At 55.9% G+C, this 57,671-nt stretch carries 44 protein-coding genes and 2 tRNA genes; 31 read left to right on the top strand and 15 right to left on the bottom strand.

Annotated features, from left to right (window positions below; genetic code table 11):
* The first annotated feature begins 234 nt into the window (after window positions 1-234).
* Window positions 235-2,703: a beta-glucosidase gene (locus Q371_RS02285; RefSeq protein ID WP_034335517.1), complete on the top strand. Its 2,469-nt coding sequence runs from the start codon at window positions 235-237 to the stop codon at window positions 2,701-2,703.
* A gap of 92 nt (window positions 2,704-2,795) precedes the next feature.
* Here the strand turns inward: Q371_RS02285 and Q371_RS02280 are convergent, their stop codons facing one another.
* Entirely contained in the window at window positions 2,796-3,260 is a 465-nt protein-coding gene (locus Q371_RS02280) for a hypothetical protein (RefSeq protein WP_034335515.1), read from the bottom strand.
* A gap of 321 nt (window positions 3,261-3,581) precedes the next feature.
* Here Q371_RS02280 and Q371_RS02275 point away from each other — a divergent pair, with 321 nt between their 5' ends.
* Window positions 3,582-3,842 carry a cold-shock protein gene (locus Q371_RS02275; RefSeq protein ID WP_034335902.1) on the top strand — a complete coding sequence of 87 codons (261 nt, stop codon included), beginning with the start codon at window positions 3,582-3,584 and terminating at the stop codon, window positions 3,840-3,842.
* A 64-nt stretch (window positions 3,843-3,906) separates the two neighbouring features.
* Here Q371_RS02275 and Q371_RS02270 read toward each other — a convergent pair whose 3' ends face one another.
* Both Q371_RS02270 and Q371_RS02265 read right to left on the bottom strand, forming a co-directional pair.
* Window positions 3,907-5,193 (bottom strand): hypothetical protein, encoded by a 1,287-nt coding sequence (locus Q371_RS02270; protein ID WP_034335514.1) that lies wholly within the window; start codon window positions 5,191-5,193, stop codon window positions 3,907-3,909.
* 165 nt (window positions 5,194-5,358) lie between these two features.
* Window positions 5,359-5,967: an ArsR/SmtB family transcription factor gene (locus Q371_RS02265; RefSeq protein WP_169743774.1), complete on the bottom strand. Its 609-nt coding sequence runs from the start codon at window positions 5,965-5,967 to the stop codon at window positions 5,359-5,361.
* A gap of 34 nt (window positions 5,968-6,001) precedes the next feature.
* On the opposite strand from Q371_RS02265, the gene Q371_RS02260 reads away from it, so the two are divergent.
* The gene (locus Q371_RS02260) at window positions 6,002-7,198 is read left to right on the top strand and encodes an MFS transporter (protein WP_051963091.1); all 1,197 of its coding nucleotides are present in this window, start codon (window positions 6,002-6,004) and stop codon (window positions 7,196-7,198) included.
* A gap of 287 nt (window positions 7,199-7,485) precedes the next feature.
* On the opposite strand, the gene Q371_RS02255 is transcribed toward Q371_RS02260, so the two are convergent.
* The gene (locus tag Q371_RS02255) at window positions 7,486-7,929 is read right to left on the bottom strand and encodes a DUF1775 domain-containing protein (RefSeq protein ID WP_034335510.1); all 444 of its coding nucleotides are present in this window, start codon (window positions 7,927-7,929) and stop codon (window positions 7,486-7,488) included.
* 268 nt (window positions 7,930-8,197) lie between these two features.
* Between Q371_RS02255 and Q371_RS25105 the strand changes: the two genes are divergently transcribed.
* Both Q371_RS25105 and Q371_RS25100 read left to right on the top strand, forming a co-directional pair.
* Window positions 8,198-10,741 carry a bifunctional diguanylate cyclase/phosphodiesterase gene (locus Q371_RS25105; RefSeq protein WP_169743773.1) on the top strand — a complete coding sequence of 848 codons (2,544 nt, stop codon included), beginning with the start codon at window positions 8,198-8,200 and terminating at the stop codon, window positions 10,739-10,741.
* 67 nt (window positions 10,742-10,808) lie between these two features.
* Window positions 10,809-12,467, top strand: coding sequence for a GGDEF domain-containing protein (locus Q371_RS25100; RefSeq protein ID WP_051963089.1), 1,659 nt, complete (start codon window positions 10,809-10,811; stop codon window positions 12,465-12,467).
* Window positions 12,468-12,581: 114 nt separating this feature from the next.
* Here Q371_RS25100 and Q371_RS25095 read toward each other — a convergent pair whose 3' ends face one another.
* The 3 genes from Q371_RS25095 to Q371_RS02230 all read right to left on the bottom strand — a co-directional run bounded on the left by Q371_RS25095 (window position 12,582) and on the right by Q371_RS02230 (window position 19,008).
* On the bottom strand, window positions 12,582-14,654 hold the full coding sequence (locus tag Q371_RS25095) for a cellulase family glycosylhydrolase (protein ID WP_051963088.1): 2,073 nt from the start codon (window positions 14,652-14,654) through the stop codon (window positions 12,582-12,584).
* 88 nt (window positions 14,655-14,742) lie between these two features.
* On the bottom strand, window positions 14,743-17,451 hold the full coding sequence (locus Q371_RS02235) for a glycoside hydrolase family 48 protein (RefSeq protein ID WP_084571174.1): 2,709 nt from the start codon (window positions 17,449-17,451) through the stop codon (window positions 14,743-14,745).
* Between the two features lie 534 nt (window positions 17,452-17,985).
* Entirely contained in the window at window positions 17,986-19,008 is a 1,023-nt protein-coding gene (locus tag Q371_RS02230) for a hypothetical protein (RefSeq protein ID WP_157442466.1), read from the bottom strand.
* A gap of 86 nt (window positions 19,009-19,094) precedes the next feature.
* Here Q371_RS02230 and Q371_RS02225 point away from each other — a divergent pair.
* From Q371_RS02225 to Q371_RS02210, 4 genes are all read left to right on the top strand, one after another.
* A tRNA-Met gene (locus tag Q371_RS02225) sits at window positions 19,095-19,167 on the top strand.
* Between the two features lie 74 nt (window positions 19,168-19,241).
* A tRNA-Gly gene (locus Q371_RS02220) sits at window positions 19,242-19,312 on the top strand.
* A 162-nt stretch (window positions 19,313-19,474) separates the two neighbouring features.
* Window positions 19,475-20,308 carry a MerR family transcriptional regulator gene (locus Q371_RS02215; RefSeq protein ID WP_157442465.1) on the top strand — a complete coding sequence of 278 codons (834 nt, stop codon included), beginning with the start codon at window positions 19,475-19,477 and terminating at the stop codon, window positions 20,306-20,308.
* A gap of 138 nt (window positions 20,309-20,446) precedes the next feature.
* Window positions 20,447-21,865, top strand: a complete 1,419-nt coding sequence (locus tag Q371_RS02210) for an SDR family oxidoreductase (protein WP_051963087.1) — start codon at window positions 20,447-20,449, stop codon at window positions 21,863-21,865.
* 5 nt (window positions 21,866-21,870) lie between these two features.
* Here the strand turns inward: Q371_RS02210 and Q371_RS02205 are convergent, their stop codons facing one another.
* Entirely contained in the window at window positions 21,871-24,072 is a 2,202-nt protein-coding gene (locus Q371_RS02205; RefSeq protein WP_034335506.1) for an ATP-binding protein, read from the bottom strand.
* Entirely contained in the window at window positions 24,069-24,893 is an 825-nt protein-coding gene (locus Q371_RS02200) for a hypothetical protein (RefSeq protein WP_034335505.1), read from the bottom strand. Before Q371_RS02200 ends, Q371_RS02205 begins: the two co-directional genes overlap by 4 nt.
* Before the next feature lie 290 nt (window positions 24,894-25,183).
* Between Q371_RS02200 and Q371_RS02195 the strand changes: the two genes are divergently transcribed.
* The 4 genes from Q371_RS02195 (at window position 25,184) to Q371_RS02175 (ending at window position 33,263) form a co-directional block, all read left to right on the top strand.
* Window positions 25,184-28,144, top strand: a complete 2,961-nt coding sequence (locus tag Q371_RS02195) for an Ig-like domain-containing protein (RefSeq protein ID WP_051963086.1) — start codon at window positions 25,184-25,186, stop codon at window positions 28,142-28,144.
* Window positions 28,145-28,645: 501 nt separating this feature from the next.
* Window positions 28,646-31,270, top strand: a complete 2,625-nt coding sequence (locus Q371_RS02185; protein ID WP_034335501.1) for a winged helix-turn-helix domain-containing protein — start codon at window positions 28,646-28,648, stop codon at window positions 31,268-31,270.
* Window positions 31,271-31,674: 404 nt separating this feature from the next.
* The gene (gene msrP, locus Q371_RS02180) at window positions 31,675-32,610 is read left to right on the top strand and encodes a protein-methionine-sulfoxide reductase catalytic subunit MsrP (protein WP_051963085.1); all 936 of its coding nucleotides are present in this window, start codon (window positions 31,675-31,677) and stop codon (window positions 32,608-32,610) included.
* Complete coding sequence (locus Q371_RS02175; protein ID WP_342668491.1) at window positions 32,607-33,263, top strand: protein-methionine-sulfoxide reductase heme-binding subunit MsrQ; 657 nt, start codon at window positions 32,607-32,609, stop codon at window positions 33,261-33,263. The genes msrP and Q371_RS02175 overlap by 4 nt, the downstream gene beginning before the upstream one ends.
* 19 nt (window positions 33,264-33,282) lie before the next feature.
* Here the strand turns inward: Q371_RS02175 and Q371_RS02170 are convergent, their stop codons facing one another.
* A complete protein-coding gene (locus Q371_RS02170; protein ID WP_157442464.1) occupies window positions 33,283-33,699 on the bottom strand; it encodes a hypothetical protein in 417 nt (138 codons plus the stop codon).
* 320 nt (window positions 33,700-34,019) lie between these two features.
* On the opposite strand from Q371_RS02170, the gene Q371_RS02165 reads away from it, so the two are divergent.
* The 5 genes from Q371_RS02165 to Q371_RS27845 all read left to right on the top strand — a co-directional run bounded on the left by Q371_RS02165 (window position 34,020) and on the right by Q371_RS27845 (window position 38,361).
* Window positions 34,020-34,256 carry a hypothetical protein gene (locus tag Q371_RS02165; protein WP_034335497.1) on the top strand — a complete coding sequence of 79 codons (237 nt, stop codon included), beginning with the start codon at window positions 34,020-34,022 and terminating at the stop codon, window positions 34,254-34,256.
* A complete protein-coding gene (locus tag Q371_RS02160) occupies window positions 34,253-34,969 on the top strand; it encodes a DUF4386 domain-containing protein (protein WP_034335496.1) in 717 nt (238 codons plus the stop codon). Before Q371_RS02165 ends, Q371_RS02160 begins: the two co-directional genes overlap by 4 nt.
* A 12-nt stretch (window positions 34,970-34,981) precedes the next feature.
* Complete coding sequence (locus tag Q371_RS02155) at window positions 34,982-35,959, top strand: NAD(P)-dependent alcohol dehydrogenase (RefSeq protein WP_034335495.1); 978 nt, start codon at window positions 34,982-34,984, stop codon at window positions 35,957-35,959.
* A gap of 30 nt (window positions 35,960-35,989) precedes the next feature.
* Complete coding sequence (locus Q371_RS02150) at window positions 35,990-36,985, top strand: acetamidase/formamidase family protein (protein ID WP_034335493.1); 996 nt, start codon at window positions 35,990-35,992, stop codon at window positions 36,983-36,985.
* 548 nt (window positions 36,986-37,533) lie between these two features.
* On the top strand, window positions 37,534-38,361 hold the full coding sequence (locus Q371_RS27845; protein WP_245618194.1) for a roadblock/LC7 domain-containing protein: 828 nt from the start codon (window positions 37,534-37,536) through the stop codon (window positions 38,359-38,361).
* Between the two features lie 149 nt (window positions 38,362-38,510).
* Here Q371_RS27845 and Q371_RS02135 read toward each other — a convergent pair whose 3' ends face one another.
* Window positions 38,511-39,512 (bottom strand): NADP-dependent oxidoreductase, encoded by a 1,002-nt coding sequence (locus Q371_RS02135; RefSeq protein ID WP_034335490.1) that lies wholly within the window; start codon window positions 39,510-39,512, stop codon window positions 38,511-38,513.
* 24 nt (window positions 39,513-39,536) lie between these two features.
* Between Q371_RS02135 and Q371_RS26775 the strand changes: the two genes are divergently transcribed.
* Window positions 39,537-39,782: a hypothetical protein gene (locus tag Q371_RS26775; protein ID WP_157442463.1), complete on the top strand. Its 246-nt coding sequence runs from the start codon at window positions 39,537-39,539 to the stop codon at window positions 39,780-39,782.
* Window positions 39,783-39,943: 161 nt separating this feature from the next.
* On the opposite strand, the gene Q371_RS27665 is transcribed toward Q371_RS26775, so the two are convergent.
* On the bottom strand, window positions 39,944-40,237 hold the full coding sequence (locus Q371_RS27665) for a TolB-like translocation protein (protein WP_034335489.1): 294 nt from the start codon (window positions 40,235-40,237) through the stop codon (window positions 39,944-39,946).
* Window positions 40,238-40,669: 432 nt separating this feature from the next.
* On the opposite strand from Q371_RS27665, the gene Q371_RS02125 reads away from it, so the two are divergent.
* The 12 genes from Q371_RS02125 (at window position 40,670) to wbaP (ending at window position 54,847) form a co-directional block, all read left to right on the top strand.
* On the top strand, window positions 40,670-42,067 hold the full coding sequence (locus Q371_RS02125) for a phosphoglucomutase/phosphomannomutase family protein (RefSeq protein ID WP_051963084.1): 1,398 nt from the start codon (window positions 40,670-40,672) through the stop codon (window positions 42,065-42,067).
* A 25-nt stretch (window positions 42,068-42,092) separates the two neighbouring features.
* Window positions 42,093-43,172 carry a mannose-1-phosphate guanylyltransferase gene (locus Q371_RS02120; protein WP_034335487.1) on the top strand — a complete coding sequence of 360 codons (1,080 nt, stop codon included), beginning with the start codon at window positions 42,093-42,095 and terminating at the stop codon, window positions 43,170-43,172.
* A gap of 127 nt (window positions 43,173-43,299) precedes the next feature.
* Complete coding sequence (locus Q371_RS02115) at window positions 43,300-44,367, top strand: glucose-1-phosphate thymidylyltransferase (protein ID WP_034335485.1); 1,068 nt, start codon at window positions 43,300-43,302, stop codon at window positions 44,365-44,367.
* A gap of 46 nt (window positions 44,368-44,413) precedes the next feature.
* A complete protein-coding gene (locus Q371_RS02110; RefSeq protein ID WP_157442462.1) occupies window positions 44,414-45,685 on the top strand; it encodes a polysaccharide biosynthesis protein in 1,272 nt (423 codons plus the stop codon).
* A complete protein-coding gene (locus tag Q371_RS02105; RefSeq protein ID WP_034335482.1) occupies window positions 45,686-46,894 on the top strand; it encodes a glycosyltransferase family 4 protein in 1,209 nt (402 codons plus the stop codon).
* On the top strand, window positions 46,891-48,255 hold the full coding sequence (locus Q371_RS02100; protein WP_034335480.1) for a hypothetical protein: 1,365 nt from the start codon (window positions 46,891-46,893) through the stop codon (window positions 48,253-48,255). The genes Q371_RS02105 and Q371_RS02100 overlap by 4 nt, the downstream gene beginning before the upstream one ends.
* The gene (locus tag Q371_RS02095; protein WP_084571172.1) at window positions 48,252-49,385 is read left to right on the top strand and encodes a glycosyltransferase family 4 protein; all 1,134 of its coding nucleotides are present in this window, start codon (window positions 48,252-48,254) and stop codon (window positions 49,383-49,385) included. Before Q371_RS02100 ends, Q371_RS02095 begins: the two co-directional genes overlap by 4 nt.
* Entirely contained in the window at window positions 49,378-49,971 is a 594-nt protein-coding gene (locus tag Q371_RS02090; protein ID WP_051963083.1) for a WcaF family extracellular polysaccharide biosynthesis acetyltransferase, read from the top strand. Before Q371_RS02095 ends, Q371_RS02090 begins: the two co-directional genes overlap by 8 nt.
* Window positions 49,940-51,226 (top strand): WcaI family glycosyltransferase, encoded by a 1,287-nt coding sequence (locus tag Q371_RS02085; RefSeq protein WP_051963082.1) that lies wholly within the window; start codon window positions 49,940-49,942, stop codon window positions 51,224-51,226. The genes Q371_RS02090 and Q371_RS02085 overlap by 32 nt, the downstream gene beginning before the upstream one ends.
* Window positions 51,223-52,272 carry a GDP-mannose 4,6-dehydratase gene (gene gmd / locus Q371_RS02080; protein ID WP_034335476.1) on the top strand — a complete coding sequence of 350 codons (1,050 nt, stop codon included), beginning with the start codon at window positions 51,223-51,225 and terminating at the stop codon, window positions 52,270-52,272. The genes Q371_RS02085 and gmd overlap by 4 nt, the downstream gene beginning before the upstream one ends.
* Window positions 52,269-53,216, top strand: coding sequence for a GDP-L-fucose synthase family protein (locus Q371_RS02075; protein ID WP_034335473.1), 948 nt, complete (start codon window positions 52,269-52,271; stop codon window positions 53,214-53,216). Before gmd ends, Q371_RS02075 begins: the two co-directional genes overlap by 4 nt.
* A gap of 194 nt (window positions 53,217-53,410) precedes the next feature.
* Window positions 53,411-54,847, top strand: coding sequence for an undecaprenyl-phosphate galactose phosphotransferase WbaP (wbaP, locus tag Q371_RS02070; RefSeq protein WP_169743772.1), 1,437 nt, complete (start codon window positions 53,411-53,413; stop codon window positions 54,845-54,847).
* A gap of 344 nt (window positions 54,848-55,191) precedes the next feature.
* On the opposite strand, the gene Q371_RS02060 is transcribed toward wbaP, so the two are convergent.
* The 3 genes from Q371_RS02060 to Q371_RS27490 all read right to left on the bottom strand — a co-directional run bounded on the left by Q371_RS02060 (window position 55,192) and on the right by Q371_RS27490 (window position 57,655).
* Complete coding sequence (locus Q371_RS02060; protein ID WP_051963080.1) at window positions 55,192-56,475, bottom strand: O-antigen ligase family protein; 1,284 nt, start codon at window positions 56,473-56,475, stop codon at window positions 55,192-55,194.
* Complete coding sequence (locus tag Q371_RS27495) at window positions 56,472-57,029, bottom strand: tetratricopeptide repeat protein (RefSeq protein WP_034335470.1); 558 nt, start codon at window positions 57,027-57,029, stop codon at window positions 56,472-56,474. Before Q371_RS27495 ends, Q371_RS02060 begins: the two co-directional genes overlap by 4 nt.
* 146 nt (window positions 57,030-57,175) lie before the next feature.
* Window positions 57,176-57,655, bottom strand: a complete 480-nt coding sequence (locus Q371_RS27490) for a hypothetical protein (protein ID WP_034335468.1) — start codon at window positions 57,653-57,655, stop codon at window positions 57,176-57,178.
* Between the last annotated feature and the right edge of the window lie 16 nt (window positions 57,656-57,671).

Genomic DNA, 57,671 nt, shown 5'->3' with positions numbered 1-57,671 from the left:
TGCAAAACCTGATCAGGGTATGCGTTTCTGCCTTTCTGCTTTCCAATTCAAAAGCCTCTGGGTGGTCTTTTCGCTGAAAGCTGATGGCTGACCGCTTTTTCAGGTGACCTGCCAAAATTCAGGCTGTGTGCCTGCCTTGCGGATGTGCTTGACAATCCTTCCTGATTTTACTAGCATTGATTTAATAAATCCAGCTTTAATAAATCCCTTCTCCCCACTCCCCGAGAGGATCCCATGACCCAGACCCAACCCCGCACAGCCCAAGAACTGCTGGACCTCCTCACCCTTGAAGAACAGGTGTCTTTGCTTGCCGGAGCAGACTTCTGGCGCACAGTCCCCATTCCTCGCCTGAACATCCCCCAACTGAAGGTCAGCGACGGACCTGCCGGAGTGCGGGGCGGAGGGGCTCTGGTGGGAGGCAAACACACGGCAGCTTTTCCTGTGGGGATTGCGCTCGGGTCCACCTGGAATGTGGATTTGCTGCACGAAGTTGGTGAGCATCTTGCCAGAGAAGCCAGAGAGAAAGGGGCTGCAGTGCTCCTCGCGCCCACCGTCAACCTGTTCAGAAGCACCCTGAACGGACGCAATTTTGAAAGTTACAGCGAAGATCCTTTCCTGACCGGGAAACTTGGAAGCGCATACATTCTGGGTTTGCAAAAAAACGGGGTGGCTGCCACCGTCAAACACTTCGTCGGCAACGAATCCGAATACCAGAGAAACACCATCTCCAGCGACATCCCTGAGCGTGCCCTGCGCGAACTGTACCTCGTGCCCTTCGAGATGGCGGTCAAAGAAGGCAAGACCCTTGCCATCATGAGTGCCTACAACAAACTGAACGGCACCTTCTCCAGCGAAAACAAACGCCTGCTGACCGACATCCTGCGCACCGAATGGGGTTTTGACGGACTGGTGATGTCAGACTGGTTTGGTGCCCACACCGCAGGAAAAAGCGTGCTTGCTGGCCTCGATCTGGAAATGCCCGGTCCGGCCCGTGCCCGTGCAAATCTGCTGGAAGAGGCCCAGAACGACCCAGAGATCCGTCAAGCGGTGCGCGAAGCAGCCCTGAACGTCCTGAAACTGCTGGAACGCACCGGAGTGCTGGAGAACCCTCTGGATGTGCTTGACGCAAACGAACAGGAAAACGAATACCCGGACACCCGGGCATTGATCCGCCGTGCAGGTGCAGAAAGCATCGTGCTCCTGAAAAACGAGCAAAGCATCTTGCCCCTCGCCAGAGCTGCAAAAGTTGCTGTGATCGGTCCCAACGGAGCCACCGCACAGGTGATGGGGGGTGGCAGTGCCCAGATGAGCGCCCACCGCAAAGTGTCCCCCCTGCAAGGTTTGCAGGAAGCCCTCGGGGAAAGTCAGGTGCTGTATCACATCGGCTGCGACAACGACCGTTTCCTGCCGGTGTACACCGGAGACCTGCACATCCAGTACCGGGCTCTGGACACCCAAGAAACCCTCGCCACCGAGGTTCGCTCTGGCGGAGAAATCATGTGGTTCGGGCTGCCAGAGGGGGTTCCTTGGGGCTTTGAGGCCACCGTTTCCACCACCTTGAAGGTTGCAGAAGACGGCGTGTACGACCTGAGCCTGACCAGTGCTGGCCTCACCAAACTGCTTTTGAACGGTGAACAGCGCATCGACAACTGGGACAGCTTCAAAATCGGAGATTCCTACTTCGGCTCGGGCAGCAACGAAGTGCGCACACAGGTGCACCTGACCGCCGGAGCGCACCCCATCCAGATCGAATACCGTCCCCTTTTCTCTGAATCGGGCATCCAGATGTGCGCCATGCGTTTCGGGTTCCGCAAACCCCTTCCAGAGAGCAGCATTCAGGAAGCTGCAAACGTGGCTGCGCAAGCAGACTTTGCTGTGGTGTGCGTGGGCAGCAACGGCGAATGGGAAACCGAAGGGGTGGACCGCTGGGGCCTTGTTTTGCCGGGCCGTCAGGACGAACTGGTTCAGGCGGTGGCAAAAGCCAATCCCAACACCATCGTGCTGCTGCAAACGGGAGGTCCCATCCTGATGCCCTGGCTTTCAGAAGTCAAAGCGGTGCTGCAAGCGTGGTTCCCTGGTCAAGAAGCCGGACATGCCATTGCAGACGTGCTGCTCGGTGATGCAGACCCCTCGGGCCGACTGCCCCAGACTTTCCCCCAGAGCCTTTCGGATGACCCCACCCACCCGGAGACACCGGACCTTCAGTACCCTGGCGAGAACGGACACGTGGAATATCAGGAAGGTCTGTACATCGGATACCGCCATGTGGACCAGCACCAATTGACCCCACTGTTCCCCTTCGGGTACGGACTGAGCTACACCCAATTTGAAATCACCTCTGCACAGGCGGCAGACACCCTGAACCCCGATGAAGAATTGCAAGTGCAGGTCACCGTGCAAAACACCGGAGACCGACCCGGACAGACGGTGGTGCAACTGTACGTGCAGGACCTGCAAAGCACCCTTGAACGCCCCCTCAAAGAACTCAAAGCCTTCCAGAAAGTCGCTCTGGAACCCGGACAATCCAGCACCCTCACCCTGATCCTCAACATGCGTTCCTTTGCGTACTACTCCGACACCCAGAGCGCATGGGTCGCCGAAAGGGGAGACTTCCTGTTGCACCTCGGGCAAAGCAGCCAGGACCTGCCTGTTTCCCTGAAGGTGAACCTCACGGCAGACTGGACCCTCAGCACCCAACCCTAGTTTTCCTCTCCTTCCATTCCTCGAAGTGCCTGAAAAGGCCAAAAACCTCCGGGTGAGCTCCGGAGGTCTTTGCTTTTTGGGATCAGGCCGAATCAGCCCTGAGCAACGTCAGATTGAAAAGTGACTTGACTGCGTCTGGAAGAATACACGCACATGCTGCCAATGAAATGCCCGAACAGCAAACCCTGTTTGCGCATCTCCTCAAGGGTGGCTCGGACCTCTGGGAGGGGCAGGACCAACTGCTGGGCGGTGCTGAACACCGTTTCCTGCTTGCCATGCTGGAACAACTGCAACACCGGATGGAACCACTCTGCATGGACCAGTTCGGATGGGTGCTCAAAATGCCGTCTCAAATAACGGGTGATGCCTCTGGCTGCCGGTTGGGCCTGAATCAAGCCCACACCCATCAGGTCTTCCAGCACCAGATGGGCCGCAGCAGAACTGCACTCCAGAGCGTCCCGCACGTCTTGCCCGGAAATGCTCTGGCTTCTTTCAAAAAGTTGAAGAATGGTGTTGCGGTGTTCGGGGGTGGTGCTCCACGGAACCATCAATGTCATGAAACCTCCTGCTCAAAGGGTGTTGCATGGACCTGCACACAGGTGCTGCGGAATGCAGTCACGGAGGGTCAGAGGTGCTCTCTTCCAGCGTAGCACGCTCTCATGAGGGGCACACCCAGACTCTGGCTTCACAGGTCTGTGAGACTTGCCACATGTGATTTTTCGCTCTGGAAGGGCAAATTTACAAGCATAAAGTAATGCAGATCACGTTTCAGATCTCTGGATGTGGGATACTTAGGGCCTTCCAAGGACGCAAGTGATGAAATGGCGCACATGGTTTTGCAGTGCGCGTTTTTTGTTTTTGGAGGGAAGGAAAAGAACATGGCTTCAGGCAAAGTAAAGTGGTTCAACGCAGAAAAAGGATTCGGATTTATTTCTCACGAAGGTCACCCCGACGTGTTTGCCCATTACAGTGCGATTAAAAGCAACGGCTTCAAAAAACTGAACGAAGGCGATGAAGTCGAATTCGAAGTTGAAGAAGGCCAACGCGGCAAAGGTCCCCAGGCCAAAAACATTGTGGTCACCAAAGCAGCACCCGAAGGCTCATACGACAGCCGTCCCCAGCGTCAATCCCGCTGGTAAGGCTCCACTTGACTGAAAAGCAGTCCGCTCTGGCGGGCTGCTTTTTTTGTGGGTTGCTTTTTGTTCAGGGTGTTTGTTGTGAGGCCCACTCACGCGTTTCCTCATAAAGGTCCTGTGCAGCTTCTGCCAGCAAAGCAGAGGGCAAAACATCGTGTTGGTGCAGGACTTTCAGCAGGGTTAGTCTGCAATGGGAACAGGGTTGATGGGGAAAAGCCAGAGTCAGCATTTCCAGCATCTCTGTTGTAGGGTGCTTTTGGGTGATGTCGGTCAGGTCATGAATGACATTCCACAGGTCGTCGGGATCACCTGTAACGATGGTGGCGTCAAGGGCATGTTGAAGCACCTGCTCATCGCCAGTTTGAAAGTTGAATTTGAACAGGGACAGAGCCTGAACCACATGCTGGCCGTGTGTCAGAAACTCCAGAGCCAGTCTGCGAACCTCTGGATGTGCGAAATGCTCCAGGCAGGACAGGGCACGAACAGCTATTTTTTCATCGGTGTGTTGTGCCAGTTCAATCAGGGGTTCAGGGCCTTTGGGGAATGGTCTGGATTGGAAAACACACAACAAGGGGGCGAGCAACTCTGGATCGGTGGTTTGTTCCAGGTCGTTGGCCAATTGCAGCAGGACATCTTCAGAAACCTGACGTCCCCGAAAAGGCAATCCCATGCAGTGTTCTGGACGGCTGTCAATGATGGCTCTTATGGCACCATAGGTGAAATCGGGCTTTTTGCGAGGAGGCCCCTTCTGCTTTTCGGGCCATGCCTGAATCAAGCGTCGAATGTCAGGGTCAGTGGTGGCCCAGTGTTGCATGCTGTCTCTGGGATCCATTGCCAGAACGTGTTTTGCTGTGTCGAGCAAAGAAAAAGGAAAAGGCTGTTCTGGATGTTCATCCAGCATTTTCCCGTTGCATTGCAACATGAAACGAAGTCCGTTCAATCGACACACCTGCAAGATCTCATCTTCCAGCCATGGCTGCAATTCCAAACTTTCCTGGACCGACCGCGAGTACCAGTCCAACAGTTGTGTTGTGATTTCAGGATGCTCAGGAGCAAGGAGGCCCAGCAATTGTACCACCTGACCCGCATCCCATGTTCCAGTGGTTTCCTCTTCAATGCATTTTTCCAAATGCTGGATGAGCACAGAGGGCAACTCAGGGGTAAGACCTGCCAGACCTGCGGCTTCCAGCAGGTAAACACTTCCGATGCCTTCAATTTGGGGATCATGCCTGCAACAATGCACAAGGTGCTGGAGCACAACTTTGCGGTGCTCGGGATGGGGCTGCATTTTCAATTCTTGCAATGCCCGACCCAGTCCTCTTTTCAGGGCCAGTTCAAAAGAAATGGGGTTCAATAGCTGCCTCTGGCATTCATGCCCTGAGTGTGCACCAAAGCCACTGAAGTTGCTTCTGTGAAATGGCCTACAGCGTTTATCAGTGAAACACAGGATTCATTTGAATCCGTGTGTTTCAAGAAACCCTTTCCAGATCGACCACCTTTTATTCTTCTGTCAAATGCTCTAGAAATACAGAGGCATCACTGCGGTGCTGTACGCCTTGCCCTCCTCTGTATGAAATTCAGAGAACACCTGATCCAGAGCTGCTTTCAACTCTGGCAAACGGGCCGGGTCCAGACGAAAATCTTTCATGTAAACCATCACCTGATCCATGACCTGCTGCCCCTCTGGGGTCATGATCGGGTCCAGATAGGCGGGGCCGGGTCCATGCCGTGCGAACACCACTTTTTGCACGTTTCCGGTCTGGTCACCCATCGGCTTGAAGACGTGCTTCATCCACTGCTCGGAGGAGGTTTCCAGAAAGTCTGCCAGATCGGTGCTGCGGGTCAGGTGAAAGGGGATGCTCCAGCTTTGTGCAGTGACCCTGTAAATCTTGATGGGCCTGCCTGCCCGTTTCTGAAGGTCATCAATGCACACAAAGCCGTGTCGGACCAGAACCTTCAGGCGGTAATGCACCCGGTGCATGGGCAGGCGGGTTTGCTCCACCAGGGTTTGTGCACTGCAAGGTCCAGAGAGCAAAACGTCCAGCATTTTCTGGTTCAGGGGATCCATCAGCACATGGGCTTGCGCTTCGGTCTCGATCTGGACGCTAATAGAATCTGGAGCTTTCATTGCAAGTAGCTTAACATGCACCCTGAATCCAGAGGTGAATGTGCAAGTTTCTCTGGAACGCCGACAACTCTGGAACCGTGATTTTCTGCTGTTCTGGCTTGGCAGCATGCAATCTGAACTGGCCACTGCGGTGGCCGGTGTGGCTTTTTCGTTTCTGGTGCTGGAAAAAACCGGGCAGGTCAGCAGCATGGGCATCACCCTTGCCCTGAGCCTGATCCCGAGTGTTTTTGCTCCCCTGATGGGCGCATGGATTGACCGCCTGCCGCTCAAACCTCCTCTGGTGCTGGGCAATGTGCTGCGTGCCCTCCTGATGGCATACGTCGCATACATGGCGTTCACAGACCAGTTTTCCCTGTACACGGTGTACGCGATTTCTCTGGTGAACGGTCTGGTGGACATGTTTTACACCCCGGCCTCCCAGAGCGTCTTCCCCACGCTGGTTCCGGCTTCAGAAATCACCCGTGCAACAGGCTTCATGGGCATGGCCAGTCAGGGGATGGCCCTGATCGGGCTGGTGGGAGGTGGCTTTCTGGTTGGGCTGTTCGGCTCCGGGGTGGCGATTCTCTGGAACAGCATCGCCCTGCTCTTGATGGGGTTGCTGTTGCTGTGGGTCCGCATGCCTGCAAGGGTGCCCAAGGCCACACAGGGCCACATTCTGCAAGACATCCGTGAAGCCTTGCAACTGGTGTCCAGAACCCCCACCCTGCGGTTCTTGATGGTGCTGGTGTTCGTGGCTGGAGGGGTGTTTGCCCCTCTGGAATTGATGGTGCCCAAAATCATGCTGGAGGCGGGCCTCGGGGCCAGAGGATACGGCATTTTCTTTGGTGTATTGATGGGGTCCATGCTGCTGGGCAGTGCTCTGGTGGCCGCAGGCATCTTGAAACAGCGTCCACAGGTGTTGATGCAGGTCGGTCTGGTGCTGCTTTCCTGTGGTTTCGGCTTGCTGTGGTTCTCCGGGGTGCTCTGGGTGGTGTACTTCGCAGCGGTCTGGATGGGTCTGGGGGTTGCTCTGGCAAGCACCGCAGCCACCGTGCTGGAAGTGGAAGTCATCCCGGAAGAATTTCGGGGCAGGGTGTTCAGCCTGTATGCCGCCCTCAATGCCCTCAGCATGCCCATGATGCTGTTGCTGATCAGCAGCATCATTGACCATGTGCCTGTGCAGACTCTGGCGGTGGGTTGTGCGTTTGGAATGGCCCTCTTGTTGGTTGTGCAGCACAGGATGCTCCGCTGAGGTTGCTGTTTCAGGTTCACAGTTTACAGTTGGCAGTTCACGGAAAAAACGTGTTCCAGCCACCTTCGGTCATTTTAAGTTGACTCAACCTCATTTGTGAAAGTGCATGCTACTGCGTTTAAGAGTGAAATGGGAGGATCTAGATGAATCCTCCCATTCAAAAAACCTCCACCAGAGAGATGGACTCTTGTTCCTTTGTCAAATGCTTTATAAAACGCATCCCCCACCTGATGCAGAGGTGGAGGATTTTCAGGAGAGAGGTGCAAGCAAAGGATGGGGGCAGGGATTTATTTCAGGGTGACTTTGCTGGAGGGGGTGCCTTCGGAGGTGTCGTCCCAGCCGACCACTGTGCCGTCGCTGTACTTCTGGTACACTTTCCAGCTCAGGGTTCCGGTGCTGGCCGGGTTGGTGGCCTGAAACAGGAAACGGATGAATTCACCGGGCTCCAGTTGCCCTTTCCAGGTCACCGACAGGATGCGGTCATTGGCATCTTTTTCCACGGTGCGGGTCCAACCGGGCACCGGCATGAAACGGCTGACTTTGACCCCCTCGGGGACCACCATGCGGATCTCGGTGGTGGCCATGTCTTTTTCGACAGGGACCTGCAGGCGGTAGGTTTCGCTTTTGCCTGCGAGGCTTTCGGAGAGGCCCATTTCGGTTTTGACGGTGGCATGGGCAAAAACCACAGAACTGAGCATCAAGGCAGCCACAGTGAAGATTTTTTTGAACATGAAAGTCCTTTCTGAGTACCGGGACAGATTACCCGTTTGGGCTTCGGGGTTTTGTCCTCAGATTTTTTCTGAGGTGTTTTCAGGCCTGCACCCTTTGCAATTGTTTTTGAACATTCGAATGTGACGTGCTGCAAAACAAACCCGCTGGGAAGCACCAAAACCTTCTGAAGCAATGTGAAGTTTGCTGATCAAAAATCAGATCTGTGACATCCCGATCAGGTAAGCTGAAGTCAGGCAATGTCGCATGTTTGCTGGATTGGAGCCTCTTTTGGACACTTCCCCTGACCTTTTCCTTTTTTCTGCGGGTGTCTTCGATGCGACTGGAGCACTGGACCCTTCCATGCGGTCTGCTCTGGAACGTCTGGTTCGTCTGTCATCCCATGCCCTGAAGCAACCCATCTGCGTGATGATCGAATCCACGCTGGAAGGATCTGCACAAAATCCTGCCCATCCCATGCTCGGTCAACCGTCCAGAGCATCTGGAAGCTTTTCCGGTTGGGCCTGTTTCCCCAGAGAAAACCAGACCAACCTCTGGCACCATGTTTTGCATTGCCCGTCCATAGAGATCCAGTGTCACCTGATGCTTGAATGCGAAACCCCAGATATTGCTTTGCTGCAAGATTTCAGAGACAGCGTGCAGGATGTGTTCTTGTGCCACCATGCAAGTCTGAAGCTGGGCCTTCTGGAACAGCAGGTGCAGCACCAGCAAGACCAGTTGCAGCAAATCCTGCAAGGCACCAAAACGGTGGTCTGGACGGTTGACATGGCCACCGGCCAATTGCAGGTCCAAGACGGTTCTTCTTCAGCCAGACGGACTTATCCCCAATCTTTGCAAGAATTCCAGAGCCATGTGCATCCCGAAGACCTGCCCGGTCTGGTGCTGGCGTGGCAGAAAGCTTTGCAGGGTCAGGACAGCGATGTGCCTTTCCGCCTGAACTGGCCGGACCAGCAAGGCCGCTGGTTCATCAGTCGCCTGAGGGTGCAAAAAAACGCAGAAGGGACCCCCGTGCAGCTTCTCGGGGTCACTCAGGACATCACCGAACAGCATCAGGCAGCCAGCAAACTTCAAGACAGTGAATCCCGTTTGCGGGCGGTGATCGAGCACAGTCAGGATGCGATTTTCATCAAGGACCTCGCCGGGCACTACCTGCTGGTCAATCGGGCAGCCTGCGAAATGATGGAACGTTCCCCAGAGCAGATCCTCTGCCGCACCGACCATGCCCTGCTGCCAGAGGAGGAGGCGTTGCGGGTCCAGAAGGTGGACCAGACCGTTCTGGAAACCTGTGTGCCCATCACCTATGAGTATCCTCTGGTGTATGGTGACCTGCAGCGCACTGTGCAAACCACCAAATACCCGTATTTGCAAAACGGTGAAGTCAAAGGGGTGGTGGGGGTCACCCGTGACATCACCGACCTCAAGCATCTGGAAATGCAACTCAGGCTGCACAACCAGAGTTTGCAGGACGCCGTGCAGGTGCGGACCCGTGAAGTGGAGGTGCTCAGCGAAGCCCTGCAACGGCAGGCCATCCACGACAGCCTGACCAGCCTTGCCAACCGCCATTTGCTGGAAGAACGTCTGGAGCAGGCGATGCGTCGCATGACCCGTGATGTGGACCAGACCCATGCGGTGTTGTGCGTGGATTGCGACCAGTTCAAACGCATCAACGATGCATACGGGCATTCGGTGGGAGACCACTTCCTGAAAGTGTTTGCAGCGAGGCTCTCCACAGCGGTGCGGCCTTATGACACGGTGGCCCGTTTTGGCGGCGATGAGTTCGCCATCCTGCTGGAAGATTTGCAGGACCAGCAGCAGGCCCTGCAACTTGCCCTGAGCATCCAGCACCTGCTGCATGAACCGTACGACCTGAACGGCCTGTACCTGCATGCCACCTCCAGCATCGGACTGGTGATGGGAAACGCCATTTACACCCATCCAGAGGAAATCCTGCGCGATGCAGACACCGCCATGTCGCATGCCAAAGAAGCGGGCATCGGACAGCTCAGGCTGTTTGAATCGGGCATGCGTGAGAAAGTGCTGCGCCGAAGCTGGCTGGAACAGGAATTGCGCCTTGCCCTGCAAAAAGGATGCATCCACCCGCATTTTCAACCCATCGTGCACAGCAGGACCGGGCAGATCTCGGGGTTTGAAGCCCTTGCCCGCTGGAACCACCCCGAGCATGGGTTCATTCCGCCCACAGAGTTCATCCCAGTGGCCGAACATGCCGGACTGATCACCGAACTGGACCGCCAGATCCTGCAAAAGGCCTGTGAGCAAATCAGCCAGTGGGCACACCTGCACCCTCAAATGGCCCAACTGCACCTGAGCGTCAATGTCAGCAGTGCCCAGTTTTCCCGCCCAGATTTCTCCGAGGTGCTGGAACGCACCCTGAACCAGAGCCTCCACCCAGCGGTTCAGTTGCATCTGGAACTCACCGAAAGGTTGCTGCTGGAACGCTCCCCTGAGGTCAACCGACACCTTGGGAAACTGAAGGACCTCGGGGTGAAATTCCACATTGACGACTTCGGAACTGGATACTCTTCCCTGAGTTACCTTCCGCAATTTGCTGCGTCTGCCCTGAAAATCGACCGTTCCTTTGTGCGCGACCTGATGCACGACCCCCACCAGAGGGAAGTGGTGAAAACCATCATTCACCTTGCCCACAACCTCGGGCTGGAAGTGGTGGCAGAGGGCGTGGAGACCCCCGAACAGCAAGCATGGCTGATCGAAGCTGGATGCGATTACCTGCAAGGGTATTTGTTCTCCCCTCCAGTGGCATCACAACAGGCCCGGGCTTTGCTGAATCCTTTTTGATCGGGTTGCAAAGGTTTGTAAGGGTCGCGTGCGAAAGGGCAGGGTATCCTCAGGGCAGAGGTACCCAATGGTCGACCTGCCCGATGTGGATGTTTTCTCCCACCTGCCCGTTCTGGAACAACTTGCCCTGCTCGAAACGCATTTGCCGGGCATGGTTGAACGTGACCTTCCAGAAGCAGGGACGTGGCTTGATGTGGGCCTTGACCTCAGCTTTCAACTGGGCGAAGTGGCTTTGCACGCGGATTTCCTGCGCCTGAAAGGCATGCTGGCAGCCTACAAATGTTTCCATCTGGAAGCCTACCAGCATTTGATGGAAGCCCTCCAGTATGCCCGGGAAAGCGATGCTGCTCTGGTGCAGGCAGAAGTGTACCGCTGGCTCGGGACGGTGTGCACCGGGATGGGTCATTTTCATGAAGCCTTGCAGTGGTTTGAACAGGGTTTGCAGCACACAGCAGAACAGGGGCTTTCAAAACACCACCTGCGCATTCAGGTGGGCATGTGCTGGTTGTACCGTCACAGCAATGTCCCCGAGCAAACTGTGGAATACGGAGAGCAGGTGGAGGCCCACGCCCTCAAAAACCATCTGGAACTTGAACTGGCCTTTCTGCATGCCAATGTGCTGGAAGCCCACCTGGACCTGTACACCCAGACCCACAACATTGAGCATCTGGAGGCTGCCCAGAGGTCTCTGGTGGCTTACCAGCAGCTTTTGAAGGAGCGTTCCTCTGCAAGGTTGCTGCATTTTGAGCTGTATTTGCAAGTCAAACTGGAACTGGCCCACCTTCGTTTTGAGGCAGCAGAGTCCCATGTCCAGAGGATGCTGTTTTTGTTGCAAGACCATCCTTCTGACACCTTGATTGGAGATGCCCACTTGGACCTGTCGGTGGTCCGCATGCACCAGCAACGCTGGAGCGAAGCCTTGACCCACCTGCACCTTGCCAGAGGGGTTTTTGAACAGGCCAACGCACGTTACGGGGTGATGCTGACCCTCAAACAGGAAGCCGACCTGTACGAGGCGCAGCAAAATTACCCTCTGGCGTATCGGGCACTCAAGCAATACCATCAGGCATTCGAGGCACAGGAGCGCCAGAAGGCCAGAGAAAAATCCCAGATGCTCAGCATCCAGTTGCAGGTCAAGGAAATCCACCAGCAGTTGCACGATCTGCAGCAAACCTCTCAGGAACTGCAGGAACAGAACGCTTTGCTTCACCAGCAAACCCACACGCTGGCGCAGGAGGCCCAGCAGGACACGCTCACAGGGCTCTTGAACCGCCGGGGTTTTGAAGCCCAGTGTGACAGGATCCGCACCGATGTGCTGGAAGCAGGCAAAGGGGTGGCTCTGGTGGTGCTGGACATCGACCACTTCAAAATGGTCAATGACACCTTCACCCATGCGGTGGGCGATGAAGTGCTGAAAACCGTGGCGAACCTTTTGAAAAAACATTCCCGCAACCACGATGTGGTGGCCCGCTGGGGTGGGGAAGAATTCGTGTTGTTGCTGCCCCATCTGGACCACCAGAGGGGCCATCAGGTGTGTGAGCGTTTTCGCAGGGCCATTGCGCAGCACGACTGGCGCCCATTGCTCAAAGACCGTACAGTGACGGTCAGCCTCGGGTTTGCGGTGGGTCAAGGGGATTGCAGCCTCACAGACATGCTCCATCAGGCCGATCAACAGCTTTATCAGGCCAAACATGCCGGACGCAATCGGGTCATGCCTGAAGGGTAAGTGCAAGGGTTGACCTTCTGGCATTGATCTTGAGAAAGCGGTCAGTCAACAGCACACAAAAGAAGCTCTGGCACACCCAGAGCTTCTTTCCAGCCATTGATGCGTTTGCCTGATTCAGCGAAAAAGGGCGTTCAGGAGGCCCGTGTTCCACTGACCACTGACCGGATCCAGCACCCCGAAGCCCGAGGCCAGTTCCCAGTAGCCCCAGCCCATGTTCATTTTTTCTGCTTCGGTGCGGACAAAGCGGGTCCAGCGTTCTCTGGAGGCCATGTCGGCCATGTTGAAGGCACCGAACTCGCCCATGAACACCGGGCGGTTGTTGGCTTTGCCGTAATTGGCCCCGAGTTGCATGTAGAATCGCACCTCGTCTTCTGCGGTCCCCAGCAACGATTTGCTGCCAGAGGGTCCGGTCAACTCCATGCCTTCAACCTGCAAATTCAGGGCTCCAGTAGTGAAATTCTGCAATCGGATGTCCCGAACTGTAACGGGTTTACCGCAACTGGACAGGGGGACCAGCGTGGGTTCACCTGCTCGGGTGGTCACAGAAATGGGTGCAGGTTGAGGGGTCGCTTGATGGTCCTCAATGCAAAGCACCCCAAGGGTTACGCTCTTGTCGGTCACAAATTTGAGGGTGTCATAACCGCTGGTGGGAATGCCTGTGTCGCTGTGCATGTAGAAACCGGCGTTGGCTTTCTGGTACTGGACGCTCAGTCCTGTGGCCGTAGAGCCAACGGTGGTGTCCCAAGACCAGTTTTGCCATGTGGGTGCCAGCGTCTTGCCGGGTGCAGGCCACACCACACCTGTTGGCGGAACTGGACTGATCCACGTTGCCCCCTGATGGGTGAAGTTGAAAGGAACGTAATTGTGGAACGTCACGATCAGGTTCTGGTCGCTGGCAGGCAGTTTCAGCTCTGGAAAACGCTCGGCATTGTTCCAGCCATTGGGTCCCACGATCACAGCTCGGGTGGGGTTGGTTTTGCGCACCACCGTCAGGGCCGCTTGCAAGTAATCATTCCAGAGGGGTTCCAGTTTGGTGTTGGGCTCGTTCATCAGCTCGAAGAACACGGATTCAGGTTCGTTTTTGTAACGGGTGGCAATCTGGTCCCACATGGCTGTGAACCGTTCCAGATGGTTGGCCGGATCGCTGAACAGTTCTTCGTAGTGGTGCATGTCAATGATGATCGCCAGCCCACGCTTTTTGGCCTCTGAGATGGCGTAATCCACTCTGGCAAAAAATGCAGGGTCGATGGTGTAAGGGGCAGTGCTCTGGGCATGCGTAGAAAAGCGCACAGGCAAACGGATCGCAGTGAATCCGGCCTCTTTTGCTTTGTCAAAGAAGCGCTCTTCAAGGACCAGACCCCAATCCCCTTCTTTGGGGGCTTCCAGAATGTTCCCGAAGTTGATGGTCTTGGACAGCTTCTTGTTCAGGTCAAAGATGTTGCTGGGGGGTGGCACGGTGCCAGAGGTTTTCACAGTCAGAATGTTGCTGGCCAGAGAGGTGTTTCCTGCAGCGTCCTGCGCCTTGACCGTGAAGGCATAAGAGGTGTTTGCGGCAAGTCCAGAGATCAGGGCCGAGGTGGTCGCCACTGTGGCCATCAGGGTGTTTCCGTTGAACACTTGATATCCAGTCACCCCCACATTGTCGGTGCTTTTGGTCCATGAAAGTGTGACGCTGTTGCTGGAAATGCCACTGGCGGTCAGACCAGAGGGCACACTGGGAGGGGTGGTGTCTGCGGTGTCCGTGACGGGTTTACCATTGATGGTCAGGCCGATCACCTGTGCCCCACTGAAGGCCCCCACAGCGGTAAAGCCCACTTCGAAGCTGCCTCCAGCTTTCACAGGGCTGTACTTCAGCCAGTCCGGGCTCTGGGCGAGGTACCCACTGGCGGTTTTTTGCAGGGTGCCGTTCCATGCACTGCCCAACTGAGGCTCGGTGTTGAATTTCAGCAACACAGCAAAGCTGGTGATGGGTTCTCCAGAGGTGTTCACCACTTTGATGCTGCCCTGATGCCCTCCTTGCCACTGGTTCGTGACAGCAACTGTGGCACTGTAGGCAAGGGCGTTTTTCTGCACAACTTGCAGGCTTTCGGAAGTCAGGGTGTGTCCTGACTGGCATCCGGTCAATCCAGTGAGCAGGCCCAGAGAAATGAGTACAAGGGGTTTGGAAAGGGATTTGGGAAGATGCATGGGTTTCTCCTTGATGTCGTGATTGAATCGTTTCGAAATGACCTGAAAACCTCCAGAGCGACAGGCACTCTGGAGGCAGGAAAAGCAATCAGTTCTTGAAGAAGCGGGCGTACTCGGCAAGGGCAAGGGCAATGTCGGCCTGTGCCCAGAAGCGGTGGTAGTTGAAGGTGGGGGCAGGACCGCCGTTCAGGTGGCTTTCCACTTTGGCCCAATCGGGGTCTTGCTTGTACTTGCTGCGGATGGAGATGAAGGTGGAGTTTGCATCGATCACATCACCATTGGCCATCTTGCCGGTCCATCCTGCAGGCACGTAAATGCCGTCGCGGTTGGGAGAGTTGGGGTTGTACTTGTCATCGAAGCGGGCGTAATCACTGCGCACCTCGGGCACCGACATGCCTTTGGTGTCGCTGTACTTGCTGTACATGCGGTCCAGCAGGGCTTTGGCCATGTTCTTGGAGGCTGCATCTGCGGTTCCGGTGTGCTTGAGGGTGGCTGCAGCGTAGTAGGTGAGGGTCTTGGCGTAAGCGGCGGCCACACCCACATCGTTGGTGTAATCCAGCACCGTGACATGCAAGTTGGTGTTGGAGCCGGGATTGCTGGGGTTCCAGGTGTCAGGCTGCCCGGTCCATTGCAGGGTGCTGGGGATCTGGTAAGAACCATCGGCGGTCAGGCTGGTTTTGCCCAGCGCCCACTTGACCCACTTGTCCATCAAGGCTTTGGCGTTCGCATCGTTGGTCAGGTAGTAGTGCTCGGCCACGCGTTCCATGGTCCACGCCTGGAAGCCGAACCACTGGTTGGAGGGTGGATCGTGGTACACGGGTTGCCAGTCGTAGGTCAGGCCGTAGAAGGTGGGCAGTCCGGCATCCGGCACAGCGTAACGGCCTTTCCAGCTGTTGGTGGCACCCCCAGCAATGGCCCCTTCGCTGGATTGCAGCCAGCGGTAGAATTCCAGTTGACGCTTCTCAGAGGTCTTCCAATCTGCAACGGCGGTGGGAGACTTGGGTTTGAATTCATTCACGCTCGACAGCACGTAAGCGGCCATGGGGTTCTGGTAACCCGAGTGGGCATGGCTGGACCCGATGCGCCACGACCAGCTTCCGTCCATGGCACCTCCCCATGCGTAGTACCAGCTCAGCAGGTAGAAAGCGCTGTCTTTGCCTGTCGCTGCTGCACAGGTTTCCGATTTGCAGCCGATGGTCTTGAAGTACTTGTCGTACATGGCGTAGCGCAGGTAATCGCCCATCATGGCGGCTTTGCTCACCTGGGTGGACACCGCACTGCTCTGGTTGCGGGCTTTGGCGAACTGGTGGGCCCAGTAAGCGGCCTGCACGGCGCGGGCATCTGCGTCTGGTGCATTGGTGTAACGCCACTGCTTGGAATAGCTGGCATCCTTGGTGAAGAGGTCCAAAAAGCCGTTTTTGCCCCCAAACTTCATCACGTCACAGCTCGGGTGGGGAACGGTCTCCCAAACGGATTCCTGAGGTCCACGCTGGAAGGTGTTGATGTAAGCGGGTTTGGTGACCCCATCGCCACACTGGCCGTAACCGTACCAGTTGTCCACATCCAAGAGCCAGTGCATTCCGTAAATCTGGTTTTTGCCATAAGTGGATTTCAATTCGTTGGCCAGAGGATCCTGACCCACGGACACGCTGTTGAATTTCAGTTCGCTCGGGTACTGGTCGGGGAAGTCCCACTCGGCAGCGTAGGTGGCAGGCTTGCTGGGATCGTAACTGCTGATGGGTTGCAGGGTGTCGGTGGGGATGATGTACTTCTCCATGTTGGCCCACGCGTTCTGGTAAGGGGTCCAGTTTCCGGTGGTTGCGCCGTACATGGCTTCCAGCCAGAGCCAGTAAGAGTAAGCCTCTGAGGTGGTTTCGTGGCCGTGGTCCGGGGCCTCCACAATCAGGGTTTCCACGCTGTGGTAAGGGACACCCTCGGGGCTGAAGTAGCCGTTGGCGGGGTTTTTGATCTTGTTGTACATCTCCAGAAAGCGCTTGGTGTATTCGCTGTCTGCGGCAGGCAGGGGAGTGCCACTTCCGGGGGTGATGGGCACGTTCACCACCACGTTTACCTTGGCAGAGTCGCCCGTGTTCCCTGCAAGGTCCACAGCCCGAGCCATAAAAGCATGGGTGCCGTTCTGCCCACTGTCCTGCACATCGAAAGTGTAATTGTAAGGGGCAGTGGCATCTTCGCCCACTTTGGTGGATCCATCGTAGAATTCGACTTTTGCCACACCCACATTGTCGGCAGCGGTTGCGGTCAACAGCACACTGTTGGGTGCAGTGGTCACGCTGGTTTTGTTGGCGCTCAGGGAAGCGGTGGGCTTGATGGTGTCACTGCTCAGGGGCTGACCGTTGATTTTGGCAGCCAGCACGGTGATGCCAGAGAAGGTTCCATTGCCGTTGAAGCCGAGGTCCCACTTGCCTCCCACCGAAATGGGGCTGTACTGGAGCCAGTCGGGGCTTTTGGCAGTGTAGATTCCGCTGGCGTCGGGTCCGGTGACGGTGCCGTTCCATGCGCTTCCAGCCATGGTGGTGGTGCCATTGAATTTGAAAGTGAATTCAAAGGAAGTGATGGGGGTGCTTGCAGCAACATTGGAGACGCGGAGGTAACCCGAGTATCCGCCTTGCCATGCGTTGGAGGTGCCTCCATCAATGGAGTAACCGCTGGCGGAAAAGGCTTGTTTGGTGGCCTTTGTGGTGTTGCTCTGGGGGGTGGGCGTTTGGGTGCCGCATGAAACGGCTCCAGTGACGAGCAGCAAGGAAATGAGGGCGGTGCGACTTCCTGAGATCTTCATTCGTTCCTCCTGAGACTTCAGACCACAACCCCACCACAGGCAGCTTTCGCCGTTGGGCATGGGCTGGACCTGCGCTCTGGTCGGAATGCCACTGCTACACCAGTGCATCCCTGAAGGGTTTGGACTTCTTCCAGAGGTTAAAAGAAAGAACTAAAATAAACTGAAACAAATATGTAACCTGTTTTGAAAAGATTGTGCTGCACAATTGATTTTCGTCTAGAAGTGATGGGCAAACGCTTTCAATTCAGATCGAAACAGGGGTTTTTTGATGCAAGGAGGAGGTTCAAGAGACCAGAGGCTCTGACAACCTGAACCCGTTTGAAGTGCACTGGAGAAGTGTTTTGCTGCAGTTCTCTGATGAAATTCCAATGTCCCCAGTTTTTTCTGAAGACCCAGCTTCTTGAATGGCGACAGTCTCGACCCTTCAATCTTTCAAACAGAAAATGGGTTTGGCTTCGTTTTCATCGGGATTCTCCCATTTTGTTGTTTCTGACAGCGCATTCACAGCCATGAAAGCCCATGAAATGTCTGTCATCAGACAGGCAAAAAGTCTGTCTGCACCCTCTTCTGGATGTCATCTGCCAACCCGAGGTGCCATGTGGTCAACAAAACCTGCAAACGCTCTTGCACCCCTTTCTGCAACCACAGCTCAGGGTCCTGAGGCACCTGTTCAAGCACTTTCAGGGCTTTCTCGCGCTGGGTGGGGCAGCAAGCACAGATCTCCAGCAGCAGTTCCAGAGTCCCTGAACGAAAAGGCACCAAAGGGAATGCATCAAGGGCAAAATCCACATCAGGCAAAGGGATGTGCTCTGGTAAAAAGACCAGATTTCCATCCTTGAAAGCACAAAAACGCTCTGCTGGTATGACCTGACGCCACACCGCAGGGATTTTGTTTGAAAGGTGGGCAACCGCTTTCAAGCGGCGAACCGCCACCACGTAAACGGCAGTTTCCTTGCGGTTCTCTGGTCGCCAGCCCAATTTGCGCAAGGTTCTGGCTGCACGTTCACGGACCACGGGTGATCTGGATTTCAGCAAAGGAATCAAAAGTGGCTGCAATTCCAGAGCAGGTTTCTCTTGCACACTCAGGGTCAGGACTCGGGCAACCTCATGCCAAGGGCTGGAAGGCAAAGCGTCCCACCACTTGCGCAATTTTAGCATTTTGGACAGGACGTTCTGAAAACGCTCTGGTGGATGCTGGATGGACCACTTGCGAAACCAGTGCAGCACCTGAACGGCCAGTTTGGGATCATCAATGGTGTGGAGGAAGCGAACCAGCTGTTTCCAATGGCGGTTGGTGGGCAGCCAATGGCTCTGGATCCATTCACGGACCTGCCATTCTCCATCAAGGCGTTCTTCCCATGTCCATGCCCATGCATCTGAACGGACAGGCATGGGATCAGACAGGGAGGGTCTCACTTTTTTGTACGCAGAGGGTTTGCTGGGGTCCCAGGTGTAAAAATCAGGAAATTCCTGTTTGGCAGAAGGCTGCACAGACCAAGCCTGCTTTTTTTCAAAAGCCCGTTTCAGCCACCTTGTCAAGAGGGTTCCCCAATGCATGGCTTTCATTTTAAGGATTTGGACGGTGCTTTTCCTTGACCATTTGGCAGAGGGACCCCTTGGGTGTTTGTGCTATTTTGGAAGCCGGAACCATGGTCGAATTGGAAAGACACGGAATTCATCATTCCTGAGATGCAGGTTCAACCCCTGCTGGTTCTGTGGGCAACGATGCAATGGAAGCATGTGTTGTTGCAACACCGTGTGGGTTCGAATCCCACTTGCCCAGCCCCCTCTGGTGTGTGGCTCAATGGAAGAGCATGACTTTGCCAAGGTTAAGGTGGAGGTTCGATTCCTTCCACACCAGAGGCTTTTGTGTTTGATGCCGTACTGTGTTGAACAGTGAAACAGCAGGTTTCAAACGATTTGTCCTGTTTCAAAAAACTTTTCCAGAGAGATGACCTCTTTTCTCAAATCCTTTAAAACAAAAGCTTGACCTGGCCCTTTGGGCCACCCTTACAGTGGTGTTGTGAACCCACAAACCCTGCTCAGCCCTTCACAATTCATCCAGATGTCGGGTCTTTCTCGCAAAGCCCTGAGGATCTATGAAGAGAATGGCCTTCTGCTGCCGTTGCACATCGATCCCCAGAGCCGTTACCGCTGGTATGGTCGGGATCAGCTTCACACAGCAAGGGTCATTCAGGTGATGCGTGCCATCGACCTGCCGATTTCTGCCATTCAGGGTCTTCTGAACAGCCCTGATCCTCTGCTGGAACTGCAAAACCTCTGGCGCGGGGTGCAGCAGCAACACCAGCAAGCCCATCTGCTGGTGGACCACCTGACCGATTTGCTGTCAGGGAAAGGAGCAAACATGTCATTTCAGGTGCAAGAACGTGCTTTTCCGGCTGCTTTTGTGGCCACCATTACGGGCAAAGTGGCCCAGCATGAAGGCCCTTCGTTCATTGGGGGCAGCATCCAGAAGATCCGTGCCCATCTGGAAAAAGTAGGTGCAGAGGCCCTGGAGATCGATTGGACCATCTGCCATGAAGGTCCCACGCGGGATGCCCCCGGCATCATGGAGGTGTGCGTGCCCTACACAGGCCAAGCAGTGCCCACAACAGAAATCAGCCTCAAACATGAACCGGCCCACCGTGCAGCGTTCATCCGGCTGCGCAAAGAGCAGGCGCGACCCTCAGACCTGATGCAGGCCCACCATGCAGCACAGCAATGGCTTCAGGAGCATGGCCACACTCTGGTGATGGGAAGCCGGGAGGTGTACTTTGCAGACTGGGCAAACACCCAGGACCACGAAGATGCCTTTGATCTGGCTTTCCCTTTTGAGGTGCTGCCAGAGCATCCATGAGATCTGCCATTTGTGCATCTGGAAGGCCAATTGGCGAATGGAAGAAGAGGGGGGCTGTGCTAGAATCTCGGGCACAGCCCCCTGAGGTCCAAGTCAAGGAACGTTATGGGGTGGCCACATCCGCCAACCAGAGGTCCCATGACACCCACCGACGACACCCCCCATCCAATCCCAGACCTGCCTTTCACTCCTGAAGAATGGGAGGTGTGCATCAAGGTTTTGCAGGCTCTGGCCCGGGATCCGTTTTGCGGTCCAGACACCCAGACCATGAAAACACTGGTCACCAAGATTCACAAAGGGGCCAAAAAACACATCCGTTCCCAGAACCGTGTCCAGCAGCGTGAGCATGACCAGAGCCTGAAAAGGCAGACCGAGGTGTTTCAGGTCAACGATGCGACGCGACTTCTGGGCCTGCATGCCCTTCCAGCATCCGGGCAACCCGACCTGATCGGTGAGCGTTTGCGTCCTGAGCGGTGTTACGTGTGCAAGGAACCTTTCACACAGGTGCATTTCTTTTACCACCTGTTGTGTCCAGCGTGTGCCCGCTTCAACCACCAGAAACGCACCCAGAGGGCAGATTTGCATGGACGCATTGCTCTGGTGACCGGTGGACGCATCAAAATTGGGTATCAACTGGCATTGCGCCTGTTGCGGGATGGGGCAAGGGTGTTGCTCACCACCCGCTTTCCCCACGATGCAGTGAAACGTTTTGCCACAGAGCCTGATTTTGCCCAGTGGAAGCACCTGTTGGAGTTGCACAGTCTGGATTTCCGCAACATCGGGGCTGTTGAAAGGTTCATTGAAGGGCTGCAGGCGCGGTTGCCCCATCTGGACATCCTGATCAACAATGCTGCACAGACGGTGAAAAGACCTCCAGCGTTTTACCAGCACCTGCTGGAATTGGAAACCACCCCCAGAGCGAAACTTCCTCTGGAGTGGCAGGAGGTGCTGTCTGTTGCAGGAGGGCTTGCTCTGGATTTCCGCTCAGCCATGTTGCCAGAGTCGGTCACGGCCCATGCAGATTTTCCTCTGGGATGGCTGGATCAGGATGGTCAGCAGGTGGATCTGCGCGACCAGAACAGTTGGACCAGCACGGCAGATCAGGTGCCCACTCTGGAGATGCTGGAGGTGCAGTTGGTCAACAACGTGGCCCCATTCATGCTGGTGTCCAAGTTGCGCTCCCTGATGCAAAAGTCACCGTTTGAGCGGCGCTTCATTGTGAACGTCAGTGCCATGGAAGGCCAGTTTGCCCGCGAGAACAAGACCGCTTTTCATCCGCACACCAACATGGCCAAAGCCGCCCTGAACATGCTGACCCGCACTTCGGCACAGGATTACCTGCAGGACAGGATTTTCATGACCAGTGTGGACACCGGATGGATCACCGAAGAAAACCCGCATCCCAAAAAAGCCCGTGTGCGTGAAAGGGGTTTCGTGACCCCTCTGGATGTGCTGGACGGCATGGCACGGGTGTATGACCCCATCGTGCATGGACTGACTGCACCAGAGCCTTTCTGGGGCTGTTTTCTGAAGGACTACCGGCCCCATCCATGGTGAGGGCCTCAGGTCAGCACCTCATTTGGATGAAGCAGGACGTTGTACTGTGCATGCCTGCGCGGTGAAACCACAATGCCTTGTTGCTGGTGAAGGGATTGGCACCTCTGGTGGTACAGTTTCGCCTGTGCAAGGTTTCCCTGCAGGCGTTCCAGCAGTCCTGCGCTGTAATAGGTGTCCAGAATGCTGAAACAGGTCACCGTGTGGGTGGTGTTGGTGCGCAGTTCTTCCAGCAGGCGTATGGCCAGAGGCACCTTCTTTTCGGCCAGAGCGATTTGCAGGCGCAGCAGTTGCACATCGTGGATTTTCAGGCTGGTGTTCTGGTCGGTGGCCTGCTGCATGCAGGTGTCCAGCATTTTTGTGGCGGTGGGCAGGTCATGCTGGGCGATCAGCACCCGGACCATCAGGAGCAGCAGGTGGAGGCGCACGGTGGGCATGTCTTCCAGTGGAAGGTCCCCTTCCCACATGGCCCAGAGCAGTCTGGAGGCCCGTTCAAACTGGCAGGTCTCGAAGTACAGTTCAGCCAGATGGAGTTGGCTCCATGCGCAGCCCCAGAGGTTTTTCTGGCACAGGAAGTACTGCTGGACCTGCTCGAAATGTTTTTCGGCTTCCCGGTAATGCCCCTGATGGAACAGCAAGCGACCCCTCTGGCTGTTCATCCATTCCTGCTGGTCCAGAGAACCTTGCAGGGGGATGATTTGACTGGCCTGCTCGATGTGGTGCCGGGCTTGGTTCACATCGCCCCAGAACATGCACAGGTGGGCCAGACCAGAGTGGGCTTGCGCGACCCCCACAGTGTGCTGGATGGACTTTGCCAGATGCAACACCTTCAGGAAATACTCCTGTGAGCGGTCATAATCGAAGTTGTCGTTGGAAATCCACGCTGCGCCCAGCAAGGTGGTGCAGATGTGTTTGCCCAGCTCGGGGTTTTTGACGTTGCCCGCAGAATTCTGGTAGGCGTGGTAAAGCTGGTCGGTGTGGTGCAACCCGAGGTAATAGTGCCGTGAGGCCTGCCAGAAGTGCCAGATCCGGGCCATCAGCTCTGCGCACAAAAAGGGGTCGTGCTGGACCATCACCTGCACCAGTTGGTGCAACGTGTGCTGGTGGCAGGTGAAGAACTCCATGCGGCTGCGGTGCCCATGGGGTTGGCTTTCCTGGAGGGCGGTCAGAAAGTACCGGGTGTAGTGTTCAGCAAGGTTTTCCTGTTCGTGGGGGCTGTACTGGTTGCGGGCATATTGCCGGACCATGTCGAGCATGAACACTTTCCCCTGACCTTCTGGCCCGATCTTGTGGTAAATCAGGTGTTTTTCGATCAGGCTGACCAGCAAACTCTGTGCAGAGAGGGGCAGGTGGTGCTGGTCCAGCACCACCTGCAAAACCTGCACAGCCTCCTGACGGTCCAGAGGTGCATCAAAAAAACCGAGTGCCCGCAAGGCCAGTTGCTGTTCATGGGTCAGAAGCTGGTAACTCCAGTCCAGCACGTTTCGCATGCTGCTCTGGCGGTCCTTGCATTCGCAGGAATCTTGCAGGTCGTCCTGAAAGAGCAGGTTGTTTTGAAGCTGTTCCAGCAGTTGCCGGACCGGATGGGTGTACATCCGCGAGGCGACCAGTTCGATGGCCAAGGGCAAGCCTTCCAGCAGGGTGCAAATGTGACGGGACAGGTGGGGATGGAGTTGCTGTACGTCCATTCCGCTGCGTCTGGCCCGGCTGTGCAGCAGTTGGATGGCCTCTTCTGAGTCCAGTTCAAAAGGATAGAGAGGACACACAAATTCCCCTTTGAGGTGCAGGCGTTCTCTGGAAGTGACCATGATTTTCAGTTGCTCGGCAGGTTCCAGCAGTTTCATCAGGAGGCCCGCGACCTCCAGATGCTCGGTGTTGTCGATGACCAGCAGTGCATTTTTGTTACAAAGATGACGCAAGAGTGTACTTTCAATCCACTCGATCCGCACATCGCTGATCTCGAACAGTTGCCCGAGGTGAAAAATCAGGCTGTTGAGGTCCCGGCTGCTGTAGGCATCCAGAAAATACACCCCATCGGTGAACTGGCTCTGGATCTGGCGACAGAATTCCACCACCAGACGGGTTTTGCCCACCCCTCCACAACCCACCACCGACACCAACTGCGAGCACATCAGGGCGTCGTGCAGCAAGGCAAACTCGGCCTGACGTCCAAAAAATTCATCCAGATAGCGGGGCAGACGGCCATTCATGCGCTTCTGCCTTGCGGGTCAGACATCAGGGTGCTGGCCACATCGCACAACTTGCCCAGCAGGGCTTGCAGGGGGGTGCCTTGCTGCAAAGCACGTTCCAGCATGTTCAGGAGGTCTTTCACCCTCTGGTCGCCCAGTTGCCCTGCCAGAGCACTGGCTTGATGCAGGGCTTCGGCATGGAAGGGATCCTGACGGAGCATCAAGAGGGTGAGGCCCAGTTGTTTGTCTTTTCCACTTTGTTTGGTCTGTTCGGTCAGCAGGCGTTGCAGGAGGTTTTGTTGCAGCAGGGCTCGGGGTTCTTCGAGCCATTCGGAGTCAAAACCTTCCAGCACCCCCAGAGTGAAAGCGGGATGCAACTTTCCGCCCGGCATGAGCGGTCCCGAGACGGCTTCCAGATCCAGCACCACCTTGATCTGGTCCGACAGCGCATACCCGCAGCGCCTTTTGACGATGGGATCATCCATGTTCAGGTGTTGTCCGAGCAGCAGTTTCAGTTGCCGAACTGCGGTGTAAACGTTGTGGGCAAGGCCTCCCGGCCAGAGGTTTTCCTGCAACTGGTCCTTCGGCGAGAACGGCTGAAAAATCAGGTACAGCAGCAACTCTTGCACCTTGAGGTAGGGGAAGTCCAGTTTTTGCCCGTTCACATGCACTTCTGGCAGCCCGATGGTTTTGATTTCCAGCACTTTTTCGTGGTGGGTGTTGCGGGCTGGCAGGGCTTTTTCCAGTTCCAGTCGCTTGCGAATCCGGGACAGGTGGTGTTCGGACCACTGGTCGAGTTGATGGGACAAAACAGCAGGGGACGGCAAGGTGACTTCAGGCATGTTTGCTCCTTGGGGACAAAAACAGAGGCTTTTCAGAATTTTTTAGAGATCCGGTTTAGCATGGCCTCGTCCCACATGCGAATTGCGGTTGTTTGCCAGAAAGCTGTTCTGACGGACGCAAGGAGGAAAACCTCCCGGTGAAGGCACCAGAGGGTGTCTGCGCTGGGCAAGTTGGGGTGGATCGGCTGTCAACTCGAATCGATTCGATAGTATCACGAAATTGTAAAGGTTCAAATCAGGGTTTCCCCTGAATCCCCAGACGCAAAACCCCCATCATACAGGAGGAAAACATGACCGTACAAGCCCGTCGCACTGCCTTCATCTCCTTGCTGCTCATCACCGGAGCCGTTTCATGCGGCACCCAAACCCTTGCTCCAACACAAAACACCACAAAGGCCACCAAACAAGCCTTCTCCGCCAGTGGTTACTCCATTGATGGCGGCACCTCCAACGCATGGCAAGGCGGATACTCGGGTTACCTGCGGGTCGCCAATGTCACAGCTTCTGTGCCGATCAAATCTTTTGAATTCACCTTCAAATTCAATGGCACCACCACCATGGCTGGAAGCGCATGGAACGGCACCGTCACCGGTCCCGACGCCAGCGGAGTCTACACCGCCAAAAGCCCCGACTGGCTCCAGTACAGCCCCATTTCGGTGGGAGGCAAGTGGGACCTCGGCTTCAACGGCAATGGGACCTTTTCTGGCATCACCGTGCTGGCTGCCAAAATCAACGGTCAGCCCCTGAGCAGTGACACCATCAAGCCCACCGCTTCCCTGAGCGCCAACAAAACCAGTGTCACCACTGCACCCAACACCATTGAGTTGACGGCCACTGCAACAGACAATGCAGGCGTTTCCAGAGTCGAGTTCTACGATGGGACCACCAAACTCGGGGAGGACCTGACCGCCCCTTACACGTACACCTACAACGTGCAGGACAGCAGTCAAAATGGTCTCCATCCCTTCATGGCCAGAGCGATAGATGCTGCAGGGAACACCGGAGTCTCTGCCAAGGTGAACGTGACCATCAGCCTGCCAGTGACCCCACCTCCACCCACGGGCAGCCAGAAATACCGCTGGCAGAACGTGGAAATCGTGGGCGGAGGGTTCGTTCCCGGCATCATTTTCAACCCCAAGGAAAAAGACCTGATTTACGCCAGAACCGACATTGGTGGGGCTTACCGTTGGGACAAAACCACAAACCGCTGGATTCAACTCCTCAACTGGGTTGGCGCAGATGACTGGGGCCTCTCTGGCGTAGACAGCCTTGCCACCGATCCGGTGGACCCCAACCGGGTGTATCTGGCAGTCGGCACCTACACCAACGACTGGGATCCCAACAACGGAGCGATCCTGAGGTCCAGCGACCGTGGGCAGACTTGGCAGAAAACCGACCTGCCTTTCAAAGTGGGGGGGAACATGCCGGGTCGTGGGATGGGTGAACGGTTGGCGATTGACCCGAACAAGAACAGCACCCTGTACTTCGGGGCCAGAAGTGGAAACGGGCTCTGGAGAAGCACGGATTACGGGGTGACTTGGAGTCAGGTGTCTGCTTTTCCAAACCCCGGAAATTACATCCCTGTGCCCGGTGACGCCTATCAGGGAGACAAAGTGGGCGTGGTCTGGATCACCTTCGATCCCAAGAGCAGCACCTCTGGCACCGCCAGCAAAAAAATCTATGTGGGTGTGGCAGACAAGGACCAGAGCATCTACCAGAGCACAGACGGAGGGGTGACATGGAGTGCGGTGGCAGGTCAGCCCACGGGATTTTTGCCTCACCATGGCGAGTTGGACAGTGAAGGGAACCTCTACATCACTTACAGCGATGGGGCGGGTCCTTATGATGGCACCAAAGGAGACGTCTGGAAACTGAACACCTCCACAGGAGCATGGACCAACGTCAGTCCGGTGCCTTCCAGCAGTGCAGACCTGTATTACGGGTATGGTGGGGTGGCTCTGGACCGCCAGAAGCCCGGTACCCTGATGGTGGCTGCCCTCAATTCATGGTGGCCGGACACCATCCTTTTCCGCTCGACCGATTATGGTAAAACGTGGAGTCGCATCTGGGACTGGAATGGTTACCCGAGTCGCAGCCTCAGGTACAACATGGACACTTCAGGTGCCCCATGGCTCAACTTTGGGAACACCAGTCCCGTGGACCCCGAGCCTGCCGTGAAACTCGGGTGGATGGTGAACGATCTGGAAATCGATCCCTTCAACTCCAACCGCATGATGTACGGGACGGGAGCCACCGTTTACGGGACCGACAACCTCACCCAGTGGGATCTGGGAGGCAAAATCAACCTGAAAGTGCTGGCTCAGGGCATCGAAGAAACCGCAGTGCTGGACCTGATCAGCCCACCCGAGGGGGCCAACCTGTACAGCGCTCTGGGAGACATTGGCGGTTTCCGACACGACGACCTTGGAAAAGTGCCCCAGAAAATGATCGTGGCCCCTTATGCAGGCAGCCACAACACCCTCGATTACGCCGAACTGAAGCCCAACTTCATGGTGCGGGCAGGGAACCCGGTCTCGGGCAAGAAAAGCACGGCATTCAGTTTTGATGGGGGCCTCAACTGGAACCCCGGCAACAGCGAACCCTCTGGCATCAAAGGGGCCGGATTCATCACCGCTGCCGCCGATGCCAGTCGGGTGGTGTGGGCACCGCAAGGAACAGGGGTATATTATTCCACCACACAAGGCAACAGTTGGACCCTGTCCACTGGGATTCCCAACAGCGCACAGATCGCAGCAGACCGGGTGAATCCGAAAACCTTCTACGGGGTCTCGGGCAACACCTTCTACATCAGCACCGATGGAGGGGCCTCCTTCAAAGCCACCGCAGGCACCGGACTTCCCGCCGAATGGAAGAACGTGGAAATCAAAGCCGTTCCCGGCAAAGAAGGCCACGTCTGGCTGGCCGCAGGCAGTGCAGGCCTTTTCCAGAGCACCAACGGAGGCCAGTCTTTCAGCAAGATCTCTGGCATTCAGACCGCCCATGTGGTGGGATTCGGGAAAGCTGCGCCCGGTCAGGGGTACATGGCGGTTTACATCTCGGGCAAGGCAGGGGGCAGCAACGGTTTCTTCCGCTCAGACGATGGAGGCAAGAGCTGGGTGCGCATCAACGATGACCTGCACCAATTTGGATCGACCAACACCGCCATCACCGGGGATCCCAGAGTGTATGGTCGGGTGTACATCGGGACCAACGGCTACGGCATCGTGTACGGCGACATCCAGAACAACTGAATTCAGGAAAGCATGTGACTCAAAAAGGCCCTTTTGGGCCTTTTTGAGCTTGGGATCAAAGCATTTGACAGAGAAATAAGAGGTTGATGCTTGAGATCGTGTTGTTTGAAATAGAAGGATTCAAAAGAATCCTTCTATTTCACTGTTAAACGCAGTAAACAAGCATTCAAAGCCAGTTCGTGTGGCTGGCCAGAGACTCCGGCGAGGGTCAGCGCAAAGTCGCTGTCGGGCCATGCGCACCGAGAGAGCCATCAGCCGTCAGCGGTCAGCCAAGAGGAAAGTTTTCTGGCTGCCTTTTGTTTTGTGTCTTTTGGTTTTGCTGTTCCTTACAGCAAAAGCCTCTGGAGAAGCTTTTTGCTGAAAGCTGAAGGCTGATCGCTGAACGCTTTTTCCAATGACACGCCAGAGGTCAGAATTTGCACTTACCCTGGCCTCAAGCACAGCAGCTTTCCATCCATCCCTGATACACTGCACCATAAGCAAAGGTCAGGTGGACGCAGCATGCGGGTTCTGGACACCAAACTTCTGATCCCTCCATTCGGAAAAGCCCGAGTGGAACGCGTGCGCTTGAACCGCAAGCTGGATGAAGCGCACATTCAGGGTGGCCTGACGGTGGTTTCTGCGCCACCAGGTTCAGGCAAAACCACGCTGGTGGGTTTGTGGGCACACGAGCAGCAAAAACAAAATCGGGTGGGTTGGCTTTCTCTGGACCGCCATGACAACAGCCTCGCCAGCTTCTTGACCTGCACCATTGCTGCACTGCAAAAGCCCTTTGATGGGTTTGGCATGGCCTTGCTGCACACGCTGCAATCCCCTCAATTGCCAGCTCTTGAAGCCCTGATGGGTGCTCTGGTCCATGAACTCCTGAACTTGCCTGACCCGGTCACCCTGATTCTGGATGATTTCCACACCCTCGATGACCCAGAGGTGATGCAAGCCATGCAGTTTGTGCTGGATCACCTTCCAGAGCACCTGCACCTTTTGATCGTCACACGTGAAGACCCGGCGTTGCCTCTGGCCCGCCTGAGGGTGAAAGGCAAACTGACCGAACTGAGGCTTGCCGATTTGCGTTTCACCACACAGGAAAGCACAGCATTCTTGAAAGACAGCATGGGCCTCTCCCTGTCTGAAGCGGACATTCAGGCACTGGACGCACGGACCGAAGGCTGGATTGCTGGCCTGCAACTTGCCGCCCTGTCCCTGCAAGGGGTGAGCGATCCTGAGCCGTTCATCCAGTCGTTCTCGGGCAGCCACCGTTTTGTGCTGGATTACCTGATGGAGGAGGTCTGGCAACAGCAAACCCCTCAGGTGCAGCATTTTTTGCTCCAGACGGCTGTGCTGGAACGGATGTGCGCTTCTTTGTGTGCAGCCCTGACCGGACACCCCGAGCAGGAAGCGCAAGGTCTGCTGGAGGCTCTGGAACGGGCGAATTTGTTTGTGGTGCCTCTGGACCACCAGAGGGGCTGGTACAGGTACCACCACTTGTTCGCGGATTTGTTGCGCCAGCGTTTGACCCACAAAGCTGCACAAACCGAACTTCCCCTCCTGCTGCAAAACCACCAGAAAGCCAGCCAGTGGTACGAAAACCACCAGATGGGCATGGAGGCGTTTGGACATGGGGTGGCGGCTCAGGATCTGGACCGGACAGAGCGTTTGTTGCAGTCTCCTTTGATTCCTTTGCACCTCAGAACCACGGTAGACCGCGTTCTGGACTGGATGGAAAAGCTGCCCGTCGAGGTGCTGCACAGCCGTCCAATCCTGTGCATGATGCTGGCTTCTTTCAAGCTGATCCGGGGTCAAACCCGAGGGGTCCCTGAAGCGTTGCAGGTCGCAGAGCAGGCTTTCCAGCATCAAAATGTTGCTGGGTTTGATGACTTGCAAGGTCAGTTGCACGCCATGCGCTCCACCCTCGCCCTGACCCAGTACCGCCTTTCAGAGGTGCTGGAACATGCAGGGAAAGCACTGGAATTGCTGGATGTGGGCACCTCTGCATACCGTTCGGCTGCGCTCTGGACGCAGGCTTCCGCGTTGCTGTTGCAAGGAAACCGCATTCAGGCGACCCGCTCTTATGAAGCGTCCTTGCACCTGAGCAGGCAGCAGAACAACACCTTTTCGATGCTGCTGGCCCTCAGTGGGGTGGGGCAACTGCAAGAGTTGAACTTCGATTTTGAAAAGGCCGACGTGTTTTATCAAGAAGCCATTGAACTGGCCGGAGATCCCCCCTTGCCCAGCGCGACCGATGCCTTCCTTGGGCTGGCCCGCATGGCTCTGGAACGGCATGAACTGGATCAGGCGTTCAAACTTGGCCTCCAGAGTTTGCAGTTGGCCTTGCAGTACGACCCGAATGTGGACCGGTTTCTGGTCTCTGAATTTCTGCTGGCCCGCATCGAGATGGTGGAAGAAAAATTTCAGGCTGCCCATGCCCGACTGAATCGCCTTGAACCCCTCGTGCACCAGAGGTTTGCCCACCGTTTGCCTGATCTGTGGCTTGCAAGACTGGAGGTTTTTTTGCATCAAGGCAACCGGGCACAGGCAGAAAAGTGCTTGCCCAACGTGACCCATCCTCTGGCTCTGGTCTGGTGGTCGTTGTTCGAAAAACAGTGGCATCAAGCCCTGCAACACATCGAGCCCTTGATGTCTCACTTCGAGGCGCACCACTGGCAGGAAGAACGCCTGCGCCTGATGTGCCTCAAGGCTGTTGCCCTGCATGGAACAGGGGAGACCAGAGCTGCCCTGTCTCTGGTCCGTGAAGTGATGGAAAGGGTCGCCCCTTGCGGAGCAGTGTACATCTTTCTGGATGCAGGTCCTGACCTCTTTGAACTGCTGCAAAAGCTGCAACCAGAGGTCTCGGGTCTGGCAAAACAGCACCTTCTCAGCCTGCTGCAAAAAGGCAGAACCCATTTTCAGGCTGCTTTTCCAAAAGACCCTGACACAGAAGCCCTGACCCGCCGAGAACTGGAAATCCTGCACCTGATCGCCAGAGGTTTCTCCAACCAGCAAATTGGAGCAGAACTCGGGCTGGCTCTGGACACCGTGAAAGGCCACAACCGCAACATTTTCGGCAAATTGCAGGTCCAGAGGCGCACAGAAGCTCTGGTCAAAGCCCGTGAACTGGGCTTGCTGTGAAACATTGAACTTTTGGGTCAGGTCTTTGCGTATCTGGGTTGGACCTCGGGATGGGTGGTTCAGTTGGGAAGGTAGATATTACAGGTGGGTGAGGTTGAGCGAGTTGGGCAAGTTGGGCGAGGCACGCCTTCTTGTGCAAAACGAGGGATCGCGTCTTGATACTTCTGCGCGCTCGCCCCTATATGGTGTTGTTTGAGGTTGCTTGCATTGGGCACAGCACGCTGCGCCCCTACAGGTCCCCTTGAAGATTTTCTGGACGCACAGCACGATGCTCTCGGCTCTCGGCTTCTGGGCGAGGCACCGCCCAACCCCCACTTTGTAGCATGCACATGTGTATTTCTCCGTTCTGCATGACAAGATGCAACCAGAGCCTGCCCGGTTCCCATCCGGTCCAAAGGAGGCCCATGAACGACGACAACAACCCTTTGAAGGATCGGCGCACCCGGCGTGATGTGTTGCGACAGGGCATCCTCACGGTCACAGGTGCGGTGGGGTTTGCTGCGGTCCTTGAAGCCCTGAGCCGGAGTCCCAGTACCCCCAGCAGTCCTGTGCCCCGTCCAACACGTCCAGTTGCTGCTGTGCCCGGAGATCCAGTGAGTGCCTGGGAAGACATCACCGGATACAACAACTATTACGAGTTTGGCCTTGAAAAAACCGATCCTGCACGCCTCGCAGGCCAGCTTGTCACCGAGCCCTGGACCGTCACCATCGATGGGATGGTGCAAAAACCCCTCACGCTGGACATCGCCACCCTCATGAAGCGCTTTCCCCCCGAGGACCGCACCTACCGCATGCGTTGCGTGGAAGGTTGGAGCAAAGTGGTGCCTTGGTGGGGCATTCCGCTCGGGCAGGTGATCAAGGCAGCAAATCCCACGTCGGGTGCCCGTTACGTGAAATTCACCGCTCTGGCCGACCCAGAGGTCATGCCGGGTGTGCGTGCGGGGGTGCTGGATTTCCCCTACATTGAGGGCCTCAGGATGGATGAGGCGATGCACCCCCTCACGCTTCTGGCCGTGGGCATTGACGGTCAACCCCTGCCCAAACAGAACGGTGCCCCTTTGCGCTTGGTGGTGCCGTGGAAGTACGGGTTCAAGAACATCAAAGCCATTGTGAAAATCACCCTGCAAGCCGAACAGCCCACCACCACATGGAGCACCATCGCCCCCAACGAGTACGGTTTTTACGCCAACGTGAACCCAGAAGTGGACCACCCGAGGTGGAGTCAGGCCACCGAGCGTCGCCTCGGTGAATTGGGCAGACGGGAGACCTTGATGTTCAACGGTTACGCCCGTGAAGTGCAGGACCTGTACGCAGGCATGGACCTCAGGCGGTTCTTTTGAGCACCCTGAATGCCAAAACCCAAAAACCTGCTTCAGATGGCTGGATCAAGGATGCCGTGGTGTGGGGCGGATTGCTGCCCACCGTCATTCTGGTGTGGGATGCCCTGACCGGACAACTCGGGGCCAACCCTTTGCAGCGTGCAGAACAACAAACCGGGGTTCTGGCCCTTGCCATGCTGCTGCTCAGCCTCAGTTGCACCCCTTTGCGCCTGTTGGGAAGCAAGCTCGGGCAAAAGTGGGTCTGGCCGATCCGGGTTCGCAAGCACCTCGGGCTGCTGAGTGCATGGTACGCCTTTGTGCATGTGGTCATTTATGTGCTGGACAAAGGGTTGATCCCGTCCCAATGGTGGTATGACATCCTGAAGAGGCCTTACATCACCGTCGGTTTTCTGGCCCTTTTGATTCTGGTCACTCTGGCATTCACCAGTGGCAAGGATGCCGTGCGCCGAATGGGATTCAAGCGCTGGGAAGCCCTGCACCGTTTGACGTATCTGGCTGGGGTTCTGGTGGTGGTGCATTACTGGTGGGCGGTCAAAAAAGACCTGACCGGACCCATTGTGGCTCTGGTGGTGTTGTTGCTGGGGTTTGCCGCTCGGGCACTCATCAGGAACCGGATGAAACCTCGGGCAGAACGCAAGCAGAAAGAAGTTTGAATTGGGATCTGTGAAGGGATCAGTTCAAAATGTAACCCATCACGAAAAAATGAGGCACCCAGTAGATCAAAGGAAATCTCAGAGCATTCAGAGAAACACTTTTCGGATGATCGAGGTCATCGGAGATCAATTTCGCAGCAATTAAGGGAATATAGAATCCCAGATGACTGAACGGCCAAAACAACAGAGAAAAAGCTCTGTGACGCGCAGCGTAGGGTGTGTTGCTGACAGTCTTGTTCTCAACCATGCCCAACCAGACATCATGTGGAGTGATCATGCGAACAGACAAAAAAATTATGCTGACCACACCAATCACGACCATTGAGAGCAATGACGCGCGTTGTTTGAGGGTACCTCGATGGAGGCCAAACCTCAAAACAATCAAGACACAAACCCATTCAAACAAAATCAGCAATGCGAAGGGAAATACATCCACGCATTCTATTGTTGAACTTGGGGGGATGGGATTGCAAACCATTCCCCCTTGTTTGATGTGAACTTTCCCCAACACCCTGAACCCACACTTTGGTGTCTGTTGCTGCCGCCCCGTTCTTGCATATCATGCCTTCACTGAGCTGTTCAGACCTTTGGGTTTGAGGTTCAGGTGTTTCTCTGGCACAACCAAAAACCCTCAAACCCTTCACCCAGAGGTGCAGGTGGCTCTGGTGTTGCCTGCTGTTTTGATCGATGTGTCAGAAGCCCTCTCTGACAGAGAACCGCTGGTTCTTCTGTCGCATGCTTTCAAAAAGGCCCAAGATGTCCACCCATCCTCCAGAGCTGTACCAGATTTGCTTGCAGGGCACCCTCGATCAGGGCTGGTCGGAGTGGCTTTCCGGGATGCAGGTTTGCCCGAATGCCTCTGGAAACACCGTGTTGACCGGACCCCTTGCCGATCAGGCCGCTTTGCATGGCCTCCTCAAAAAGTTGCGGGATGTGGGGTTGCCCCTGCTTTCCCTGCAACGCCTCGAACCCCCAGAAAGGACCGAAACATGATTTCATTGCGCACCCGTGCCCGGGTGGTTGGCAGCTTGTTTTTGCTGGCTGCCGTCACCGCCATCATTGGACTTTTCCTGTACAATCCTGTTTTGCAGCATGCCGATTATGCCTTGCAGAACGATGCCCAGCAGACCCGCATTGCCACAGGGGCATTCATGGAGGTGCTTCTGGCCCTGTCCATGATCGGAATTGGCGTCGGGATGTATCCGGTTCTGAAAAAGCTCAGTGAAACCCTCGCCCTCGGGTATGCCTTTTTCCGGTTGCTGGAATCCACCATCGTGATTGTGGGCATGCTGGCGTTGCTTACTGCGGTGACCCTCAGCAACAACCTGCCCACCTCTGCACACTTGCAACCCGAGGCCCACCTGCTCACCACACGCATGCTGGTGGCCCTACACGACTGGACGTTTTTGCTGGGTCCCAACACCGCTCTGGGGGTCAGCACCTCGATGATGTCCTTTTTGCTGTTCAGGCATGGACTGGTTCCGCGCTGGATTTCTGCTCTGGGTCTGGTGGGCGGTCCGATGATTTTTGTCTCTTCGATTCTGGTGATGTACGGGCTGTATGCCCAGCAGTCTGCGTGGGGTGCGGTGGCTGCACTGCCGGTCTTCCTGTACGAGATGAGCGTGGCCGTGTACCTGATTGCGAAGGGCTTCCGTGGCAAACCCGATCAGCCTTCTGCCGTCCAGAGCCACTTGCAACCCTCCTGAAAGGTGCTGTCCATGAGAGCCATTGAGTACTTCCGTTACGGTTCCCCCGAGGTCTTGAAATTCACCGAACTGGCCCCAAAGCCCGTTCCTGCCCCAGATGAGGTGCTGGTCAGGGTGCATGCCTCCTCGATCAATGCAGCAGATTGGCACCTCCTGACCGCAGACATCTTTCTGGTGCGGCTTCAGATGGGATTGCTGTCTCCCAGACGCAACATCCTCGGATTGGATGTGGCTGGAACCGTGGAAGGGGTGGGCTCCAGCGTCACCCGTTTCAAAAGGGGAGAGGCGGTTTTTGGGGTGCTCCTGAATTTCAAAGTGGGGGCCTTCGCGGAATACGTGTGTGTGCCAGAGCGTTTTCTGGAACGCAAGCCGGAAAACATCGGTTTTGAGGCCGCGGCAGCCACCCCTCTGGCGGCCATCACTGCTTTGCAGGCTTTGCGGGATCTGGGTGAGGTACAGCCCGGACAGCAGGTGTTGATTCAGGGGGCTTCAGGAGGGGTGGGCAGTTTTGCCGTGCAGGTGGCCAAATTGCTCGGAGCAGAGGTGACCGCTGTGTGCAGCCCTCAAAAGCAGGTGCTCGCAAAGCAACTCGGGGCGGATCAGGTGCTGGATTACACCCGACAGGATTTCACCACACTGGGGAAGCGTTATGATGTGGTTCTTGGGGTCAACGGGCACCGCTCCCTCTCGGATTACCAGAAGGTCCTGAAACCCCGGGGCCGTTATGTGATGATCGGCGGAACCCAGAAACAGATGTTCGAGGCCCTGTTCTTGGGAGGCTTCAAGTCCAGCAAAACAGGCCAGCGTTTCCAGACCCTCACCCTGAAATTTAGCCCTCTGGATCTGCCTTTTCTGCGTTCCCACCTGACGCAAGGAACGCTGGTTCCGGTGATCGACCAGAGCATCCCTCTGGCGCAGCTTCCAGAGGCCATGAGACAGTTTGGTCAGGGGCGCAGCAAAGGCAAAATTGTGGTCACGGTTCAGCCCTGAAGGCAGGCATCACAGGGGTTATGATGTGGCATGACCGTTCATCACCTTTCCAGCAAGCACATCCACACCGTCTGGGATGCCAGCCTTTCCCCGGCTTTGACAGTGAAGTCCGGGGACACCGTGGTTCTGGACACCCTCGATGCCTCTGGTGGAAGGGTGGCGCGGGAAGTGCAACAAGGCAAGCACCTCGTCCCAGAGCGTTTAAAGGAAACCATCGTGCGGGATGCGTATGTTGCTTTGCCTCCAACGCTCGGGATTGGGGGTCATCCGCTGACAGGCCCCATTTGGGTAGAGGAGGCCATGCCCGGAGACACCCTGATGGTGGAGATTTTGCAGGTCCAGTGCGCAGATTGGGGCTGGACCGCCTGCCGTCCCAAGGGCATTGGTTTGCTGGATCAGGAACTCGCAGACACACTGGGTGAAGGATACACCCACCTCTGGGACTTGCGTGCTGGCACCCATGCAGAATTTGTGCCCGGAATTGTGCTTCCTCTGGCCCCTTTTCCGGGGGTGGTGGGTCTTGCTCCAGCAGAAAAGGGACCCCACCGCACCAGTCCACCCCGTCGGGTGGGCGGAAACATGGATGTTCGGCAACTGGTGGCCGGGAGCATCCTGTACCTGCCCATCGAAACCGAAGGTGCCTTCTTGAGTGCAGGCGATCTGCATGCCGCTCAGGGAGATGGTGAACTGAGTGGGACAGGCATTGAAATGGCGGGTCAGTTGACTTTGCGTGTGTCTGTTCGCAAGGACTGGACCATCGACAGTCCGGTGTTCCAGAGCGGTCCCGAGCCCACCGACCTCTGGAGCAAAGGCTCTTTTGGGGTGACCGGGCACCACCCGGATTTGATGGAGGCTGCCCGCATTGCTGTGCGGGGCATGCTGGAGCACTTGCAGCGCACTTGCGGTCTGACTCTGGTTCAGGCTTATGTGCTTTGCAGTGCCTGCGTGGATTTGCGGATCAGCCAGTTGGTGGATTGGCCCAACATGACGGTCAGTGCCCTGTTGCCCCTCAGCATCTTCAAGTGACCCCACCCAGAGTGAACCCCAGAGATGGTTTCCTCTGGGGTTTTGTTGTGGTACAGTCGAAGATGTCGTTTGAAGGTTTCGAAACCCGGAATTTCATTTTATGGATGAACAAACAAATTGGCCTTTGATCTGATGTGAAGTTGAATAATTGTAATGTTTTTGTGATCTGTTTTTTGATGTTTAATTGCATTAACAATTGCAAAAACCCTTTCAATTTGTAAGGTTTGTGTATTTGGAATTTTTTACAAATCTCTTGGGTCATCGCTCGTTTTGATTGTTTCTGGGGGATTGTGTCGCAGGGTAATAATTCTTTAACAATCGAATCGGTTATCCTTGACTTTGTTTTGCAAAACGGTTAACTTGTGTTTCGCATTAACCGAAGGAGAGGATTCATGCCTCACAACATGAAGTTAAGGCCCCCCGAAAGTCCATACCGTTCACCACCCAGAGTCATGATTTGCTCTGGACTCTCAGAAGTCATGAAGGTCAAATTGATTCAACAGGTTGCTGTTGCACATCAATGGCAGATTGACACATGTCATCCCGGCATGGATGTGATTGAGCACATCAAAAACATCAAGCCCCATCTTGTGGTTGTTGAGTGGTCCAGCAAACCGCTTGCCAAACACATCATTGACCATGTGCTTGAACATCAACCCCAGAGTTGCTTGCTGGTGTTTGCTTTCTCAAATCAACCTCAACTGAAAGAACTGAAAGACCAACATCCTGCCCTGATGGTGCTTGCCACCCCAGACACCCGCACCCTCAGCATGGCCATTGAAAATGCCGTACAGGCCCAATTCCCGGAATTCCCCCTCCAGAGTGGCAGATTGCGGTTGCCAGATCCACCTTCTTCTGCTGTTCAGGACCTCCCACAGGATCCCATGTTCTTCAAAAGACCTGCACGCCCGGAACCCGCACCCAAACCCGAAACCACCCCTGTTCCCACCGAGGTCCAAGCACCTCTGGAAACCCCCCAAACATCCCCTGCACCACCAGAAAGAGAGGCCTACAACATGAGTTCCATCAACGAAACCCTCAACGCTGCCCTCAGCACCATTGACGGCGCAACCGCCACTGCCCTCGTCGAATACAACAGTGGAATGATGCTCGGTTCCGCCGGAGGTGGCGTCAACCTTGAACTTGCCGCAGCAGGCAACACCGATGTGGTCAAAGCCAAAATGCGCACCATGCAGTCCCTTGGCATCTCAGGCAGCATCGAAGACATCCTGATCACCCTTGATAACCAGTATCACATCATCTACTTGGTGCCCGGACAGACCCTCTTTTTGTACCTCGTGCTGCAAAAAGACCGTGCCAATCTCGCTCTGGCCCGCTACAAACTCAAAGCTCTGGGCGCAGAACTCAAAGTCTGAGTCACTCAAACGTTCAAAAGAAAACAGCCCGGAATGTTCCGGGCTGTTCTTTATGCAGTTTCACAAATGGTGTTGGCTGATCTGAGATGTCCTGTAAGAGGATTTCTTGCTGTCCACTGTCCAATGTGAACTTAAACTGGCTTTGCAGATCAAGGATGCAGCTTCACCAGTTGCTTGCCAAAGTGCTTGCCAGAGAGCAAATCCATGAACGCCTGAGGTGCATTTTCGATGCCTTCAGTGACCACCTCGTGGTGCTTCAGTTCACCGGAAGCCACTCCCGCCCCGAGTTCCTGCAGGGCCTGAGGCCAGATCTCGGGTTGCTCTCCAATGATGAACCCTTCAATTTTCAGGCGCATGGTCAGGATCAGAGAGGGTTTTTTGAGGGGCACCTGCTCGCCATTGTAACCGCTGATCATTCCGCACACGGCAATCCGTCCGAAGGGGTTCATGCGGTCCATCACGGCATTCAGGATGTCACCGCCTACATTTTCAAAGTACCCATCAATGCCGTCTGGCGTCACTGCTGCCAGATCTTCAATCAGGTTCCCGGCTTTGTAGTCAATGCAGGCATCAAAACCCAGTTCCTGAACCACGAAATCACACTTCTCTTTTCCACCAGCGATGCCGACCACTCTGGCTCCGGCTTTTTTCGCCAATTGTCCGGCCAGACTGCCCACCATTCCGCTTGCACTGCTGATCACCACGGTCTCGCCTGCTTTGGGGGTGAGCAATTTGTACACCCCATACCAAGCGGTCACACCGGGCATCCCCACAGGCCCCAGGTAAGCCTGCATGGGAATCCGTGAAGCGTCCAGTTTTTGCAGGCCCTTTCCAGAGCTGACCCCGTACTGTTGCCAGCCAAAGAAGCCCTGCACCACATCTCCCACCTGAAAATCAGGGTTTTTGCTTTCCATCACTTCGCCAACGGTGCCCCCCAGCATCACTTCGTTTAACGGATGGGGTTTGGCGTAAGACTTGCTCTCACTCATGCGCCCCCGCATGTATGGGTCAAGGCTCAGGTAATGGTTTTTGACCAGCACCTGACCGTCTTGCAACACTGGGACAGGGGTTTCGGTCAATTGAAAGTTGGATGGGGTGGGTGCGCCTGTGGGCCGGGAGGCCAGTAAAATTTGTTTGTTCGTCAAGGTCATGGGGTCACAATAAACTTGAACCGGATGCAAAAAAGCGCTCTGGTCAACAATTGTGGGTACAGGATGGCAACATCAGGGTCAGCGCAAAGTCTGACTTTTGGCATGTCACTTGAAAAAGCGTTCAGCGATCAGCCATCAGCTTTCAGCAAAAAGCTCACCAAAAGGCTTTTGCAAACAGCAAAACAAAAAGACACAAACGGAACGCCACTCAGACTTTCCCTTCAACAGGCAGCCAGAAAACTGTCCTTATTGCTGACGGCTGATCGCTGACGGCTGATGGCTCTTGGTGTTGGCATGGCCTGACAGCGACTTTAGGCTTACCCTGATGGCAACATGCCGCCAGAGAACCGGCGACATGCTCAATGGTCATGATTCGGCAAAATCATCTCAGGACACACTGGTTTGTGGTCCATGATTTCAGTCCAGTTCGGTCAGGTACAGTTGCACCCTTCCCCCTGTTCGGAAGCGTACAGGATGCGTTTTCCATCCCAACTGAAGGTCGGGTGGCAGTGGCTTTCCTGCGTGTGCCATGAGGTGCCATGTGAAAGCAGCACCTCCAGAGCGGCCTGTGCTCCTTGCAGGTCAAGCAAGACCAGATGGTCCAGACCGTCACCGACCAGTTCATCGAAATCAACAGGTGAACACACGGAGGCCCATGCCAGAAAGTTCAGGGTTCGGGCAGGGAAGGCTTCTTCTGAGATGACCTTCAACCAAAGATGTGGCATACTGCCAACAACAGGAGCAAAAAATGTGGTGGATTGTGGCCGGAGTGGTGCTGGTGATGGTGGTTGTTTTTGCGTACTGGATGCGCACTGCGCCACCAGAGCCAGACCACCACAAAGACGAACAGGACCTTTGAAACCCCTGTATGCATTTGAACAGGGGTTTCAACTGTTTTCTGAAGAAACGCTGCTTGCAAGGCTTGAGCAGCTGTTCCTTTCAGAGTACTGTTTTCTGGGCTTGCAAGGCTTGTGTTTTGCGGGGTTGGCAGGTTCACTTCGAAGCAAAAATTTATTGTCTGAAAAGAATAAAAAATATTTTACAAAAATCTGATCAGAAAAAATTGTCTCTTAGGAATGCTCTGGATCGGTGTTTTTGGAATGATGATGTGACATTTTTGCAACACAAATAAAATTCTTTCACTTATACTGACGGAGATGGTCAGGTTTGGCACAGATGGATGGAGAGATGTCATCGCCGAAAACTTCACATTCGAAAATGTGAGGCGGGCCTCTCAGGCCTATGCCAGTCACATCAGAGCACACCATCCAGAGGGTGCACCTGTGGTGGTGGGTTACGACACCCGTTTCATGGCCCGGAATTTTGCACAGGCCTGTGCAGAAGTCCTGTCGGCCAATGGCCTGACGGTGCACCTGTCCGGGCAGTACCTTCCCACCCCTGCCCTCTCTTATGCGGTGAAACGCTTTGGAGCGGTGGGTGGCGTGATGATCACCGCGTCCCACAACCCCCCCCAGTACTGTGGCTTCAAACTCAAAGGCAGCCATGGAGGAAGCGCCACCCCACAGATGGTGCAAGAAGTGGAGAACCATCTGGGCACTGTTCCGGCTGTGTTTGATGCCGGTCGTCACCCGATTCACACCTTCGACATCCAGAGGGCCTATTTTGACCACCTGATGCAGGTGCTGGACCTGGGTCTGCTCAAGCATCGCCCTTTGCGGTTCTTTCATGACAGCATGGGAGGTGCAGGATGCGGATGGATCCGGGATTTCCTGCAGCATGCTGGTCTGGATCACATTGATTTTCAGGAGGTGCACCCTGAACCGAACCCCATGTTTTATGGTGTTTGTCCCGAGCCCATTCCACAAAACCTCCAACCCCTGTGTGAGGTCATGCAACAGGAAAAAGGACTCACCTTTGCTGCAGTGACCGACGGAGATGCAGACCGCATTGGTGCAGTGGTGGCCGGAGGACATTTTTTCAACTCCCACCAGATCTTTGCCGTGCTCCTCAAGCACCTGCATGATCGCGGATCGCGCGGACGGGTCATCAAGACCGTTTCGGTTTCGGCTTTGCTGGATGTCCTGTGCGAAAAACTGGATCTGGAAGTCACCACCACCCCCATCGGCTTCAAGTACATCACCGAAGAAATGCTCAAAGGGGATGTGCTGATCGGCGGCGAAGAATCTGGAGGTCTGGGCATGCCAGACCACCTTCCCGAGCGGGACGGCATCCTGAATGCCTTGCTCTTGCTGGAAGCGGTGGCTCACTCTGGAAAAAGCCTCCCTGCCCTTTTTGCGGAACTGGAAGCCTTCACCGGCATCCACCACGCTTACGACCGCCTGGACCTGCACCTTCCCACGCAGGAAGCTGCCCTTGAGGCAGTGGCCAGGTTGCTGCAAAACCCTTCATTTCTGGGCCGTTCTGTGCTCCATGTGGAGTCCCGGGATGGCACCAAATGGCACCTCGAAGGCCACGCCTGGTTGATGGTGCGATCCTCTGGAACTGAACCTGTGCTGCGCGTGTATTGTGAAGCCCCCACAAGCACCGAAGTTCAAGACCTTCTGCAAAGTGCCCGTGCTTTGATGCAGTCATGAACCCGAGTCTCGTGAGGAGGAATCCATGCAAGAGAACCCTTTTGTTCCAGTGGTCCTGGCCGGAGGCAGCGGTGAGCGTTTCTGGCCCCTCTCCAGAAAAGCCAAACCCAAGCAGTTTCTGACCCTTGACGGAGGACAGGAAAGCCTGTTGCAGGCCACTGTGCGGCGCTTGCAGCACACCTGTGGCACACCAGAGAACCTGTTTGTGGTGACCTGCAACGACCACCGCACGCTGGTGCTGGAGCAACTTCCAGAGCTTCCGGTGGAAAACCTGCTGGTCGAACCTGTGGCCCGGGACACTGCCCCTGCGGTGCTTTTTGCGGCCCTGACCATTGCCCGTCACCAACCCGATGCAGTGCTGGGCATCTTTCCATCCGACCAGAAGGTTCAGGATGAAGCGGCATTTCAACGCCTGATTCAGGATGCCATCGAACTTGCGCTGCGCCAGCAGGTGATTGTCACGGTGGGCATCACCCCGGGGTACCCTTCCACTGGCTATGGGTACATTGAAAAAGGAGCCGAAACCCTTGCTCTGGAGCACCACCGGGCTTTTGAGGTGCGCCGCTTCGCCGAGAAGCCAGATGTGGACACGGCAACCGCTTTCCTGCAAACGGGAAATTACGCCTGGAACAGTGGAATGTTCATTTGCTCGGTGCAAACCCTGCTGAAAGAGTATGCCCGACATCAACCCGAGCTGTTTCACCAGATGGAGCAGGCCATGCAGGTCCGTGGCAGGTTGCGCGAGGTCTTTCCCACCCTTCAAAAAATCAGCATCGACTATGCGGTGATGGAACGTTCCAGATCCATCATGGTGATCCCGGCGGATTTTGGCTGGGACGATTTGGGAGATTGGAATGCTCTGGAACGCCTGCTCAGGAACGACTCTCCAAATGTGGCGGTGGGTCGCCATGTGGGCCTTGATACCGGCGGAGCGATCCTGTACACCACCAGTGGGGACGACCTGATTGTGACCATTGGACTGGAAGACCTGGTGGTGGTTCGCACCAGTGAAGTCACCCTGGTGGTGCGCAAAGACCGCACCCAGGACATCAAAAAAGTGGTTCAGCAAATCAAGGGACATCCCGAGCTGCTGCGATTTGCCTGAACAGGCATTTCAAAGGTTTGTTCTTCCTGCTGGCTTCAGGCCAGCAGGTCAGGGGTTTCATTTCTGGATGGATTCAAGTGGCCATTTCGCACTCGGGGTGAACAGCTCACCCCTCGGGAGGAACACCATGAAAGCGATCATTCCCGCTGCTGGACTCGGCACCCGACTTCGCCCCCTCACCTATTCCAGACCCAAACCTGTTTTGAAGGTTGCCAACAAAACCATCATCCAGTACGCCATCGACAACCTGATGGAGGCAGGCATCACGGACATTGGCATCGTGGTTTCCGCCCAGACCCTGCCCGACATCACAAAAGCCCTGAAGAACCAGCCCGGAGCCGACATCACCTTCATATTGCAGCACGAGCAACTGGGGCTCGGGCATGCCGTCCGGACCGCTGCGGATTTTGTGGGTCAAGATGATTTCTGTGTGTACCTCGGAGACAACCTTTTTGAGCATGGCATTGCTGCTTACCGGGAGGCTTTTTTGCACTCTGGAGCAGATGCATGGATTGCCCTCAAAGAGGTGGACAACCCGTCTGCTTTCGGGGTGGCCCGGCTTGATCCTGAGGGCAGGATTCAGGACCTTCAGGAGAAACCAGAGGTCCCCGAGAGCAACCTTGCGGTGGCCGGAATGTACTTTTTCCGCAACTGCATGATGGAGCACCTGCATGCCCTGAAGCCGGGTGCCCGGGGTGAATACGAAATCACCGACGCCATCCGGGGCTTGATGGCTGCCCGGGGCAACGTGGTGGGTCAACGGGTGGAAGGCTGGTGGAAGGACACCGGACGTCCCGAAGACCTGCTGGACGCCAACCGTCTGGTGCTGGAAACCCAGGCCCGGTCCATTCACGGCAAGGTGCAAAACAGTGTGCTGGAAGGCCGGGTGGTGGTGGAAGAGGGGGCTGAAATCAGCGATTCGATCATCCGTGGCCCGGTGCTGATCGGCAAAAACACCCGCATTTCCCACGCCTACATCGGTCCCTACACCTCCATTGGAGAAGGGGTGTCCATCCAGCACTCTGAAATCGAATTCAGTGTGGTCAACGATGAGGCCACCATCGACAGCATCGATTGCCGGATCTCACACAGCATCATTGGGCTCAAAGCACAACTGAACAGCATCCGTGAAAGGCCCCATGCGGCACGTTTCATTGTGGCAGATGCCAGTCAGGTCACCATTCCATTGATGTGAGGTTCCAGACATGCAGCCAGATCCAGCCCTTCAACCCTCACATGACATGCGAACAGGCCGGGGAGCCCCTCCTGAAGGAAAAATTTCACGGACGAACCCTTTCAGGAACCTGCACAGCAAAGTGCACCGCCTCAATCCCCTGTTGAATCAGGTGGCCATTGTGCTGCCCAACTTCCTCAGCATTCTGCTGTTGAAAAAATTCGGACATCCGGGTGAAGCCGGTCATCTCGCCCTGCTCACATCCTTTGCATGGCTGGTTTTCGGGATTGCCAACGCCTTCAGTCTGGAGCATTCCATCATTCGGGTGTCCAGCATGTCCCCTGTGCAGCGTGTCCAGGAGGTGACCCGGCAGTACCGCACCCTCGCCCTTTTGCTCGGTGTGCTGTGCATTTTGAAGGTGCTGTGCTTCCAGACCCTGTTTCCAGACATCCCTCTGGGGGTGCTTGCGCTGGATGCGGTCAGTTCGTTTTTTTACCTGAGCTTTTGTTTCTGGTCGCGCCTCACCCTCATGCTGCCGCAGGTCCAGAGGTTTCTGACGCAAACCCTGATGCTGTCCATTGTGGGTTTTGTGGCGGTTGGGGCCGCTCTGGTCTTCTGGAATGCCATCAGCATTGAACACCTGCTGGTTCTTTCTGCGGGGGTGTATTTTTTCAGTTGCTGGAGGATTGTGCGGTTGTGGTCCATTGATGCGGCCTCCCTGATGCATGCCCCTGTGGAGTACCGGGAAAACCTGCAATACTTCAAAAAAGTGTACTGGGGAAGTTTGCTTTCCTGGATTCCCACCAACATCTACTATTACTTTCTGGCTTTCTTTGGGGACACCCTCACGGACATTGAGAACCTCCGGGTGATCCTGATTTTTCAGCAACCGTTGATCCACATCATCACCTCTTACAACGTGGTGGGCATTCAGCGGCTCAGTGCTGCAACAGACCGACCTGTGGCTGCCCGCAAAATGATTTCGCGATGGTTGCTGGGGGTGCTTGGTGCTGTGGTCGCCGTGAACCTCTGCTCGGTGTGGATCCTTGACCTGTTTGACATCCAGTCCCTGACCAACCGCGTGGTGTTTTCCATCGTGTCCCTGTTGCCCATTTTCACCTGCATCATCACCGTGGCAGGTGCCCTGTTCAAGCTGGAAGGCCGGGGAGAGGTCACTTCGCACACCGGAACTTTTTCTGCCTTGTTTGACCTGACGGTGGGGGTGTTTCTGGTCTGGAAGTTTTCGATGCTGGGCGCAGCTGTGGCCATGGTGAGCAGTTTGTGCATCAACGCCATGCTCCTTTTGCGGTACTCCCTGTTTCTCGGGAAGGTGAAATGAATGGCAGAGCGAACTTTTCTTTCTGATGTGAAAGCCAGGCACACCAAAGAATCCACCCCCAACCCAGAGCAGGCCAGAGATGGGTCCATGAGACGCCTCAAGGTGTGCTTGCTGACCAATCAGGTGACCCCTTACCGTTACCCGGTGTGGAAACACCTTGCCAACCAGGTGGCTCTGGACATCATCGTGCTGTCCCAGCGGGAAAAGAACCGGATCTGGGACATGGTGCAGGTGGAGGGCCTCAAATTTCAGGTGCTGAAGGGCTGGTCGTTTGACCTTCCCCGCTTCGATGCCATCATGTACTACAACCTGAGGGTGTTCCGGCACATTTTCTGGCAGCGTCCGGATGTGGTGATCATTTCCGGCTACGAGAACTTTTCCTACCTGAAAGCCCTGCTGGCTTGCCAGTGGCTGGGCATTCCGGTGGTGATCTGGTGGGGCAGCCACCAGTACAGCAGCCGCTCTGGGGGATGGGGGGACCGCTTCAAACGCTGGATTTTTGGCAGGGCCAGCCACTTCATCACCTATGGGACCCTTTCTGCACGTTATCTGCAAAGCCTCGGGATTCCGGCTTCTTCCATCACGGTGGCAACCAATTCGGTGGACACCCAGCACATGGCCTTTGTGCCCAAGCCTTCCGGAAAGCTGCGTTTGCTGTATGTGGGACGGCTCACCGAGGCCAAAGGCATCCGTGAAATGCTGCAAGGGATTGAGCGTCATGGCCGATCCTGGGCCGGGGCTTTTTCGCTGACCATTGTGGGTTACGGTCCTCTGGAAGGACTGGTCAAGGATTTCATCGCAGACCATCCAGAGCTGGACATCACCTATGCTGGCGCAACCCGCAATGAAACCGAAACGGCCCAGCACTACCAGCAGAGCCATGTGCTGATCATGCCGTCATGGGGTGAGGTGTGGGGTCTGGTGGTCAACGAAGCGCTGGCTTATGGCTGTTATGTGGTGGCTGCCAGTACCGCCGGGGCCACCTTCGATCTGATTGAGCAGGCCCCATTGCCTGTGGGTCATGCTTACCCTCCTCGGGATGTGGAACAACTGGCAGATGCCCTGCACAAGGCCCAGATGCTGTACCAGCAAAATCGCATGGATTTTGAGGCCATTTCGAATTGGGGGCATCGGATCACCACATCGGATTACGCTGAAAAACTGCATGTTGCGGCCTGCGAAGCACTGAAAAAGGAGGGCAAGACATGATGGATACACCTGCTGTGTGGGAAAACAATCCGCCCTCCAAATGGGTGAGCATCGGTTTGCGGTTTCGCACCCTGTTGTTTTTCATCACGCTGGCAGCCGCCCTGCTGGGTCTGGGCTGGTCTTTCGCTTACGGTCCATTGTGGTTGCCAGAGACCATCAAAACCGGTTTGTTCTGGTGTGCCACCCTGGTGTTGCTCTACAGCCTGATCTTCAATGGCATCACCGCTCTGGTGTTTTGCATGGTGCTGCTTTACATGCCGCTGTCTTCGTTGCACCTGTATGCACCGCAAGGGGAGGTGGCCCCGTACTTCAACAACTTTTTCGGGATGGTGGACCGGTATGGCCTGCTGATCCTGATGTCCACATACCGCCTGTACTTTGTGGTGGCTCTGGTGGTGGTGTTCTTCAACACGCGGATTTCCCGGTTTGAGCGGGGTGCCATCGAGCGGTTTGCTGTGTTCTGCCAGAGCATGCCCATTCTGGTGCTTGAAGTCTTTGCTCTGCTGGCCATGCTTTCTGCGTTCATCTACAAACCCAACCTGCACCTCGGATACGCCTACGGCACCGGCATGACCAACCTGCTGCCCGGCAATGCCTGGAATGTGCTGGCGGTGGTGTTTTACTGTTACCTGATCTTTGGGCGCAAACCTGCCCTGGTGAAGCTGGCTCTTGTGTTTGTTCCTTTGTGGTTCCTGCTCAATTACGCCCGGGTGGAACTGCTGGGATTGTTCATTCTGTATGCCTATTACGCCCGTCTGCAACAGTTCAACGCTGTGCAGCGAACGGTTTTTGCGGCCTCTGCCGGTCTGGTCGGCGTGCTGTTCATTGTGATTGGTGCCGTGCGTGGAAAAGGCTGGAGCAACCTTTCGAGCCTTTCTGTGGATGTGCTCAATTCCATTCTGAATTACAGCACCGTGCAGGACGTGATTTATGCAGCATGTGCCGCAGTGCAGTACGTTTACAACACCGGACACCACTACACCGTGCTGAACACCTGGCTGTATGCCATTCCCTCGTTTTTCTTGCCTTACGACATCACGCCGGGCTCATTGCTGGTGTCACAGGCCCTCAAGACCAACAACGGTTTGTTGATCTCTGGTGAAGGCATGCTCAATGGTGGGGTGTATGGGGTGTTTCTGGTGGCCGCTGTGGTGCTGGCCGCTTTTGCACTCACCCACCTGCTGTTCCGGTCTTCCACGTACCTGACCGTTTCCATTTACATCATCACCCTGTGCAGTTTGCCCCGACTGGTCTGGTACGGCTTTGATTTTTACATCAAAAACCTGTATTTCATCCTGCCACTCACCTATGCGGTGTACCTGATGGTGCTCCACTGGTCGAAGGCCCTGAGGAGGAAATGATGAAAATCGGCGTGGCACTCACTTCTTTTTATCCTGCCACCGACTATGGTGGTCCGGTGGCGGTGGCCCGACAGCACCTCGACAGCCTCCAGCAACTCACCCCCTTGGAGCCTCTGGTGATGTGCTCCAATGTGCTGGAGGTGGCAGACCGCAAGTACCTCCCTCTGGACACCACCCGGGAAGCGCAAGGGGTGAAGTACTACCGTTCTTTGGCCCTCACCCGCAAATTCACGGGCATTGTCAGCCTTGAACTGCTGGTGAAAAACCTTTCCGCCGTCCGGCAGTGTGAAGTGGTTCACATCCACTTTGCCCGGGAGTTTGTTCCGGTGATGGTGGCCCTGCAATGCCTGCTGGCCCGCAAACCTTTTGTGGTCCAGACCCACGGCATGGTGGTGCGCAAACCCGGTTTGTTTGCCCGGGTGCTGGACCGTCTGGTGATTGCTCCGATCCTGAGCCGTGCCAGCAAAGTGCTGTACCTGCAGGCGGAAGAACGCAAAGAATTGCAGCATTACACCCGGGGGAACCTGCACGAATTGCCCAATGGCATTGAGCTGGGTCCGCAAGCTTCCACACCAAAAACGCCCGAGTACAATTTCCTGTTTCTGGCCCGGTTGCATCCCCGCAAAAGGGTGTTGCGTTTCATTGAATTGATTGAGGGCCTCTGGAAGCAGGACAACCGGGTGCGGGCACGCATTGTGGGACCAGATGGGGGCGATCTGGCCGCAGCTTTGCAAAAAATAGAGGCTCTGGGATTGCAGAAGGTGATCGAGGTGTGTGGTCCAGCCAACCGGCAGCAGGTGGCCGAGCACTTGGCCTGGACCGATTTTTACCTGCTGCCTTCCCTGAACGAACCTTTTCCGATGACGGTGCTGGAAGCCTTTGCCCACCGTCGGGTGGTGGTGGCCTGTGAAACGGTGCAGATCCGCAAAATGTTGATCCGCCATGACGCAGCCCTGCTGATCCAGCAGAACAACCCGGAAGCGGTGGCCCAGATTCTGGACCTGATGCACAACGTCAAACGCCGTGCCGAACTCATTGAAAATGGTCACCGTCTGGTTCAGGAGGAGCTTTCCAGCCGCAAAATCGGAGAAAAACTCCTCACCGTCTACCGGAGTGTGGTCCATGGATGACCATGCCCTGAAAAGCATTGACCTGAGCCGTGCTGGCAATGCCGATGGCATTCGCACCCGCAGCAAAATCACCGAACTGTTGTGGTATTTCATGGAAATGGCTGTCCTGTACAACCCTCTGGTGCTTTCTTCCCGCATGAGGGCTCTGGCCCTGAGGATGTTCGGAGCGCAGATCGGGCAGGGGGTGGTGCTGCGCAGCAGGTTGCGCGTCAAATATCCCTGGAAGCTTGCCATCGGAGACCATTGCTGGATCGGTGAAGACGTCTGGATCCACAACCAGGATGAGGTGCGCATTGGAAAACATTGTGTGGTTTCGCAGGGCACTTTCATCACCACCGGATCCCATGACACCCGCAAAACCATGGGTCTGGTCACCCGACCTGTGGTGCTCGAAGACGGGGCCTGGGTCACCTCTCGCTGCATTGTGCTGATGGGGGTGACGGTGGGCCACAACAGCATCATCACTCCGGGCAGTGTGGTGCACAAAACCGTGCCCCCCATGGGCGTTTATGGGGGCAACCCCCTGAAATTCATTCAAGAAAGGAGCATCGACCTTGAAAATCTGGATCAACAGCATCACCACTGACCGCACCTCCACCGGGGTGCCCAAATACAGTGCAGAGATGGCCGATCACTTCGCCCGGACCTGTGAAGTGACCGTGGTTGCAGGGGTGCCCCACTATCCCGAGTGGAAACCCCGGGCCGGACACACCAACCGCCGTGGGGTTTTGCAGCAGGGAAACAGCACCACCCACCAGTTCCCGCTTTACCTTCCCGGACCAGAGCGCATGTCCTCACGCACCCGCCTGATGTATGAGGCTTCCTTTGTGCTGAACAGTTTGCCTTTCTGGCTGATGCGGGCCTTTTCATCCAGCAGGCCTGATGTGCTGATCACGGTTTGCCCCTCCTTGTTGTCCTCTCTGGGACCCCTGCTGTACTCGGTGTTCACCCGCACCCCGTGGGTGTTGCATGTGCAAGACCTGCAAGTGGACGCAGCGGTGCGACTGGGCATCATCCGGCAGGGTCTGTTTTCACGGTTGCTTTTCCGTCTGGAGGAGTTTTTCCTCAAGCAGGCCAGCTTTGTTTCCACCATCACCCCGGCCATGAAAGACCGCATCATCAGCAAAGGGGTGCCGGAAGACCGCCTGATGGTGTTCCCCAACTGGTCGGATGTCTCGTTTGTGAAACCCATGCCACGCATGAACGCTTTTCGCCAGAGGCATGGCATCGCTGAAGACGAAACGGTGGTCCTGTACGCCGGAAACATGGGAGACAAACAGGGGCTTGACCTGATTGTGGAAGCGGCCCTTCAACTGGAAAACCCCGCAGGTCTGCGTTTCGTGATGGTGGGTGAGGGGGTCTCGAAGCGCCGCCTGATGTCTGCCGTCGAAGCCCACGGATTGCAGAACTTCCTGTTTCTGCCAGTTCAGCCTCTGGAGGTGCTCCCCGAGATGCTGGCCGCAGGAGACATCCATCTGGTGGTGCAAAAACGCGAAGCCGCAGACATTGTGATGCCCTCAAAACTGACCAACATTCTGGCAGCTGGACGGTCTTCCATCGCCACCGCCGATCCCGGGACCACCCTTGCACAGGTGTTGCTGGACCACCAGTGTGGGCTGGTCACCGAACCCGAAAACGCTGCAGCACTGGCAAAGGCCATTCAAACCCTTGCCGGAGATGTGGAACTTCGCACCAGACAGGGTCTTGCTGCACGCAAGTATGCCGAACGGCATCTGGACCAGACCGCTGTGCTGGATGCTTTCCTGAACGACCTGGACAACCGTTTGCGAGCCCGTCGCCCTGCCGCTCTGGCAGCAGAAATCCTGAGAGGTCGAAAATGAAACGCATTGCTCTGATCACTGGCATCACCGGACAGGACGGCTCTTACCTCACCGAATTGTTGCTGGCCAAAGGGTATGAGGTGCACGGCATCATCCGTCGGGCCAGCACCTTCAACACCGACCGCATTGACCACCTCTACGACGATCCCCACGATCCAGAGGCCAGAATGTTCCTGCATTATGGGGACCTGTCGGATTCCAGTGGACTGCGCATCTTGCTGGAACGCATCGAACCGGACGAGGTGTATAACCTCGGAGCCCAGTCCCATGTGAAGGTCTCTTTTGACCAGATGGAATACACCGCCGATGTGACAGGTCTGGGGGCACTGCGTTTGCTGGAAGCCATCCGGGATTACAACAACCGCACCGGCAAAAAGGTGCGTTACTATCAGGCGTCCAGTTCGGAGATGTTTGGTGCAGCCAAACCCCCTCAGGGCCTTCACACCCCTTTTCATCCCCGCAGTCCTTATGCGGTGGCCAAAGTGTATGCCTTCTGGCAGACCGTGAACCACCGGGAATCGTACGACCTGTTCGCCTGCAACGGCATCCTGTTCAACCATGAAAGCCCGAGGCGCGGTGAGACTTTCGTGACCCGCAAAATCACCCGGGCGGTGGGGCGCATCAAAATGGGCCTGCAAAAGAAACTCTACCTGGGGAATCTGGAGGCCAAACGGGACTGGGGACATGCCCGGGATTATGTGGAGGCCATGTGGTTGATGCTGCAACAAGACACCCCCCGTGACCATGTGATTGCCACAGGTGAGGCGTACTCGGTGCGGGAATTCGCAGAGCACGCGTTTGGTCTGGTTGGCTTGCGGTATCAGGACCATGTGGAGGTGGACCCCCGCTATTTCCGCCCTGCCGAAGTGGATTACCTGCTCGGGGATGCCCGAGAGACCATGGAACAGCTCAACTGGAAGCCCCGGACCTCTTTCGCTGAACTGGTGCGCGAGATGGTGGAGAGCGATCTGGAACTGGCCCGTCAGGAGAGAACCCTCATGCAGGCCGGTCATCAGGTGGCCCTCAAAGGGGTGGGGAACGCATGACTTTGCCACTGGATGCCCGAATTTATGTGGCAGGCCATCGGGGCATGGTGGGATCGGCCATCCTGAGGCATTTGCGGGCAAAAGGCCATGTTCACCTGATCACCCGCACCAGTCAGGAGCTGGATTTGCGGAACCAGCAGGCGGTGGAGTTGTTTTTTCAGCAAGAGCAGCCTGAATACGTGTTTCTGGCTGCGGCAAGGGTGGGTGGCATTCTGGCCAACTCCACTTTCCCAGCAGATTTCAGCTACGACAACCTCAGCATTGCCCTGAATGTGATTCATGCCGCACACAAACAGGGGGTGAAAAAGCTGCTCAATCTGGGCAGCAGTTGCATTTACCCCCGTCTGGCCGAGCAACCGATCAAAGAGGAGGCTTTGCTGACCGGTCCTCTGGAACCCACCAACCGTGCTTACGCGGTGGCCAAGATTGCCGCCATTGAGCTGTGCGACCATTACCGCACCCAGCATGGACGGGATTTCATCAGTGCGATGCCCACCAACCTGTACGGTCCAGAAGACAATTACGATCTGCTGGGCAGCCATGTGCTTCCCGCTTTGATCCGCAAGATGGTGGAAGCCAGAGAGAAAAAATTGCCCCACGTGGAAATCTGGGGCACAGGCACGCCACGCAGGGAATTCTTGCATGTGGATGATCTGGCCGAAGCCTGCCTGTTTCTGATGGAGCGTTTCAGTGCTGCAGGCCCCATCAATGTGGGCACCGGAGAGGACATCAGCATCCGTGATCTGGCGGTTTTGGTCCAAAAGGTGGTGGGCTTTGAAGGTCAACTGGTTTTCGATCCCACCCGTCCGGATGGCACCCCTCGAAAGTTGCTGGATGTGTCCAGAATTCAGGCCCTGGGATGGTCCGCAAAGGTGCCTCTGGAGGAAGGCATCCAGCACTCGGTGCAGTGGTTTGTGAACCATCGGGCACAGGCCCGGGTTTGACAGGGGGGTATTGACCTGTCTGCCGGGCCTGTGCCTTTCAGATGATAACACATTTCGAAATTGCGGATCTGATTTTTTTCAGATCCGCAAAATTCATGAACAAATTTTAAATTTATGAGCGAAAATGGCGTTTCAAAGCGAAAAAATCTGAGTACTGATATGTACAAAAAATCAAAACAATGGTAAAATTTCTCATGACGGTCTATAAGCATCAGAGTTACCACCATCCGATGACGGTTGCCCGCTCGGCCTTCTATGTGGGCCGACGGACCACCAACACCCTCGTTCTGGCTGGGTTCGATGCTCTGGCATGGGGCACAGCCTTTTTTCTGGCTTCCCTGAGTGCCCAGGCTTTCAGTGCCTTCCCGTACAACCCTGCCATTCTGGCGGTGGTGCTCACCTTCTGGTACATCGGAGCATGGATGGTGAAGTTCTACCCCGGTTGGGGAAAAGGGGTGGTGCAAGAATTGCGCCTCACCACCGAACTGGGCATGCTGGCTGCCCTGCTGACCTTGCTGGTTTACTTCTTCACAGAGCCCAACGTTTTGCGGGCCATCAACCTGCTCTTGATGTTCCTCGGGGTGCCCCTGTTGTTGGTCGCCCGCAACCTTGCCAAGGTGTTGCTGGGCAAAATGGGCCTCTGGGGGGTTCCTGTGGTGATTTATGGCGCGGCCAAAACAGGACAGATGCTGGCTGCAGCCCTGCAAGCTGAACCGGGAATGGGTTACCGTCCCATTGGCTTTTTTGACGATGATCCCCGCTGCCGGCACACCAGCATTCACGGGATTCCTGTGCTCGGGGACACCAGCCATCAAGATGCCCGGGCCCCGATTGCCATTCTGGCCATGCCCGGAGCACCCCGAGAACGCAACATCGACCTGCTGGAGGGCTCACTCAAGCAATACCACAAGGTGCTGATCATCCCTGACCTCTTCGATGTGCAGTCTTTGTGGGCCATCACCTGTGATCTCGGAGGGGTGCTGGGTCTGGAAATCACCCGCAACCTGCAAGATCCGTTCTCAAGGATGCTCAAACGCGCATTTGACCTGATCGCCATCGTGGTCACCCTGCCTTTGTGGATGCCGCTCTGCCTCCTGATCGGGTTGACCATCTGGCTGGAGGACCGCCAGAATCCCCTCTTCTTGCAAGAACGCATTGGAATGGGGGGCAAAATCTTCAAAACCTGGAAATTTCGCACCATGTTCCTGAATGCAGAGGCCATCCTGCAAAAACGCCTTCAGGAGGATCCCGCCTTGCGTGCCGAGTGGGAAGTCGACTTCAAACTCAAAAACGACCCACGCATCACCCGGGTGGGTGGATTCTTGCGCCGCACCAGTCTGGATGAATTTCCACAACTGATCAATGTGCTGCTTGGAGACATGTCGCTGGTGGGGCCCCGTCCACTGACCGTTTACCACAACAAAATCCTGCCAGAGCGGGCACAATTGATCCGTCAAGATGTGCGCCCCGGGGTGACAGGACTCTGGCAGGTTTCCGGTCGTTCTGACTCTGGCACAGCAGGCATGGCCCGATACGACCCGTACTATGTGCGCAACTGGAGCATCTGGCTGGATGTGGTGATTCTGGTGCGCACCGTGAAAGTGGTTCTGCTGCGAGAAGGGGCATATTGATCGGTCCCACAGATGCTGAAAGGGCAGGATTTCCTGCCCTTTTTTGTGGTCATGGAAAGGCATTCCATCAAGCTTCCATTCAGAAACTGCACCAGAACGCCTTTCAAAGGGGGAGCTTTTGGTCCAGAGGTGATCGTGTCTCTGGCATGGAAAACCCCCTTTTCAGGGGGTGAGGTCAGGGTTTCGGCTTTTGTTGCGTTGATCAGTGAGAGGGGAGGGTTCAGTCGCATCCTCCCCTCTCAAAAAACATCCGCTAGAGAAACACCTGTGTTCCGTCCACAAGGGGAATGTGGGCACAAATGGACCCTTTTGGATCCTTGTGGACCCTTGTGAATCCGCTTGGGTCACGGATCAGTGCCAGAAGGGCTGCTGGAAGGTGGGGGTTTCAGGGCTGCCAGGCCGAGCACGGCATAAAAGGACACCATGGTGCCGGGAATGGAGGTCAGGTGGCTGTCGTAAATGCCTGTGAACAGGTAAATCAGCAGGGGGGTGAGCAGGACCAGTTGAAAAACCTGAATCCGGTGCACCATGGCAAGCAGCAACACGGCAAGCCAGAGTCCCAGTCCCACCAGTCCAAGCTCGCTGAGGATTTGCAACACGTCATTGTGGGCGTAATTCACCCAGCCACCATGGACATACACCGGACTGGTCTCATGGCTGAGCCGGTACATCGGAGAAATCACCCCGAACTGGCCCACCCCATGCCCGAGGTAAGGGGCATCCTGAAACATGCGCCACCCATAATCCCAGACGGCCTGCCGGATGGTCCAGAAGCCTTCGAAGCTCTGGCTTCGGATTCCAAAATGGGTTTTGATGGCCTCAAAAGTGGGAGCACCCTGTGCATTCAAGAGCAACCCTGCACCAGCAACACCTCCTGCAAGCATCAATGCGGTCAGTCCCACCCCAAGCCAGCGGTTGTGCCGCCACAACCACCACAGCAAGGGAAGACCAGAGGCCATCACCACTGCGGGGGTGCTGCTGCCATCGGTGTGGAAGTTGGCCCAGTTCACACCCAGCAGCACCATCAGCAGCAGCGGGGTGTGCAGGTGGATTTTGGAAAAAAACAGCAGGCTGCTGACCACTCCGGCCACCAGCACCAGATAACCACTGTAATGGCTGGGATGAAAGTAACTGCCCGTCAAAAACTGCTCTGGAACACCCACCATGTGTTTTAAGAGCGGCACTGGAATTCCCTGATCTTGCAGGTAAGCCGCCCCCACACTGGTGGTGCCTGCTGCAACCACGGCCCCCAGCACCCATTGACCGGCATGACGGTAACGCAAAGCTGTCAGGTGAATGCCCACCCCGGCCCCCAGTCCAGCCAGCCACACCCGACAGTATCGACTGGCTTCTGTGGTTTCTGTGGCCCAGAGGGTGCTGGCCCCGATCCATCCACCACACAAAACCACCGCCATCAGCCAGAGGGCATTGGCCCTGTGTGACGGGTGGTGCCCTGCAGGCAATGTGGCCCAACACAGGGTGCCCAGAATCAGGGTCAGCAGACCTGCAAAGGTGCACAGGGCCATTCCCCAGGGATACACGCTGCCGTTGGCCAGAGGGGCCACCGTCACGGTGACCATCGCCATGAGGATGCACAACACCCCTGAAGCGCTGCAGATCCATCTCATGGTGTTTCCTTCAGGCGCAGAAGTGCCGCTCTGGCTTCTCCATTGGGGGTTTTGCGCTGGCTTTGTGCATAGGCTGCTCTGGCTGCCCGGATTTTGCCCAGTCGTTCCAGATACCGTCCTTGTTCCAACCAGTAGCCTCCGTTGTTGGGATCCAGTTGCAGGGCTTTTTGCAACACCTGCAGGGCTTTTGGGTGGTTCTGGGTCCAGCTGTACATCAAGGCCCACTCGTAGTGGATGCGGGCATCCACAGGGTTCAGCTGGGCCGCTTTGCTGTAACTGGCTTCTGCTTGCACAAGCCAGCGTTTTTCTTGCCGGAATTTGTACAGGGTGCGCCTGACATTGGCCAGCGACAGGTGAAGTGCAGCATTGTTGGGCTGCAGGTCAATGGCTTTCTGAAGGGTCACTGCGGCGAGGTCAAAATCAAATTGCCCGGTCTGTCGTTCTGCAGCTTGCAAGAGCAGGTCGCTTTGCCAATCGTGCTGTGCAGCTTGAAAGAGGGGCAACACCAGAAGCCCGCAAGCCACAGGGACCGCCAGTTTGAGGAAGATGGTCATGTTTTGCCCCATGCTGTGTTGAGCAAGGAAACAAGAGGATCCATCAAAATCCTCTTGTCTCAGAACTTCCCGCTTTGACGGAGCAACCAGAGGTTGTCTGTCAAATGCTCCAAAGCCCCCGAAACCCTTCCGGGGGGATCTTGCGTTCAGCCTTTTTGTGTGACACCTGCACCAGAAGCATCGATCACTGGATTGCCTTCCGGGTTGGTGATCAGGTCGCTTGCCCCTTCGAGGTTGGTGATGGGTTGCACCTGGCCATTGTTCACCGCGTCGGTCAATTGCTTTTGCTGCTCTGGGGTGAGGGCTTTTCCTGTGGCAATCTCCACAGAGGCAACCGTCAACTCTCCAGCGGTGAGCGGAGCCTCGCCTTTGGAGGCCAGCTTGTTGATGGTGCTGAGAGGCACCTTCAACAACACCGCAAGCGTCTGGGCGGTCGAGCCTGCAGGCTGGGCCAGCAGGTCTTTCATCTGGAGGTCTGTGAGGGTGATGCCTTTGAGTTTGGCCACCCCCACCAGCAACTGGATCCCTGTGACACTGGTCAGGTTCTGGGCTTTCTGGGCCACGGCCAGAGGTGCCACCAGGGCAATCGAAGTGCTGCTCAACAACAACCATGCCTTCTTGTTCATATCGACTCCTCCAGGC

It is taken from the genome of Deinococcus misasensis DSM 22328, assembly GCF_000745915.1.
Classification (GTDB): Bacteria; Deinococcota; Deinococci; order Deinococcales; family Deinococcaceae; genus Deinococcus_C; species Deinococcus_C misasensis.
Note: the sequence above shows the minus strand (reverse complement) of the source record. Positions and strands in the feature narration are given on the sequence as shown.

Coding starts and splice junctions, on each gene's coding strand:
- Q371_RS02285 (WP_034335517.1), top strand. CDS start 235: ATGACCCAGACCCAACCCCGCACAGCCCAAGAACTGCTGGACCTCCTC.
- Q371_RS02280 (WP_034335515.1), bottom strand. CDS start 3,260: ATGACATTGATGGTTCCGTGGAGCACCACCCCCGAACACCGCAACACC.
- Q371_RS02275 (WP_034335902.1), top strand. CDS start 3,582: ATGGCTTCAGGCAAAGTAAAGTGGTTCAACGCAGAAAAAGGATTCGGA.
- Q371_RS02265 (WP_169743774.1), bottom strand. CDS start 5,967: ATGAAAGCTCCAGATTCTATTAGCGTCCAGATCGAGACCGAAGCGCAA.
- Q371_RS02255 (WP_034335510.1), bottom strand. CDS start 7,929: ATGTTCAAAAAAATCTTCACTGTGGCTGCCTTGATGCTCAGTTCTGTG.
- Q371_RS25100 (WP_051963089.1), top strand. CDS start 10,809: ATGGTCGACCTGCCCGATGTGGATGTTTTCTCCCACCTGCCCGTTCTG.
- Q371_RS25095 (WP_051963088.1), bottom strand. CDS start 14,654: ATGCATCTTCCCAAATCCCTTTCCAAACCCCTTGTACTCATTTCTCTG.
- Q371_RS02235 (WP_084571174.1), bottom strand. CDS start 17,451: ATGAAGATCTCAGGAAGTCGCACCGCCCTCATTTCCTTGCTGCTCGTC.
- Q371_RS02230 (WP_157442466.1), bottom strand. CDS start 19,008: ATGCATTGGGGAACCCTCTTGACAAGGTGGCTGAAACGGGCTTTTGAA.
- Q371_RS02210 (WP_051963087.1), top strand. CDS start 20,447: ATGACACCCACCGACGACACCCCCCATCCAATCCCAGACCTGCCTTTC.
- Q371_RS02205 (WP_034335506.1), bottom strand. CDS start 24,072: ATGAATGGCCGTCTGCCCCGCTATCTGGATGAATTTTTTGGACGTCAG.
- Q371_RS02200 (WP_034335505.1), bottom strand. CDS start 24,893: ATGCCTGAAGTCACCTTGCCGTCCCCTGCTGTTTTGTCCCATCAACTC.
- Q371_RS02195 (WP_051963086.1), top strand. CDS start 25,184: ATGACCGTACAAGCCCGTCGCACTGCCTTCATCTCCTTGCTGCTCATC.
- Q371_RS02185 (WP_034335501.1), top strand. CDS start 28,646: ATGCGGGTTCTGGACACCAAACTTCTGATCCCTCCATTCGGAAAAGCC.
- msrP (WP_051963085.1), top strand. CDS start 31,675: ATGAACGACGACAACAACCCTTTGAAGGATCGGCGCACCCGGCGTGAT.
- Q371_RS02165 (WP_034335497.1), top strand. CDS start 34,020: ATGTCCACCCATCCTCCAGAGCTGTACCAGATTTGCTTGCAGGGCACC.
- Q371_RS02160 (WP_034335496.1), top strand. CDS start 34,253: ATGATTTCATTGCGCACCCGTGCCCGGGTGGTTGGCAGCTTGTTTTTG.
- Q371_RS02155 (WP_034335495.1), top strand. CDS start 34,982: ATGAGAGCCATTGAGTACTTCCGTTACGGTTCCCCCGAGGTCTTGAAA.
- Q371_RS02150 (WP_034335493.1), top strand. CDS start 35,990: ATGACCGTTCATCACCTTTCCAGCAAGCACATCCACACCGTCTGGGAT.
- Q371_RS27845 (WP_245618194.1), top strand. CDS start 37,534: ATGGATGTGATTGAGCACATCAAAAACATCAAGCCCCATCTTGTGGTT.
- Q371_RS02135 (WP_034335490.1), bottom strand. CDS start 39,512: ATGACCTTGACGAACAAACAAATTTTACTGGCCTCCCGGCCCACAGGC.
- Q371_RS26775 (WP_157442463.1), top strand. CDS start 39,537: ATGCAAAAAAGCGCTCTGGTCAACAATTGTGGGTACAGGATGGCAACA.
- Q371_RS27665 (WP_034335489.1), bottom strand. CDS start 40,237: ATGCCACATCTTTGGTTGAAGGTCATCTCAGAAGAAGCCTTCCCTGCC.
- Q371_RS02125 (WP_051963084.1), top strand. CDS start 40,670: ATGGTCAGGTTTGGCACAGATGGATGGAGAGATGTCATCGCCGAAAAC.
- Q371_RS02120 (WP_034335487.1), top strand. CDS start 42,093: ATGCAAGAGAACCCTTTTGTTCCAGTGGTCCTGGCCGGAGGCAGCGGT.
- Q371_RS02115 (WP_034335485.1), top strand. CDS start 43,300: ATGAAAGCGATCATTCCCGCTGCTGGACTCGGCACCCGACTTCGCCCC.
- Q371_RS02110 (WP_157442462.1), top strand. CDS start 44,414: ATGCGAACAGGCCGGGGAGCCCCTCCTGAAGGAAAAATTTCACGGACG.
- Q371_RS02105 (WP_034335482.1), top strand. CDS start 45,686: ATGGCAGAGCGAACTTTTCTTTCTGATGTGAAAGCCAGGCACACCAAA.
- Q371_RS02100 (WP_034335480.1), top strand. CDS start 46,891: ATGATGGATACACCTGCTGTGTGGGAAAACAATCCGCCCTCCAAATGG.
- Q371_RS02095 (WP_084571172.1), top strand. CDS start 48,252: ATGATGAAAATCGGCGTGGCACTCACTTCTTTTTATCCTGCCACCGAC.
- Q371_RS02090 (WP_051963083.1), top strand. CDS start 49,378: ATGGATGACCATGCCCTGAAAAGCATTGACCTGAGCCGTGCTGGCAAT.
- gmd (WP_034335476.1), top strand. CDS start 51,223: ATGAAACGCATTGCTCTGATCACTGGCATCACCGGACAGGACGGCTCT.
- Q371_RS02075 (WP_034335473.1), top strand. CDS start 52,269: ATGACTTTGCCACTGGATGCCCGAATTTATGTGGCAGGCCATCGGGGC.
- wbaP (WP_169743772.1), top strand. CDS start 53,411: ATGACGGTCTATAAGCATCAGAGTTACCACCATCCGATGACGGTTGCC.
- Q371_RS02060 (WP_051963080.1), bottom strand. CDS start 56,475: ATGAGATGGATCTGCAGCGCTTCAGGGGTGTTGTGCATCCTCATGGCG.
- Q371_RS27495 (WP_034335470.1), bottom strand. CDS start 57,029: ATGACCATCTTCCTCAAACTGGCGGTCCCTGTGGCTTGCGGGCTTCTG.
- Q371_RS27490 (WP_034335468.1), bottom strand. CDS start 57,655: ATGAACAAGAAGGCATGGTTGTTGTTGAGCAGCACTTCGATTGCCCTG.